50 protein-coding genes (2 of these 50 cut by a window edge) are annotated in these 57,075 nt (G+C 69.1%); 24 read left to right on the top strand and 26 right to left on the bottom strand.

Annotation, left to right across the window (positions count from 1 at the left end):
- Window positions 1-853, bottom strand: partial view of a methyl-accepting chemotaxis protein gene (locus NBY65_RS18715; RefSeq protein WP_150045551.1) — the 5' portion only. The gene continues 833 nt to the left of window position 1, outside the view; only the first 853 of its 1,686 coding nucleotides appear in the window; it begins with the start codon at window positions 851-853; the stop codon falls past the left edge of the window.
- A gap of 324 nt (window positions 854-1,177) precedes the next feature.
- Here NBY65_RS18715 and NBY65_RS18710 point away from each other — a divergent pair, with 324 nt between their 5' ends.
- On the top strand, window positions 1,178-3,169 hold the full coding sequence (locus NBY65_RS18710) for a methyl-accepting chemotaxis protein (protein WP_150045552.1): 1,992 nt from the start codon (window positions 1,178-1,180) through the stop codon (window positions 3,167-3,169).
- A 33-nt stretch (window positions 3,170-3,202) separates the two neighbouring features.
- On the opposite strand, the gene yiaY is transcribed toward NBY65_RS18710, so the two are convergent.
- Together yiaY and NBY65_RS18700 are read right to left on the bottom strand one after the other, a co-directional pair.
- Window positions 3,203-4,354 (bottom strand): L-threonine dehydrogenase, encoded by a 1,152-nt coding sequence (yiaY, locus tag NBY65_RS18705; protein WP_150045553.1) that lies wholly within the window; start codon window positions 4,352-4,354, stop codon window positions 3,203-3,205.
- 104 nt (window positions 4,355-4,458) lie between these two features.
- Window positions 4,459-4,905 carry a septal ring lytic transglycosylase RlpA family protein gene (locus NBY65_RS18700; protein ID WP_150045554.1) on the bottom strand — a complete coding sequence of 149 codons (447 nt, stop codon included), beginning with the start codon at window positions 4,903-4,905 and terminating at the stop codon, window positions 4,459-4,461.
- Between the two features lie 140 nt (window positions 4,906-5,045).
- Here NBY65_RS18700 and NBY65_RS18695 point away from each other — a divergent pair, with 140 nt between their 5' ends.
- Entirely contained in the window at window positions 5,046-5,258 is a 213-nt protein-coding gene (locus tag NBY65_RS18695; protein WP_150045555.1) for a hypothetical protein, read from the top strand.
- Between the two features lie 16 nt (window positions 5,259-5,274).
- On the opposite strand, the gene NBY65_RS18690 is transcribed toward NBY65_RS18695, so the two are convergent.
- The 9 genes from NBY65_RS18690 to NBY65_RS18650 form a co-directional block, all read right to left on the bottom strand.
- Entirely contained in the window at window positions 5,275-6,702 is a 1,428-nt protein-coding gene (locus NBY65_RS18690) for an alginate export family protein (protein WP_162530899.1), read from the bottom strand.
- An 11-nt stretch (window positions 6,703-6,713) separates the two neighbouring features.
- Complete coding sequence (gene pedF, locus NBY65_RS18685) at window positions 6,714-7,136, bottom strand: cytochrome c-550 PedF (RefSeq protein WP_150045557.1); 423 nt, start codon at window positions 7,134-7,136, stop codon at window positions 6,714-6,716.
- Between the two features lie 28 nt (window positions 7,137-7,164).
- Window positions 7,165-7,935: a cache domain-containing protein gene (locus tag NBY65_RS18680; RefSeq protein WP_150045558.1), complete on the bottom strand. Its 771-nt coding sequence runs from the start codon at window positions 7,933-7,935 to the stop codon at window positions 7,165-7,167.
- A 31-nt stretch (window positions 7,936-7,966) separates the two neighbouring features.
- Entirely contained in the window at window positions 7,967-8,446 is a 480-nt protein-coding gene (locus NBY65_RS18675; RefSeq protein ID WP_150045559.1) for a c-type cytochrome, read from the bottom strand.
- A complete protein-coding gene (locus NBY65_RS18670) occupies window positions 8,443-9,033 on the bottom strand; it encodes a pentapeptide repeat-containing protein (protein WP_150045560.1) in 591 nt (196 codons plus the stop codon). The genes NBY65_RS18675 and NBY65_RS18670 overlap by 4 nt, the downstream gene beginning before the upstream one ends.
- A gap of 81 nt (window positions 9,034-9,114) precedes the next feature.
- Entirely contained in the window at window positions 9,115-11,112 is a 1,998-nt protein-coding gene (locus NBY65_RS18665) for a methanol/ethanol family PQQ-dependent dehydrogenase (RefSeq protein WP_348539796.1), read from the bottom strand.
- A 322-nt stretch (window positions 11,113-11,434) separates the two neighbouring features.
- A complete protein-coding gene (locus tag NBY65_RS18660; RefSeq protein ID WP_150045763.1) occupies window positions 11,435-11,950 on the bottom strand; it encodes a hypothetical protein in 516 nt (171 codons plus the stop codon).
- Entirely contained in the window at window positions 11,947-12,660 is a 714-nt protein-coding gene (locus tag NBY65_RS18655; RefSeq protein ID WP_150045764.1) for a hypothetical protein, read from the bottom strand. Before NBY65_RS18655 ends, NBY65_RS18660 begins: the two co-directional genes overlap by 4 nt.
- Window positions 12,657-13,715, bottom strand: coding sequence for a DUF1376 domain-containing protein (locus NBY65_RS18650; protein ID WP_162530927.1), 1,059 nt, complete (start codon window positions 13,713-13,715; stop codon window positions 12,657-12,659). Before NBY65_RS18650 ends, NBY65_RS18655 begins: the two co-directional genes overlap by 4 nt.
- 121 nt (window positions 13,716-13,836) lie before the next feature.
- Between NBY65_RS18650 and NBY65_RS18645 the strand changes: the two genes are divergently transcribed.
- The 3 genes from NBY65_RS18645 to NBY65_RS18635 all read left to right on the top strand — a co-directional run bounded on the left by NBY65_RS18645 (window position 13,837) and on the right by NBY65_RS18635 (window position 18,887).
- Entirely contained in the window at window positions 13,837-14,016 is a 180-nt protein-coding gene (locus tag NBY65_RS18645; protein ID WP_150045766.1) for a hypothetical protein, read from the top strand.
- A 222-nt stretch (window positions 14,017-14,238) separates the two neighbouring features.
- A complete protein-coding gene (locus NBY65_RS18640) occupies window positions 14,239-14,577 on the top strand; it encodes a helix-turn-helix transcriptional regulator (protein WP_162530928.1) in 339 nt (112 codons plus the stop codon).
- A 932-nt stretch (window positions 14,578-15,509) separates the two neighbouring features.
- A complete protein-coding gene (locus NBY65_RS18635) occupies window positions 15,510-18,887 on the top strand; it encodes a PAS domain S-box protein (protein ID WP_150045768.1) in 3,378 nt (1,125 codons plus the stop codon).
- A 232-nt stretch (window positions 18,888-19,119) separates the two neighbouring features.
- Here the strand turns inward: NBY65_RS18635 and NBY65_RS33865 are convergent, their stop codons facing one another.
- Window positions 19,120-21,189 (bottom strand): methyl-accepting chemotaxis protein, encoded by a 2,070-nt coding sequence (locus tag NBY65_RS33865; RefSeq protein WP_150045818.1) that lies wholly within the window; start codon window positions 21,187-21,189, stop codon window positions 19,120-19,122.
- Window positions 21,190-21,799: 610 nt separating this feature from the next.
- On the opposite strand from NBY65_RS33865, the gene NBY65_RS18620 reads away from it, so the two are divergent.
- From NBY65_RS18620 to NBY65_RS18600, 5 genes are all read left to right on the top strand, one after another.
- Window positions 21,800-22,069 carry a hypothetical protein gene (locus tag NBY65_RS18620; protein WP_150045819.1) on the top strand — a complete coding sequence of 90 codons (270 nt, stop codon included), beginning with the start codon at window positions 21,800-21,802 and terminating at the stop codon, window positions 22,067-22,069.
- Window positions 22,070-22,072: 3 nt separating this feature from the next.
- Window positions 22,073-22,249 carry a hypothetical protein gene (locus tag NBY65_RS18615; protein WP_162530937.1) on the top strand — a complete coding sequence of 59 codons (177 nt, stop codon included), beginning with the start codon at window positions 22,073-22,075 and terminating at the stop codon, window positions 22,247-22,249.
- Window positions 22,250-22,460: 211 nt separating this feature from the next.
- Window positions 22,461-23,285, top strand: a complete 825-nt coding sequence (locus NBY65_RS18610; RefSeq protein WP_150045871.1) for an IS5 family transposase — start codon at window positions 22,461-22,463, stop codon at window positions 23,283-23,285.
- Between the two features lie 183 nt (window positions 23,286-23,468).
- On the top strand, window positions 23,469-23,687 hold the full coding sequence (locus NBY65_RS18605) for a hypothetical protein (protein WP_150045506.1): 219 nt from the start codon (window positions 23,469-23,471) through the stop codon (window positions 23,685-23,687).
- Between the two features lie 8 nt (window positions 23,688-23,695).
- Window positions 23,696-24,061: a hypothetical protein gene (locus NBY65_RS18600; protein ID WP_150045507.1), complete on the top strand. Its 366-nt coding sequence runs from the start codon at window positions 23,696-23,698 to the stop codon at window positions 24,059-24,061.
- A gap of 733 nt (window positions 24,062-24,794) precedes the next feature.
- Here the strand turns inward: NBY65_RS18600 and NBY65_RS18590 are convergent.
- A complete protein-coding gene (locus tag NBY65_RS18590; protein WP_250265696.1) occupies window positions 24,795-26,417 on the bottom strand; it encodes a GMC oxidoreductase in 1,623 nt (540 codons plus the stop codon).
- 512 nt (window positions 26,418-26,929) lie between these two features.
- Here NBY65_RS18590 and NBY65_RS33860 point away from each other — a divergent pair.
- Window positions 26,930-29,593, top strand: a complete 2,664-nt coding sequence (locus tag NBY65_RS33860; protein WP_150045509.1) for a hybrid sensor histidine kinase/response regulator — start codon at window positions 26,930-26,932, stop codon at window positions 29,591-29,593.
- A gap of 108 nt (window positions 29,594-29,701) precedes the next feature.
- Window positions 29,702-30,241, top strand: coding sequence for a GNAT family N-acetyltransferase (locus tag NBY65_RS18575; protein ID WP_239003238.1), 540 nt, complete (start codon window positions 29,702-29,704; stop codon window positions 30,239-30,241).
- 266 nt (window positions 30,242-30,507) lie between these two features.
- Here the strand turns inward: NBY65_RS18575 and NBY65_RS18570 are convergent, their stop codons facing one another.
- On the bottom strand, window positions 30,508-31,599 hold the full coding sequence (locus tag NBY65_RS18570; RefSeq protein ID WP_150045510.1) for an SMP-30/gluconolactonase/LRE family protein: 1,092 nt from the start codon (window positions 31,597-31,599) through the stop codon (window positions 30,508-30,510).
- A gap of 577 nt (window positions 31,600-32,176) precedes the next feature.
- Here NBY65_RS18570 and NBY65_RS18565 point away from each other — a divergent pair.
- Window positions 32,177-32,803 (top strand): BLUF domain-containing protein, encoded by a 627-nt coding sequence (locus NBY65_RS18565; protein ID WP_162530890.1) that lies wholly within the window; start codon window positions 32,177-32,179, stop codon window positions 32,801-32,803.
- A 13-nt stretch (window positions 32,804-32,816) separates the two neighbouring features.
- Here NBY65_RS18565 and NBY65_RS18560 read toward each other — a convergent pair whose 3' ends face one another.
- Window positions 32,817-33,137: a winged helix-turn-helix transcriptional regulator gene (locus NBY65_RS18560; RefSeq protein WP_239003240.1), complete on the bottom strand. Its 321-nt coding sequence runs from the start codon at window positions 33,135-33,137 to the stop codon at window positions 32,817-32,819.
- A 384-nt stretch (window positions 33,138-33,521) separates the two neighbouring features.
- Window positions 33,522-34,526 (bottom strand): oxidoreductase, encoded by a 1,005-nt coding sequence (locus NBY65_RS18555; RefSeq protein WP_150045512.1) that lies wholly within the window; start codon window positions 34,524-34,526, stop codon window positions 33,522-33,524.
- 99 nt (window positions 34,527-34,625) lie between these two features.
- On the opposite strand from NBY65_RS18555, the gene NBY65_RS18550 reads away from it, so the two are divergent.
- A complete protein-coding gene (locus NBY65_RS18550) occupies window positions 34,626-35,555 on the top strand; it encodes an AraC family transcriptional regulator (RefSeq protein WP_150045513.1) in 930 nt (309 codons plus the stop codon).
- On the opposite strand, the gene NBY65_RS18545 is transcribed toward NBY65_RS18550, so the two are convergent.
- Window positions 35,488-36,351 carry an AraC family transcriptional regulator gene (locus NBY65_RS18545; RefSeq protein WP_150045514.1) on the bottom strand — a complete coding sequence of 288 codons (864 nt, stop codon included), beginning with the start codon at window positions 36,349-36,351 and terminating at the stop codon, window positions 35,488-35,490. The genes NBY65_RS18550 and NBY65_RS18545 overlap by 68 nt on opposite strands.
- Window positions 36,352-36,500: 149 nt before the next feature.
- On the opposite strand from NBY65_RS18545, the gene NBY65_RS18540 reads away from it, so the two are divergent.
- On the top strand, window positions 36,501-37,736 hold the full coding sequence (locus NBY65_RS18540) for an MFS transporter (RefSeq protein WP_150045515.1): 1,236 nt from the start codon (window positions 36,501-36,503) through the stop codon (window positions 37,734-37,736).
- A 53-nt stretch (window positions 37,737-37,789) separates the two neighbouring features.
- On the opposite strand, the gene NBY65_RS18535 is transcribed toward NBY65_RS18540, so the two are convergent.
- Window positions 37,790-38,266, bottom strand: a complete 477-nt coding sequence (locus NBY65_RS18535; protein WP_239003241.1) for a winged helix-turn-helix transcriptional regulator — start codon at window positions 38,264-38,266, stop codon at window positions 37,790-37,792.
- Window positions 38,267-38,355: 89 nt separating this feature from the next.
- Between NBY65_RS18535 and NBY65_RS18530 the strand changes: the two genes are divergently transcribed.
- The 3 genes from NBY65_RS18530 (at window position 38,356) to NBY65_RS18520 (ending at window position 42,132) form a co-directional block, all read left to right on the top strand.
- A complete protein-coding gene (locus tag NBY65_RS18530; RefSeq protein WP_150045517.1) occupies window positions 38,356-39,318 on the top strand; it encodes an aromatic alcohol reductase in 963 nt (320 codons plus the stop codon).
- 345 nt (window positions 39,319-39,663) lie between these two features.
- Window positions 39,664-40,089 carry a helix-turn-helix transcriptional regulator gene (locus tag NBY65_RS18525; protein WP_250265695.1) on the top strand — a complete coding sequence of 142 codons (426 nt, stop codon included), beginning with the start codon at window positions 39,664-39,666 and terminating at the stop codon, window positions 40,087-40,089.
- Window positions 40,090-40,449: 360 nt separating this feature from the next.
- Window positions 40,450-42,132, top strand: coding sequence for a methyl-accepting chemotaxis protein (locus NBY65_RS18520; RefSeq protein WP_150045588.1), 1,683 nt, complete (start codon window positions 40,450-40,452; stop codon window positions 42,130-42,132).
- Window positions 42,133-42,356: 224 nt separating this feature from the next.
- Here NBY65_RS18520 and NBY65_RS18515 read toward each other — a convergent pair whose 3' ends face one another.
- Window positions 42,357-43,304, bottom strand: a complete 948-nt coding sequence (locus tag NBY65_RS18515; protein WP_150045589.1) for a LysR substrate-binding domain-containing protein — start codon at window positions 43,302-43,304, stop codon at window positions 42,357-42,359.
- 182 nt (window positions 43,305-43,486) lie between these two features.
- Between NBY65_RS18515 and NBY65_RS18510 the strand changes: the two genes are divergently transcribed.
- Window positions 43,487-44,686: an MFS transporter gene (locus tag NBY65_RS18510; RefSeq protein WP_150045590.1), complete on the top strand. Its 1,200-nt coding sequence runs from the start codon at window positions 43,487-43,489 to the stop codon at window positions 44,684-44,686.
- 269 nt (window positions 44,687-44,955) lie between these two features.
- Window positions 44,956-45,243, top strand: coding sequence for a beta/gamma crystallin-related protein (locus NBY65_RS18505; RefSeq protein WP_162530903.1), 288 nt, complete (start codon window positions 44,956-44,958; stop codon window positions 45,241-45,243).
- Window positions 45,244-45,289: 46 nt separating this feature from the next.
- Here the strand turns inward: NBY65_RS18505 and NBY65_RS18500 are convergent, their stop codons facing one another.
- Together NBY65_RS18500 and NBY65_RS18495 are read right to left on the bottom strand one after the other, a co-directional pair.
- Window positions 45,290-45,736, bottom strand: coding sequence for a hypothetical protein (locus tag NBY65_RS18500; protein WP_150045592.1), 447 nt, complete (start codon window positions 45,734-45,736; stop codon window positions 45,290-45,292).
- Window positions 45,737-45,767: 31 nt separating this feature from the next.
- Complete coding sequence (locus NBY65_RS18495; protein ID WP_239003257.1) at window positions 45,768-46,868, bottom strand: TAXI family TRAP transporter solute-binding subunit; 1,101 nt, start codon at window positions 46,866-46,868, stop codon at window positions 45,768-45,770.
- Window positions 46,869-47,227: 359 nt separating this feature from the next.
- On the opposite strand from NBY65_RS18495, the gene NBY65_RS18490 reads away from it, so the two are divergent.
- The 4 genes from NBY65_RS18490 to NBY65_RS18470 all read left to right on the top strand — a co-directional run bounded on the left by NBY65_RS18490 (window position 47,228) and on the right by NBY65_RS18470 (window position 55,203).
- Entirely contained in the window at window positions 47,228-48,493 is a 1,266-nt protein-coding gene (locus NBY65_RS18490) for an HlyD family secretion protein (RefSeq protein WP_162530904.1), read from the top strand.
- A 224-nt stretch (window positions 48,494-48,717) separates the two neighbouring features.
- Window positions 48,718-51,681 carry a hybrid sensor histidine kinase/response regulator gene (locus tag NBY65_RS18485; protein WP_250265694.1) on the top strand — a complete coding sequence of 988 codons (2,964 nt, stop codon included), beginning with the start codon at window positions 48,718-48,720 and terminating at the stop codon, window positions 51,679-51,681.
- A 468-nt stretch (window positions 51,682-52,149) separates the two neighbouring features.
- Window positions 52,150-54,798 (top strand): PAS domain S-box protein, encoded by a 2,649-nt coding sequence (locus NBY65_RS33855; RefSeq protein WP_284347516.1) that lies wholly within the window; start codon window positions 52,150-52,152, stop codon window positions 54,796-54,798.
- Window positions 54,799-54,894: 96 nt separating this feature from the next.
- On the top strand, window positions 54,895-55,203 hold the full coding sequence (locus tag NBY65_RS18470; protein WP_150045609.1) for a hypothetical protein: 309 nt from the start codon (window positions 54,895-54,897) through the stop codon (window positions 55,201-55,203).
- A gap of 27 nt (window positions 55,204-55,230) precedes the next feature.
- Here the strand turns inward: NBY65_RS18470 and NBY65_RS18465 are convergent, their stop codons facing one another.
- The 4 genes in view from NBY65_RS18465 to NBY65_RS18450 are tightly spaced (at most 48 nt apart) and all read right to left on the bottom strand, a layout consistent with a single transcriptional unit that may run on beyond the window.
- Window positions 55,231-56,019 (bottom strand): anti-sigma factor family protein, encoded by a 789-nt coding sequence (locus NBY65_RS18465; protein WP_150045608.1) that lies wholly within the window; start codon window positions 56,017-56,019, stop codon window positions 55,231-55,233.
- Complete coding sequence (locus NBY65_RS18460) at window positions 56,019-56,615, bottom strand: sigma-70 family RNA polymerase sigma factor (protein WP_203330751.1); 597 nt, start codon at window positions 56,613-56,615, stop codon at window positions 56,019-56,021. The genes NBY65_RS18465 and NBY65_RS18460 overlap by 1 nt, the downstream gene beginning before the upstream one ends.
- A gap of 48 nt (window positions 56,616-56,663) precedes the next feature.
- Window positions 56,664-57,023 (bottom strand): cupredoxin domain-containing protein, encoded by a 360-nt coding sequence (locus tag NBY65_RS18455; RefSeq protein WP_150045607.1) that lies wholly within the window; start codon window positions 57,021-57,023, stop codon window positions 56,664-56,666.
- A 23-nt stretch (window positions 57,024-57,046) separates the two neighbouring features.
- A protein-coding gene (locus tag NBY65_RS18450) for a metallophosphoesterase family protein (protein ID WP_150045606.1) crosses the window boundary here: on the bottom strand, window positions 57,047-57,075 show its end. Its footprint extends 901 nt past the window's final position; 29 of the gene's 930 nt are visible here — the last part of the coding sequence; its start codon lies off the right edge, out of view; its stop codon occupies window positions 57,047-57,049.

The raw sequence follows: 57,075 nt of genomic DNA, 5'->3' as shown, positions 1-57,075 counted from the left end.
CGACCTGGGCGGTGCGTTGCTCGCGGGCGGCCCGGGCGGCCTCGCGCTCGGCGGAGAGGCGATCGGCCGTGACCATGCCCTCCTTGAACACCTGCACGGCGCGCGCCATTTCGCCGACCTCGTCGTGCTGTTCCAGAGAGGGGATCGCCACCGACAGATCCCGGTCGGCCAGCGCGCGCATCGTCCGCGTCAGGGCGGCGACCGGCACGACGATGCTGCGCGCGGTGCCGACCGCCAGCACCACCCCGCTCAGCACGGACACCAGCCCGAGCCCCATCGCCAGCCGGATGACAAGCTGGAGGTTCTCGGTCGATTGCGAGGTCAACTGCGTCGCGGTTTCGAAATATGCGTGTGACAGCGGTTCGCTGAGGGTCCTGATCCTGTCGCCGAGCGCGATCATCGCGGCGTTGAGCGCCCTGTGCTCGCTGCTGGCGAGATCGGCGGTCTGCCCGAGCAATTGTCGCAGTTCGATGACCTTGCCGGCATAGGCGCCCACCTGCGTGTCCAGTTCCCGGACCATGGCCAGCCGGGACGGCTCGGTCGTGCTTGCCGCCAGCTCCGCGAGCTGGCCACGGGCCTTGGTGAAGGCATCGTCGGCCTTCGTGAAGGCCGACTGGTCACGGTTGACCATGGCCGCCCAGATTGCCAGGCGCCCTTGCAGCAGCGCCGCCTGGGCGCGTTCGTTGACGACCTCGTTGTTCTTGAGCCGGATGACATCCCGCAGGGCCTGCAGGCTGGCATCGGCGGAATACGTCCATCCACCGCTGATGCCGAGGAGAAACACAACAAGGAGACCGAACCCGATCATCAGCCGGGAGGCGATCTTCAGATTGGCAAGCCGCGAGGTCATCATCAGGACACCATCCCAGGGATTCAACACCGGCCTCACATGATTAATGAATTGCAACTGATCCCGGGGCGATCGCAAAATAATCGCCCCGCATGCTTGCGATGTCACACCCGCAACATTGCAACTTCGTTAAGCATGCGGGAAGCGAAGGGCTATGCCACCCTGTCGGCCACAGGTTTCATGACAGAGCATCTGGCTGAGCCGGATTTGATTGCGATTGATAATTTTCAGTAAAAAGCGAAATATTGTGGAATTCAACTTGCCAATCGTATAAATCACTCCGAGCCTTCCGCAATTCAATCGCCAGGATCGGCGCCGGAACACGAGATGTCGTCAATTTTCGCTAACATGAAGATTGCCTCACGGCTGATGATCGGCTTCGGAATCCTGATCGCCATCGTCGCGGGCCTGAGCGCCCTGGCCACCCATTCCTCCTCGCGCAGCCGCCTCCTGGTCGATGAAGTGGAACGCTTCAACGGGCAGGTGATCCAGAACCAGGCAGCGGAGATCCTGATGCTGCAAGGCCGGCTGGCGGTCTGGAAGGCCCTGGCCACCAATGATCCGGCCGCCTGGACCGAGGTCGGGACGAGCATCAGGAAGGCGCAGGACAGCTACACCAGGCTGCAGGGATCCACCCACGATCCGGCGCGCCGCGCCGCAGTGCAGGCGCTCAATGCGGAAGTCACCAGCTACCTCGGCACGCTGACCCCGCTGCGCCAGCTCGGCGGGCGGAACGAGATGCTGGAAACGCCAGCCGGCCAGGCGAGCATCCAGGCGACCAACAGGATCGGACAGACAATCACCGACATGTCCGAGCCGCTCTCGGAAAAATACCACGCCGCGGCGGCGGCGGTCTCGAACGAGGCCGACGCCACGCTCCAATCCGCCATCACCCAGGCCCTGGCGATCGGCTGCGCCGCCGTCGTCATCGGCATCGTGCTGGCGATATTCGTAGCGCACGGCATCACCCGGCCGATCACGGGCCTGACCGAGGCCATGAAGGCGCTCGCGGGGAAGGATCTCACCACCCGCATTCCCGCCGCCGACCAGCGCGACGAGGTGGGCGAGATGGCGCGCGCCGTGCAGGTCTTCAAGGAAAGCATGATCCGCACCGCCGAACTGGTCGCCGCCCAGGAAGCGGAACGCGGCACCAAGGAACGCCGGCAGTCGGCGATGGACCGCCACACCCAGGATTTCGGCACCTCGGTGTCCGGCGTGATGGCGGCGCTGTCACGCTCGGGCGATAGCATGCGCGTGGCCGCCGAGAAGATGACCGAGTCCAGCCGCAACGTGAACACCGAGGCCAGCGGCACCGCCGAAGGGGCCAGCCGCACCGCGCAGCAACTGACCTCCGTGGCCGCCGCGATCGAGGAACTGACCAGCAGCGTCGCCGAGATCTCGCGCCAGGTCACCAGCGCCTCGCAGGTGGCGCAGGAGGCGGTGAAGCGGGCGGATGCCAGCCAGGCGACGATGCGCGGGCTGTCCGAGGCCACCGGCCGGATCGGCGACGTGGTCCAGTTGATCAACAACATCGCCGGGCAGACCAACCTGCTGGCGCTGAACGCGACGATCGAGGCGGCGCGCGCCGGGGACGCGGGTCGCGGCTTCGCCGTGGTGGCGAACGAGGTGAAGAAGCTCGCGGAACAGACCTCGCGCGCCACGGCCGAGATCGGTGGCCAGATCGAGGCCGTCAGCGGCGCCGCCGGCAACTCGGTGACGGCGATGGCGGACATCGCCCAGATCATCGGCCGACTCAACGAGATCTCCGGGCATATCGCCGCCGCGGTGGAACAGCAGAGCGCCACCACGCGAGAGATCGCCGGCAACCTGCAGCTTGTCTCGGCCGAGGGCAGCCATGCCTCCACGGCGATGCAGAAGGTCGTTGATATGTCGGGAGAGGCCGGCACCATGAGCCTGCAGGTGCTCGACGCCGCGCGAGGGATCGGCACGGAAGCCGACCGGCTGCGCACCGAGGTCGACCAGTTCCTGAGCGCGGTGCGCGACGAGACGGGGAACCGCCGCCGCTACGAGCGCATTCCCGGCGGCGGCGCCACGGCCACGCTGTCGGCGGAGGGACGCACCGCCTCGGCGCCGGTCTTCGACCTCTCGCGTGGCGGCGTCGCCCTGCACTGCGACTGGCAGTTCCCGGCCGGCACCAACGTCACCGTCAGCTTCCCCGGCGCGGGCGGGCCGATCGGCGCGCGCGTGGTGCGCGGCGACGGCCGGACGCTCGCCCTGGTGTTCCGCCAGGATCCGGAGGCACTGGCGCGGATCGACCGCATGCTCGCGCAGATCGGCGGCGCCCGCCAGGCCGCCTGATCTGCCCGGGCGCCCGATACCGGCCGGCCGGCCCTACAGCGCGGCGTGGAAGATGGCCTCGATCTCCGGCTGGCTGGCCGAGCGGGGATTGGTCAGGCCGCAGGCATCCTTGAGCGCATTGGCGGCGAGCGTCGGGATGTCGGCCTCCTTCACGCCAAGCTGGCGCAGCCCGGCGGGGATGCCGACATCGGCGGCAAGCTCGCGGATGGCGCGGATGCAGGCGGCGGCGCCGTCCCGCGCATCCAGCCCGGTCACGTCCACGCCCATCGCCTGCGCCACGTCGCGCAGCCGCTCGGCGGCGACATGGGCATTGAACGCCTGCACATGCGGCAGCAGCACCGCGTTGCAGACGCCGTGCGGCAGGTCGTAGAAGCCGCCGAGCTGGTGCGCCATCGCGTGCACGTAGCCAAGCGAGGCATTGTTGAAGGCCATACCGGCGAGGAACTGCGCATAGGCCATCTGCTCGCGGGCGCACAGGTCGTGGCCCTCGGCCACCGCCTGGCGCAGGTTGCGCGCGACCAGCGTCACCGCCTTCAGCGCGCAGGCATCGGTGATCGGCGTCGCCGCCACCGACACATAGGCTTCCACCGCATGCGTCAGCGCGTCCATGCCGGTGGCGGCGGTCAGCGCGGGCGGCTTGTCGAGCATCAGCGTCGGGTCGTTGACGGACAGCAGCGGCGTCACGTGCCGGTCGACGATCGCCATCTTCACGTGGCGCTTTTCGTCGGTGATGATGCAGAAGCGGGTCATCTCGCTGGCGGTGCCGGCGGTGGTGTTGATGGCGATCAGCGGCAATTGCGGCTTCACCGACCGGTCCACGCCCTCGTAATCGGCGATGTGCCCGCCATTGGCGGCGCAGAGCGCGATCGCCTTGGCGCAGTCATGCGGCGAGCCGCCGCCGAGCGAGATCACGAAGTCGCAATCATTGGCGCGCAGCATGGCCAGCCCGGCTTCGACATTGGCTTCCGTCGGGTTGGGCTGCACCCCGTCATAGACGATGCCGACGATGTTCTTCTCGTGCAGCGCGCCGACAATGCGCTTGCCCAGCCCCATGCGCGAGAGCACGCCATCGGTGACCACCAGCGCTTTCCTCAGGCCGTAGGTCACCATCGTCTCGATCGCGGTCTCGATGCAGCCCGCGCCCATCAGGTTGACGGCGGGGATGTAGAAGCTGCGCTGCGACATCCTGGAATTCCTCCGGTTCTGTTGCCTTGGGTGGCAATGACTGCCGGGGGCGATCATCAGTATTATGACATGGCGTGAAAATGAGACCTTGGTCGCAGGCGTGGTCACTGCGGCGGCTGGATGGGCTCGACCGAGACATTGGTGGTGCCGCGCGGATCCATGCCCAGTTCGCTGGCCGCCGCCGGGCTCAGGTCGATGATGCGCCCGCGCACATAGGGCCCGCGATCCACCACCTCGACCGTCGCACTGCGGCCGGTGTGCAGATTCGTCACCCGGGCCTTGCTTCCCAATGGCAGAGTTTTGCTGGCTGCGACATTCTCACCCGGATGGAACCGTCGTCCCGAAGCCGTCCGCCGGCCGTTGAGGCGCGGCGACACCACCGAGGCCGCGCCCCTTTGCGCGCCATGGCCGATTGCCGCGCCGCGATGTTCGTGCGTCTGATGATCCGCGTGATGATGATCCGCGTGATGCCGGGCCCGGCCCGCGTTCGCCCCGGCGAAGCCGGCCACCAGGAAAATGAGAACGGCCGCGAGCAGGCTGGTCCTGAGCATCGGAACCTCCACGAAGCCGCCACCGGTCAGGGACGACTTTGCAACCGGGTCATGTGCTTGCAGGCGAGTCCTCAGACAAACTCCCGGCGGCGCGGCCGGTTCCGCCCTCCTCTTTTCGCAAACCTCCTGGAACAGGACCGATGTCCGGCAATGAGCTTTCCGCCACGGCGGCCCCGTCGCTCTGGCACCACCTGCACTGTTGGATCGGCTGGTCGCGCTCGGCGCGGCTGCTCTCGCTCAAGGACCGGCCGGACCTCGACCGCTATTGCATCGTGACGCGATGCGAGGTCTGCGGCCGCATGCGCGGGCTGCCCTGGGGCAGCGAGCGCTGGGAGAGCTGGCGCGAACGCTGACCCCGCCGGCCACGCCTCAGATTTTATACGTGGCGAACAGCGCGAAGAAGTCGACGTTCTTCCCGCCGGCAGCGGTGATGGCGGGGCCGGCGCGGAACTCGGCCGCGATGGCGCCCAGCGTCAGATGCTGCGTCGGACGCCAGCGGATGTCGAACGAGACCTCGGTGCCCACGCGCGAGGCCGTCACGCGGTTGGTGCCGGGATACATCGTCATGCCGCTGCCGTACAGCCCGTCGGTCGTGGACATGCGCCACAGCATGTCCCACCCCAGCACCACCGTGACATCGCGCAACGGCGTGAAGCTGACCACCGGCCGGATGTCGTACACGTTGGCCGGCACCAGCAGGGAGGTCTCGGCGAAGTACGGCAGGCGGGGATACATCGGGTTGAACGTGCCGATCGTGGCACTGCTGCGGTCATCGCCGCTGGCCGCCGTGCCTTCCAGGCCGAGCCGTGGTTGCCATGGCAGGGAGCGGAAGGTGTAGCCGGCGATCCCCGACACCATCCAGGCGCTGATCGACTGGTTGGCGAAGGTGCCGCTCTGCAGCACGGCCTCGGCGTTCCAGTCCCATCCGGCGGCCTTGCCGAACAGGCGCGTGCCGAAGCTGTTGCGCCGTTCGTGGCCGGTGCGCCCGCGATAGGTGGCGCTCAGGTTCTCGTAGCCGAACCAGTAGAGATCGGCCGACAACGGCCCCCAGACCGGCACGGTCACGTAGCTGCCCCACAGCGCCTGCTTCATGTTGGTGCGGTCGTCGAACACGCCGGCATAATCGGCGACCGGCCGCACCGCGAACAGGTTGATGGTGGCGCCGCCGATGCTCTGGATCGCCCGGACTCCGTCGAAGGCGCGGCGCACGTTCGGGCCCTCGCGCACGGCGACCAGGCGCTGGAAGCCATACGCCATCTCCGCCCGCCCGGCGCGGAGGGTCGGACCGTCACCCCACGGCGTCGGCGGCGTGAAATCCACGAAGCCCTGCGTGAGGTCCAGCCGGTCGATGTCGGTGGTCGAGGGCAGGCCGCGCTCGCCGATGCGCTGGAACTGGCCGAACTGCAGGAAGAAGCGCAAATGCTCGTCGGCGTGCAGGTCGGCATGCAGCAGCAGGCGATGCAGCAGATAGGCGTTGTGGCCGGGGGCACGGATGCCGAAGTTCGGATTCTGGTAGGATTCGAACCGCTCGCGCAGTTCGCCGCCGAAGCTCAGGTAGCCGCTGTCGAAGGGGGCGCCGAGCGGAATGTACTTGATCGGATCCCAGAAATCCGACCGCTTCGCCGGATCCTTGAGCGCGGTGAAATCATCGTTGTACCGCATCAGGCGATAGACCGAATCCCCGCCTTCGGGGCTCGCCGCCCGCGCCGGCGCCAGGGCGGTGACGCAGGCGAGCAGCGCGATGACAAAGGCGGCGACCGGCCACCGGCAAGACAGGACGTGACGCATCTGGGACATGGTTGCCGCGATCATTCCTGATGCACGGTTTCCAGCCATGCCCTGATGCTCCACATGGCTTCCTGGCTCAGGATGCCCTCGAAGCGGGGCATGTACACCCGGCCCTCGCGCACCGAGCCGCCGCGGATGCGGGTCATGAACCATGCGTCGCCTTCCGATCCCGACGGCAGGAAGCGGAGATCCGGCGCAATGCCGCCCGACACCGCGCCCAGGCCGTGGCAGCGCGCGCAGTTCTGGGCGAAGGCCGAGGCGCCGATCTCGATGGCCTTGCCGTTGCCGCGATAGGGGTTTTCCTCCAGCCAGGCCTCGCCGAGTTTCGGCAGGTCGCCGGTGTCCACGGCCTGGGGGGCCATGTCCCCATGCGCCAGCACGGGAGCGGTCGAGCCAATCAGCAACAGGGCGGCACAGCCGAGGATCGCGTTGAACGCTCTCATTTTATCATTTCCCCAAGGACGCTGACGATCAGTCCAGGTAATAGCCGACGCCGACGATGTAATCGCCGACGCGGCGGACGAAGGAGCGCTTCTGCTCGACCCGGTTGGAGACCCGGTTCAGCCAGACGTAATCGACTTCGCCGCCACCGGCCGCGCGCGACAGGTTGATCATGTCCCGGACCAGTTCCTTGCCCTCCGCGTCGCGCAGCGACAGCGCGTCGGTGCCGGTCAGGGCCGGGTTGGCGCCCGAGGCCAGGTAGCGCCCGTTCATGTCGAAGACGAAGACATAGAGCTCGCGGGCGACGAAACCGCCCTTCGGGTCGTTGAAGGCGGCGAAGGCGCGCACCGGCCCCTCGCGTTCCAGGAACGCGGCGGCCCGGTCCAGCAGGATTTGCGCCTGGGCCGGCCCCATGATGTCGGACTGTGCCTTGAGATAGGCCAGCAAATAGTCCTGCTCCGCCCTGTCGGTGATGGCCACGTGGCGCATGCGGGTGCCCGGAACGAAGGTCGTGTTGCCCGCGATCCAGTGCCGCAAATTGTCCTCGGTCCAGACCAGCCCGGACTGCTTCAGCGCGTCGGAATAGACGAAGGTCGGCAGCGATGCGGCGGGGCGTCCGACGATGCCATGCAGGTTCGGCCCGAACCCCAGCTTTCCCGGCTCGACCGAATGGCAGGCCAGGCACCGGTGGAACACCTGCTTCCCCGCCGCTTCCTCGACCGTTTCGGCCGCCGCCCGCCCGGCCACCGCAAGCCCCAGGGCGATGGCCAGGATGGCGCAGGATCTTGATGTCAACTTCATCTTCTGCCTCCCTCGTGCACGGACGGCGGTTCTATCTGGTGGCGAGCGGCTTCAGGGGCGTGAGCGGCCGTGTCTCGACATAGGACCGGATGGCCCAGATCAGTTCCTGGCCCAGGACGGGCTCCCACGCGGGCATGTGGACGACGCCGACGATGATTTTTCCCTTGCGGGCGCTTTTGGAGAAAAAGACATCGTTGTCGGCGATGCACTTCGCCTTGATGGCCGGATCAACGATGCGCCTGCATGCGAGATCCACGCGGCGCAGATCGGGGGCGGGATAGCCGGTGGCGTTCGCCTCCGGGCCGTGGCAGCGCGCGCAGGTCTGGGCATAGGTGATCCGTCCGATCTCGATCGCCTCCGCCTGCCCCCGATACGGGTTGACGCCACGCCACTCCGCCCCGAGCGGTGCCAGCGCACTGGCATCGACCTGGGGGCGCACGGCAACCTCCTGCGCCACCGCCGGTACGCACAGCGCCCAGAGCGCCAGGGGAAGCCAGGGACCTTTCCTCATTTCCATTCCTCCACCGGGCAGCCCGTGCAGCCTTCGAAGAAGGAATCCGGGAAGATGGTGAAGCGGCGAAAGGTGCCGCTCAAATCGGCGTTCTGGAAATTGACCGTGTAGAACTTGGCTTCCTGCAGATTGGCACCGGTCAGCTTCGCGCCGGCGAACCAGGCGAAATTGGCCCGCACGTCTTCCAGGTTGGCGGCGGTCAGGTCCGCCCCGGACAGGTCGGCACGGAACAGCCGGGCGAATTCCAGGTCGGCCCCGACCAGTTTCGCGTTGCGGAAGGTCGCGGTCGAGGCCGTGACCTTGTTCAGCCGCGCGGCGGTCATGTCGGCATCGTCGAAGGTGGCGCCGGCGACATTGGCACCGCGCAGATCGACCCGCGCCATCAGCGCGCCGGTGAAGTCGGCGCCAGCGAGGTTCTTCCCCGCGAGGTTGGCGTGGCGCAGATCGGCCCCCTGGCATTGGGCGTGCGGCCACAGGCCACAGCCGTTGATGACGAGGGCAGGCTCGTCCGGATCCTCGGCATGGGCCGGTGCCGTGCACAGCACACCCAGCAACAACGGCAGGCAGCGAAACAGGCGCAGGGACATGCTGTCCTCACGGGATGCAGGCGTCTCGCGGGGGCATCGGGCGCGGGGGAAACGTTCCCCCGCGCCCGGCCGTCCGGCGTGCTATGGCTTGTCGGTGTTGGCCAGCTTGGTGCGGGGCAGCTTGAACACCCACATCGAGCCGCCCTGCGTCACCTGCCGCGTCAGTTCGGCCATGTCGCCGCCCCAGAGCGGCACGGCGCCGCCATAGCCGGACTGGATGCCCAGGTACTGCTCGCCGTCCATTTCCCAGGTGATGGGAATCGACACCACGCCCGAGCCGGTCTGGAACTTCCACAGTTCCTTGCCCGTTTTGGCGTCGAACGCCTTGACGAAGCCGTCCGAGGTGCCGCTGAACAGCAGGCCGCCACCGGTGGTCAGCGTTCCCGCCCAGAACGGGAACTGTTCCTTGTGTTCCCAGGCGATCTTGCCGGTCACCGGGTCGATGGCGCGCAGGATGCCCACGTGATCGTCATACAGGCGCTTGATGCGGAAGCCCTGGCCGAGATAGGCAGCGCCGGCCTTGTAGGTCAGGTGCTCCGTCCAGTAGTCCATGGCCCAGTGATTGCCGGGGATGTAGAACAGCCCGGTCTGCGGGCTGTAGGACATCGGGTTCCAGTTCGTGCCGCCCAGGAATGGCGGCGAGACGAAGATGCTGTCGCCCTTCTGCGCGCCTTCCCGCGGCAGCGGCGGGCGGTTGTCCTTTTCGATCGGCCGGCCGGTCTTGAGGTCGAAGCCGGAAGCCCAGGTGATGCCATCGACGAAGGGCCATGCCCCGATCAGCGCCGTGGGCTTGTTCGGATAGCCCGCCCCGCTCGCCAGCTTTTCCCGATCGGTGACGAAGAAGAAGCCGTTGCGGTCGGCATGGGCCGACGCCTTCACCGTCTTGCCGGTCGCATCCTTGTAATCGAACAGGATGATCGAGTTGTTGCCGGAAAAATCCCAGCCATCGTTTGGCGTATGCTGGAAGAACCCCTTCAGCTCGCCGGTGGAGGCATCGACATAGGCCTGCCCCGAGGTGAACAGGCTGTCCCAGTTCTTCGGGTCGTCGCCTTCCTTCGTGCGCTTCCAGGTGTTCCAGGGCGCGGGGTTGCCGGCGCCGATCACCACGGTGTTGGTGTCGATGTCGAAGCTGGCCGTCTGCCAGGGGGCGCCGCCGCCATGATGCCAGGCCTCGACCAGGTTGCCGTCCTTGTCGCGCGGCCAGGACGGCGCCGCCGGATCGCCGGTCGGGGTGGATTCCTTGCCGTGCAGGCGTCCGACATGGCCTTCGACCATGGGGCGGGCCCAGACTTCCTCGCCGGTGTCGGGGTCGCGGGCGAACAGCCAGCCCACCACGCCGAACTCGTCGCCCGAGGAGCCGTGGATCAGCAGGACGCGGCCGGTCTTCTGGTCCTTCACGATGAAGGGGGCGCCGGTCATGGTGTAGCCGATCGCGTGATCGGCGAATTTCTTCCTCCAGACGACCTTGCCGGTATCCTTGTTCAGGGCGACGATGGCGGCGTCGAGCGTGCCGAAGAAGACCTTGTCGCCATAGATCGCCGGACCGCGATTGACGACGTCGCAACAGGGCCGGATGTCGTCGGGCAGGCGGTAGTCGTATTCCCACAGCCGCTTGCCGGTGCGCGCATCGACGGCGAAGATGCGCGAATAGGACGCGGTGACGTAGATCACCCCGTCATGCACCAGGGCCTGGCCTTCCTGGCCGCGCTGCTTTTCGCCGCCGAAGGAAAAGCTCCAGGCCGGGACAAGGCCCTCGACATTCCCGACATTGATCTTGTCGAGCGGGCTGAAGCGCTGCGCCTTCAGGCCGAGGCCGTAGCTCAGGACGTTGCCGGTGCTCTTGTCGTCGTTGACGATGTCTTCCCAGGTGACGGGGCCGGCGGCGGCCGGTTCGCCCCAGGCGAAGGCCCCCAGCAGGCTGAGAATCACGGCGGTTGATTTTGGCCTGGCCAATCCAACCTTGCCCTTGCGTTCAGGCCGCTTCCGGACTGCGTCCCTGGCCTGCCCCTCATCCTGGCTGCCCGGCAGGCACATGCCGCCTGCCACGCCGCCCCTCGGGGCAACGATGCTGGATTTCATTTCCTGGAGTCTCCCGCAGATACGCTTCTTGGTGACGGACAGGCGGCCGGCGTTCAGGCCGCCGGCGTACATATCACCAGGATAGTTGCGAGAAAGGTTCCTTGCCATAGCCAATAGGTCGTAGAAGAAACCTTCGCCTTGCCCGGCATCGTGGCGGGGCGTTGCCCCGCACCCGACCAGGAGGCTTCGCCTCCTGGACCTCCACCAAGGGCTTCGCCCTTGGAACCCGATACTCTGTGCCGCGCAGCGAGAATGGGATCCAAGGGCCTTGTGGCCCTTGGCAGGTCCAGGGCGGAGCCCTGGCCTTTCCTTCCTCCCTGTCTCACCCCGCCAGCCGCTGCGCCAGCGCCAGCCCGCCCACGATCATATCGACGCCGGTGGCATGCCAGCGCCTGATCGCGCGGCTGTCGGCCCCGAGCACGGTGCCGAGCCGGCTCCAGCTATAGAGATGCCGGTCGGTCAGCGGCGAAACCAGCGCGCGCGCGCCGACGATCCGCCGCAGCACGTAGCGGTCCTGCGGGATGCAGGCGAGCCAGCAGAACGCCTCGTCCATCAGCGTCACGTCATGCGGATGCGGCAGCGGCGGGCGCATGCGGCGATCGGCCCCCCAGGCTTCCACCATCGGGCGGATGATCTCGAAGGCGCGCAGCCGGTAGCCCAGCCGCGGCCCGGTATCGGGCAAGGCGAGCAGGGTGCGCCCGGCATGTTCCAGCCGGTGCACGACATACTCCGCATCGAGCGGTCCCTCATGCGCACCATGGCGCCGCAGCGCCGCGGCCATCTGCGCCTCTGCCGTGCCGTCCCGTCCCGCCTGCCTGTGCTGGCCCTGGATCATCATGCCGTCTCCTGCCGTGTTTGCTGTCTCTGTCGTGTCGTCTTCGCCGGGTCCGCCGCGCGCGCCGCCACCTCGGCACACCAGGCGGCGACGCAGGCCCGCACCGCCGCGCGCTCGGCGGCGCCGGGCGGGGGGCGGTCCTGGCCGTCCTCCGCCGCCGGCCGCTCCGCCTCCGCCGCGACCGGCGCGGCGAGCACCGCCTGCAGCGCCTGCTCGCGCGCCAGCCAGCCGGCGCCAACCGCCTCCAGCACCTTCAGCACCCGCGCCGGCACCGGCCACCAGTCCCATTCCCGCAGGCCGTGGCGCAGCGCCGCCTCGCCCAGCACCGTCTCCGGCAAGTGGCCGCAGACCAGCACCATGCCGAGGGCATTGTCGGCGATCGCCGCCTCGGTGGTCGGCGCGCCGCCCAGCCCCGCCGCCAGCAACGTCGCCAGCCAGCGCTGCATCTGCGCGTGGCCGATGCGCGGCACCGCCTGCATCCGCGCCAGCGCCGCCGCCGCCTCGGCGCGCGCGGCGGCCGGGACCGGATGGGGCGGCAGCATCACCGGCGCCTCGTCCGGGTCGCGGCCGGGATAGCTGCGCGGCCGGGCCAGCTCCATCGCCGCGGCCAGCGCCGCGGAGAGAGGGGGCAAGGCCAGCGAGGCCGTCGCCGTTACCGCGACGGCGCGCCCCGCGGCGGATGGCGCCCGGGCGGATGGGGGCACCGGGCTCACGCGAGCGGTCCCGGCGCGGCCAGGCCGGGCACCGGCCCGGCCGGGTCGGCCGGATCCGTCGCCTCGGCGAGCCGCGCCTTCAGCCGCTGCAGCAGGGCGAAGCCATCCGCCCGCGCCGCCGGCACCGCTGTCATCCCCCCGCGGCCCTGGCGTCGCGCCGCGGCGAACAGCCAGGTCGCCGGATCGGCCGGCCGCAGCGCCTCGACCTCGTGCAACAGCGCCTGCAACCGCGCGCAATCGTCGAGGGTGAGCCGCAGCAGGGCCCCGAGCAGCCGGCGGCACTGGCTTTCGCTGCGCCCGGTCAGGGCCCGCAGCAGCGGCAGCCCCTCGCGGAACAGGGCGGAGCGCATCTTCCGCTGCCGCGCCGTCTCTGCCGGGCCGTCCTGCGTCGCGGCATCCCCTCCCGAAAGGGGAGCCACCCGCGCGTCCGGCTCGCCCGGCGCGCCAGGGCGAAGCCCTGAGGCGGTTTTCTCCGTTCCTGTCCCTGTCTCTGTCTCTGTCCCTGTCCTATCCTGCGGCGACGTCATGGCGGACCTCGCCGTGACGTCACGGGCAAGGTCGCCCCCATCCGGCGCTGTGTCCGGCGCTATGTCCGCCATCCGTCCGGCCCGACGTGCGCGCGCCTGCTTCTGGCGGTTGCGGTCCCCTTCGCGCTTGTGCTCGACCCGCGCCCGCCACGCGTAGGAATTCACCGCCAGCGGGGCGAGCGCCTTGTGGTACAGCCGGCCATCGGCACAAAGTTCGAAGCCGTGCAGCGCCATCTCGCGCACCTTGCGCCAGCTCGCCATGTCGCGGCCGAGCCCGGCCAGCTTGCACAGCACCACCTCGTCATTGGGCAGGCTCGCGGCCGGGACCTGCGTCCAGGCCCGCCACCACAGGTTCACCGCGGCGCGGAATTCGGCGTCGGTCGCCTTCGCCTCGAAATCGCTGCTGAACAGGCGCTCGCCGTAGAGCGGCATGAACTCGTAGCCGCGCAGGTTGCACTGGCAGGGCGTCAACGGCGGTGGCGGCAGCCGTGCCGGCCCCCCATCATCGCTGATGGCGTCTTCGCTCATGGCATCCTCCGGTTCCGGCGGCTGCGCCGGGTCTGTGGCTCTGTCCGGGCCGGTGTTTTCCGACATCGGTGCGTCTTTTTCCCTGCCCGCGCGTTGTCATTGCACGCAGAGGAGGTGGACAATGCCTTCCAGGACGACGACACCGACCGGCAGCATGGCCGGCACCGACCGCCATCCCGCGCTGCTGCAGCGCCTGCGCGCCCTGCCGGAAAGCGTCCGCAGCCAGCGGGCCGCCCGGCAGCACCAGTTGCGCCATGCGGGGACGACACCTCGCCGGGCCGCACCGCTCGCGCCGCGCTGAGCCTGCCCTGGCGTCAGCCCCCGGCCGGAAACTCCCGGCCGGGGCGTGCCGGGGCCGTCTGCAGCCACTGGACGCGGAAGGGGTCGAGGGAAATGGCATGCCGCACGATATGCCTAAATGGCATATTTTTGCAAGTCCCAAACGGCATTAGCGATATGACAACTATTGGGGCACATTTCTCCCATCATGGGTCGCAAACCGACATCCGACAGTACCGCAGAGATGATGCGCCGCACCGGCGAGCGGGTGGCGCTGGTGCGGGAACTGTTGGGGCTGACTCAGGCCCAGGCCGGAAGCCTGGTGGGGATCGGCCAGTCAGCGTGGTCGAAGATCGAAAGTGGCACCCGCCCCCTGCCTACGCCGATGGCGACAAGGATTGCGCAAAAGTTTCGGTTAACCTTGGATTTTCTGTATCTGGGGGAATCTCAGTCGGCGGTTGATTCGGCAATTGCGCAGAACGTGCTGGCTTTGCGCCCCGACCTGATCCGCGCACCCGCCCTTGTGCCATTCGCGCTTCCCGGCGAATCCCAGCCCCCCAAGGCACCGGCGCCGGCAGTCTGAACTGCCGCCGAACAGCCCCCGCACTCACCCGATCACCCTGCCCGCCACCCCGGTGGCTTGCGGCCGACATGATCGCCTTTTTCCCTGACCGGGCACATCCCCGCTCCGGACGGCGGGCGGCGATGCGATCAGATGCGGCACTCTGACATTCATGACGACTCCTGTCCGGGGCAAATATTTCTATGCCGCATCGATACTAACCGAGTGCAGTCATGCTCACAACGAAAATTAACGTTAATGCTTTGAAAAGACTCGTTTTAAATTTAGACAGGCGAGACGGTGCCAAATGACGGCCATCGTGAATATTGCGTTCCATGGCCGTTATCCAGGGCGCAGAATCCTGTCAATTCTGCCTGTTGGCCCGCGGCGCGGCGCCACGCTCCCCGAATGTAGAATACCAATGTCTTTTTTTGCGAGAAACATTGCCTGTCATGATGACAGTCGCGCATTTGTGCCAGACTGGCCGGGCGACAGCGTGGCGCCAGGTGGGCCGCCACCACGCCATCCGCCCTCGCCGCGCGCCACGCGGCGGTCGGGCCGTCCTGGCGGATGGCACCGCGCCAACCCGACCTGAAGTTGAACTCGGCCGCAGATAAATATCTTAATAATATTAAGATCTGGCTTTTGGTTAACTCAAGCAATCAACCCCATTATTGATCACTCATTAAAAATATACTTTTTGCACATCGTTCGTGATCTACCATCAAACATACCGCTAATCGTAAATATATCCCCATTTACCAGCGCATGCGTTGATTTTTCATTTGCTATTGGCGGCGCAGAAACTCAATTCTACGCCTGATCAACTTGCATTCCCGCAAGCATTTTCCAGCACGCAGGACATCGTGAGCAACCGCCCGCCCCTCGTGGATCACCCGCCCGCATCGGCCCGGAGCAGCATCCCCCCCCTGCTCCGGACCGGTGCCGACGCCGTGCCATCCCGGCCCGCCAGGCGCCCCGGCGCCATCGCCGTGGCCGCCGCGCTGGCGGTGCTGGTCGTGGCCGGCACCACGATGCTCGGGTTGATGTGGCTGGCCGCGCCCCAGGATCGCCCGGTGCTCGCCTGGGTCGAGCACACCCACGAAACCATTGACGCGCTGCACCTGACCCTGGACAGCGTGGAAACCGCCGAGGCCGCCCAGCGCGGCTTCCTGCTGACCCGGGACCCCGCCTATCTGCGGTCCTACGCCACGGCGGTGGCCTCGGGCTGGCGCAGGCTGGCCCAGGCGCAGGCGCTGATGGCCGATAATCCGGGCCAGGCGGAACGGCTGCACGCCCTGCCGGAACTGCTGCAGGCGCAGTTCGGTCTGATCGCCCGCAGCCTCACCCTCGCCCGCGACGGCAATCCCGACGCCGCCCTCGCCCTGATGCGCGAGGACAGCGGCCAGCGCCTGACCGACCACCTGCGGCAGGCCATCGCCGAGATGGTCGCCACCGAGCAGCAATTGCTGCAATCCCGCCGCACCGAACTGCGCCAGGCGGAAGCGCGGCGGCGCCAGCAACTGGCCGGCGCCGCCCTGCTGGCCCTGGCCGGGCTCGGGCTCGGCGGCGCCACCCTGCTACGGCTGCTGCGCGTCTCCTCCCGCGCCCGCCGTGACGCCGCCACCGCCGCCGAGCGCCAGCGCCTGCTGGAGCTGATGGACCTCGCCGGCATCATGGTGCGCGAGTTCGACGGCACCATCCGCGTCTGGTCGGAAGGCTGCCACCGCCTCTATGGCTGGACCACGGCGGAGGCGGTGGGGCGCCGCTCGCACGACCTGCTGCAGACGGTCTTCCCGGTGCCGCTGGCCGAGGTCGAGGCCATCCTGCAGCGCGAGGGCGAATGGAGCGGCGACCTGCATCACCGCACCCGCGACGGCCGCGAGGTGATCGTCGCCGCCCGCAAGGTGCTGCAGCGCGACGCCACCGGCGGCCCGCCCCTGGTGCTGGAAAGCCTCACCGACATCACCTCCCTGCACCGCACCGAGGTGGCGCTGCGCGAAAGCCAGGCGGAGCTGCGCTCGGTGCTCGACACCGCCGCCGAAGGCATCGTCGTCGCCAATGCCAAGGGCCGCATCCTCTCGGTCAACCGCGCCACGCTGCGCATGTTCGGCTACGACCACGCCGAGGACCTGGTCGGCCGCGATCTCGGCGTGCTGATGCCCTCCGCCGAGGCGGCGCGGCACCGTGACTACATCGCCGCCCACATCGCCGGTTCCCAGCCACGCGTCATCGAGCCCCCCGATCGTGAGCTGTACGGGCGACGCCGCGACGGCTCGGACTTCCCGATCGATCTCGCGGTCAGCTCCTTCGGCACCAACGGCAAGCGCTGCCTGACCGGCATCATCCGCGACGCCACCGCCCGCAAGCAGGCCGAGGCCGCGCTGCGCGACAGCGAGGCCCGGCTGCGCCTGGTGCAGCAGGTCGGCGGCATCGCCTTCACCGATCGCGCCATCACCGACGACAAGGCGCTGATCTCGCCCGAATACACGCAACTGTATGGGCTGCCGCCCGGCCAAACCCACATCACCCTGCAGGAATTCCTCGACCTGACCCACCCCGAGGACCGCGACAAGCTCCAGGCAGACATTTCCACCGTCTACATCCAGGGCCGCACCCGGCGCACCGAGTTCCGTATCCGCCGCCCCGACGGGGAACTGCGCTGGGTGGCCAGCCGCGTCGAGGTGTTCCCCGGCCCGGACGGGAAGCCGGACCGGGTCATCAGCGCCCAGCAGGACATCACCGAGATCGTCACCGCCCGCGAGGCGCTTGCCGCCCGCGGGGAGGAACTGGAACGCCGCGTCGCCGAACGCACCGCCGCCCTGGCCGCGGCCGAGGCCCGCTTCCGCGCCATCTTCGATTCGCAGTTCCAGTTCATCGCCCTGCTCGCCCCGGAAGGCACGCTGCTGGAAGTCAACCGCACCGCGCTGGAAGCCGGCGGGCTCGGCCGCGCCGAGACCATCGGCCGCCCGTTCTGGGAAACCGGCTGGTGGCCCGACACCGAACGCGCCCAGTTGCAGCGCGAGGTCGCCGAGGCGGCACAGGGCGCGGTGGTTCAGCGCGTGATGGAAAGCCGCGGCGCCGACGGGCGCACCCTGTGGGTGGACTACTCGCTCAAGCCGGTGCGCGACGCCGCCTCCGGTGCGATCATCTGGGTGATCGCCGAGGGCCGCGACATCACCGAGCAGCGCGACCTCTCCGGCCAGCTCGCGCAGGCGCAGAAGGTGCAGGCGCTCGGCCAGCTCGCCAGCGGCATCGCCCACGACTTCAACAACGTGCTGCAGACCGTCTCCGGCGCCGCCATGCTGATCGAGCGCCGCCCCGACGACCCGGAAAAGGCCCGCCAGCTCGCCCGCACCGCCATCAACGCCGCCTCCCGCGGCGCCTCGATCACGCAGCGCCTGCTCTCCTTCGCCCGCCGCGGCGAACTGCGCACCGAAACCATCCCGACCGCCGACCTGCTCGACGGCGTGCGCGAGGTGCTGGCCCATACCCTGGGCACGCTGATCACCGTGCGCACCGAGGCCGCGCCCGGCACGCCGCCGGTGCTCTCCGACCGCGGCCAGTTGGAAACCGCCCTGGTCAATCTCGGCACCAACGCCCGCGACGCCATGCCCCGCGGCGGCACCCTGACCTTCCGCGCCACCCGCGCCGACAGCGACGCCCCCGCCACCCTGCCCCCCGGCGACTACGTGCGCATCGACGTGATCGACACCGGCGCCGGCATGGACGCCGAGACCCTCGCCCGCGTCACCGAACCCTTCTTCACCACCAAACCCCCCGGCCAGGGCACCGGGCTCGGCCTGCCCATGGTCAAGGATTTCGCCCAGCGCTCCGGCGGCGCACTGGCGATCAGCAGCACCCCGGGCATCGGCACCACCGTCAGCCTGTGGCTGCGCCAGGCCCGCGAGGAAACCGCCCCCCACCACGGCGAGGACAACCGCCCCGCCCAGCCCGGCGCCACCCCCGCCCGCATCCTGCTGGTCGACGACGACGAACTGGTGCGCGAAACCCTCGCCGCCCAACTGGAAGACGCCGGCTTCGCCACCCTCACCGTCTCCGGCGGCGCCGAGGCCGTGGCGGCCCTGGAAGCCGGGGAAGCCGTGGACGCCCTGGTCAGCGACCTGTCCATGCCCGGCATGAGCGGCGTCGAAACCATCCAGAAAGCCCGCCACCTGCGGCCGAACCTGCCCTGCTTCCTGCTGACCGGCTATGTCGGCGAACGTGCCGCCCTGGCCGCCGAAGACGCCTTCACCCTGGTGCGCAAACCCGTCGCCGGCCGGCAACTGGCCAACCGCATCGAAGCCAGCCTCGAGACCACCCACCGCTAGCCCGGGGCGCTGCCCCGGCCCCGCCAGGGGCGCTGCCCCTGGACCTCGCCAAGGGCCACAGGCCCTTGGATCCCATGTCTGGTTCCTGGGAGGGGGGCGAACCGACACGGACCCGTCCAGGTCGAGGCTGCCCCCCTCCCAGGAACCAGACACCCGGGGTGCAGGGGCCCATGGCCCCTGCCGGAGGTGCAGGAGGCGGAGCCTCCTGCCGGGGCCGGGGCAGCGCCCCGGATCAGGCGGCGCGCAGGTCGCCGAGGAAGGTTTCCATGCGCGCGCGCAGGGTTTCGGTGCGCCGGGCCAGTTCGGCCGAGGCGGCCTGGACCTCGCTCGCCGCCTGGCCGGTGCGTCCGGCCTGTTCGCGCACGCCGCTGGCGTGCTGGGACGCGGTGGCGGTGCCCTGGGCGGCCTGGGCCACCGCCTGGCCGATTTCCCGCGTGGCCTGGGCCTGCTGGCCGGCCGCTTCCGCCACCTGCAGCGTCGCCTGACTGAGGCTGTCCACCACCCGGGCGATATCGGCGATGGCGGCGACGGTACGTTGGGTTTCGGCCTGCATGGTGGCGATCTGCTGGCGGATGTCGCCGGTGGCGCGGGTGGTCTGCCCGGCCAGCGCCTTCACCTCGGAGGCCACCACGGCGAAGCCGCGGCCGGCTTCCCCGGCGCGGGCGGCCTCGATGGTGGCGTTCAGCGCCAGCAGGTTGGTCTGGCCGGCGATGCCGTTGATCAGCCCGACCACCTCGCCGATGCGCTCCGCCGCGGCGGCGAGGCCGCGCACGGTTTCGGCGGCGTTGCGCCCGGCCTGGGCGGCGCTGGCGGCCTGGCGGGCGCTGTCCTGCACCTGCTGGGCGACGCCGGCGATGCTGGCACCGAGCTGCTCGGTCGCGGCGGCGACGGTGCGCACGCTGTCGCTGGCCTGGCCCGACGCGGTGGCGACGGTATCGGCGCGCTCGGTGGAAGCGGCGGCGATGCCGAGCATGCCAGAGGCGGTGGCGTCCATCTGCGTGGCGGCGGAGGCCACCACCTCCAGCACCCCGGTGGCGTCCTTCTCGAAGCCGGCAAGCAGGACATCGACGCGGCGGGCGCGGGCGAGCCGGGCTTCCTGGGCCTGCTGCTGCTCCGCCGCCATCGCCAGGCGCTGGCGCGCGCCCTGGCGCAGGGTCTCCACCGCGGCGGCGAGGGCACCGAGTTCGTCGCTGCGCTCGCGTCCGGGCACGTCCTGGTCGAGCCGGTCGGCGGCGATCCCGGCGACGCTGCGGGTCAGGTGCTGCAGCGGCAGCACCAGCCGGCGCAGCAGCACCACCATGCCGGCCACCGCACCGCCGAGGCTGAGCACGAGCAGGCCGGCGGCGATGACGAAGGCGCGCAGGGACGCGGTTCCGGCGGCGGCGGCGCGGGCCAGGCCCTCGTCGAGGGCGGCGTCGCGCATTTCCAGGATGCGGGCCTGCATGGGCACGGTCCAGCCGCGCCAGGCGGCCAGGGTGTCGGGCCAGGCGGGCTGGGTGCCGGTGGCCAGGGCCTCGGCGGCGCGGGCCACGGCGGCGCGCAGCCGTGGCTCGGCGGCGGTGGCGTAGTTCTCCTGCTGGGCCTGCAGGGCGCGCTGCATGGTGGCGTTGTCGGGCAGCGTGCGCACCTGGCGTTCCAGGATGTCCCAGCCCATGGCGGCGTTGGCGGTCAGTTCCTGGGCCCGCTCCAGCGCCGGGCGGAGCACCGGGTCGCCGCCCATCCAGTTGCTGAAGAGGATGTTGCGCAGCCCGACGGCGTCGCGCAGGCCGCCGGCGGTATTGGCGATCTCGACCAGCGGCGCCAGGGCCGGACCGCGGGCGGTGACGATGCGCGCGGCCTCGGCGGCGAGCCGCCCGAGGGCGGCGCCTTCCTCGTCGCGCGTGGCCTGGATGTCCTTGCGCAGCGCCGGATCGCGTTCGGCGCGGGGCCGGGCGAGCGCCGCTTTGGCGCGCTCGCGCAGCCGCGCGAGGCGGGTGGCGGTGGCGCGGACCGGGGCGGTGTCGAAGCCGCTGGCGGCGGCGGCCGGGCCGAGCTGGTCGAGCCGCGCATCGGTCGGGCCGGCGCCCTTGTCGATGCCGGCGGGATTGCCGCCGTCGCCCAGTAGCAGGGCGTTCATCGCGCCGAGCTCGACCGAGAGTGCCACGCGGGCGCGCTGGCTGGCGCTGACGGCGTGCATCGCCCGGGTGGCGGCGTCGGCGTCGCGCATGGCGCCCCAGCCATCCATGGCGGTCCACAACGCGGCGAGCGCGCCCGGCACGGCCACCAGACAGAAACAGGCAAGGAAAAGCGTGCGAACTCGCATTCGATTGGCGTCCGGGACTGAAGTAACTTTTGATAGATATTCTTGGCATTATCTTAAATTCATTTGCACTGTTTGGGATACATGAATCTTTCCGCGCGTATTCTTTCCAGAAATCGTTTCGATCATTTTCGTTTTTTGTTGCGCAGAGGCAGGCTTTGGCGGCGAAGCGGTTGGCCATGGGCGGGAGGCATGACGCAGCATGTTCCCAGGCGTCATCTTGAACATGCCATTTAGGAATTTTTCATATTGCCCCCAGGTTCATGATATGCCTAAATGTCATGTGTTCGGACGGTCCGACGCCGCCCCCGCCGGGTTCCGCCTTTTCCCTTTGAGGAAAGCACCCAGACATGTTGACCAGCCAGATCCCGATCCGTGCCGGCGCCTGCACGTGTGCCCGGCCCGGCGCGCCGCTCGCTCTCTGCAGGAGGGCGCGCCGGGGGAGAACCGGGCCATGACCCATGGCGCCTATCCCCGGCGTGCCCTGTCCGGTCCGCGCCTCTTTGGCCGCGTCGTCCTCTCGCGCCGGCTGTGGCGGCAGCGCCGGGGCCGCTGAGCCCACCCATCCCGCTCTTCCGGCCGGTTCCGGCCTTCCCCCCCGGAGATTACCCGCATGGCCTTTCTGATCCGCAACCTCTCTGTCCTGGCCTATGCGCAGGGCCATACCCAATGGCATTACCGGGAGCGGGCCACGCTCGCCGAGGCGCAGGCGCAGGGCCATTTCAACGCGGCCGTCGACATGATGACGGCGGGCGACGTGATCTTCGTCTCCGCGCCGGATGGCGGGGTGATGCTGTACGTCACCGGCACCGCCGGGGGCGTGGTCTCGGTGCAGCCGATGGCGGCGACGCCGGTGTTGCCGCTGCCGGCGCGGGCGGCCTGAGGCATGAACGCCCTGGCCACGGAGCTGCGTGCCTGCGCGGCGGCGCTGGCCCGGGGCGAGCCGGCCCTGGCGGTCGCCGCCCGGCTCAATGCCGCCGCGGTGGCGGTGGCGCGGCTGGAACGGCGGGGTGGCGACGCAGCGGCGGCCCCGGCGCCGGGCGCGCGATCGCAGAGCAAGTAACCATTACGGAATATTCATGGTTGCCGTCGCCCTTTGTGCTGAAACTGCAATATTAATTGATGTGGCGTAAGAGGCTGACCCGGAATGGAATTGCAACAATAAAGCGAGTTATTCCAATCGCTTGTGGTGGAGGATTGGTTGGTACACTGGGGTTGCGTGATGTCAGCAACCGCGATTCTCTCGAGTTTGCAAAGACACGAGGGACTTCGTCATGGTCTGGACCGACATCACGCGACCGAAGTATCGGCGCGACGGGCTGCGCTATGCAAGCGACACCACCGATGCCGAATGGGCGGTGATCGCGCCGCTGCTGCCGCCGCCAGCGGGGTGCGGACGGCCTCGCGAAACCAGCCTGCGAGGGGTGATCAACGCCCTCTTCTACATCGCCCAGTCCGGCTGCCAGTGGCGCCTGTTGCCCAAGGATTTCCCGCCGTTCACCACGGTGCAGCGCTACTTCTACGCTTGGCGTGACAGCGGGCTGTGGCAGGCGATCAACCACGTGCTGCTGATGCAGGTTCGCGAGGCGGCCGGCCGCGAAGCCAGCCCGACTGCGGGCGTGATCGACAGCCAGTCGGTCAAGACCACCGAGGCTGGCGGCCCCCGCGGCTATGCGGCGGAAAAGATGGTCAAAGGCCGCAAGCGGCATATCCTCACCGACACCATCGGCCTGCCGGTGGCAATGATTGTGCATTCGGCAAACATCCAGGACCGCGACGGCGCGCCACTGTTGCTGGAGAGCATCCGCAGTTCATTCCCCTGGCTGCGCCATGTGTTCGCCGATGCTGCCTACGCGGGTGAGAAGCTGCGCACGGCCCTGGACAGCATCGGCACATGGACCCTCGAGATCATCAAGCGGTCCGACGCAGCCAAGGGCTTCGTCTTGTTGCCACGGCGGTGGGTTGTCGAGCGGACGATCGCGTGGCTGAACCGCAACCGGCGCCTGGCCAAGGATTTCGAGGCCACCACGGAAAGCGCCGTGACCTGGCTCTACATCGCCAGCGTCAAGTTGATGTCCCGTCGCCTCGCCGCGACTTGAGCCGAGCACCTGATCCACTTCCCACATAGAATCAGGGAAATAGAGATACGAAGCCGATTCGAGTCAGACACTAAGATTTCGCTGTTGTATTAGATTCGGTTGCTCACCGATTGGCGAGCGGCCTGCCGGGGCGCTGCGGACGCCCCGGCGCGGGCCTGACCACGAACCGTCGGAGAGCCGGGCATGGCTGACCAGGAGGATGGCACCTCGCCATGCGTGCCGGACCAGACCCTGCAGGAGATGGAGACGGAACTCCTGCGCGTCTACCGCGAGGGCGATCCGGCCCTGGTCGCAGCCACGATCCGCATGTTGCAGCGCGCATTGTCGGGAATGCCGGTGGCCCGGGCGCGGGCCGCCCGCGAGCGCGAGGCGTGTGCGCTGCGGGGCGGGCACGGGGCATGACACCGGGCATGAGCGGTCCGGGCACCGAATACGCCGGCGGGCTGGAAACCGAGCTCATCCGCGTCCACGTGGTCCGGCGCGACCGGAAGCTGACCTATGACGAGGTGAGCATGCCCCCCGAGGACGTGCTGCCGCCGCTGCGCGACATCGATCCCCGGACGCTGGAAGGCCGGCTGCGAACCCTGGGATGGCGCCTGGTGGCGGTGCCGGAATTCGCATCCCATTTCGAGGGCGTGGCGCCGTCGATGCAATGGGGCAACCCGCACGCCTGGCTGGTGATATCGCCCGACGAGACCAGGCCGGTCGCCCGGTTCCGGCGGCGCCCGGCCGCGCTGCGCTGGGCCCAGGAACAGGCCGGGCTGGGCCCGGCCTGATCCGGCGCGGGGGCGCCCCCCTTCCCGGCGGCCATGCCCGTGATTGCGTGAAGGTGTGCAGGCCCAACCAGAACTGGAAACAAAAATACATTCCACATGAAGCACAACAACTATCCCGCACGATCCGGAATCGCATGATTTTCGGGACCTACGCGGAAGATCAGCGACCGCGACCTCGAACCAATGCTGGCGGATCGTGGCGTGGAGGGCAGCCACACCACCATCTTCCGCTGGATCCAGGCCTACGCGGCCGAGTTGGAGAAGCGGCTGCGGCCGCATCTGCGTTCGTGCAACGGCTCGTGGCGGGTCGATGATGGTGAGAAAGGGACAGGTTCGCGGAATCGGTAGCCGAGACATGAAGGCCCAGGCTGCCCTCATCACCGGGCTGTTCCAGATCACCGCCTGGACCTGACTTCTTGCGCGGGGATGCGCAACCCGTCTCAGGGGTTTGCCACAGAACCCACGGAACAGGCCACGAAGGTGGCGGCCCAAGGCTGTTCAGCTTTTGAAACGGCAAGGAGCCTGAGGAGGTTATCGAATCCCGCAAGGGCGGCGCGGTAGCGATCCTGGGGCAATGTGCCGATGCGGTTGGCCCGGATCGCCGTGTGCGACGGCGCCCGCCGCCATCTCAACCCGAACGCGGGGGTGAGCCGGTGGCGGTGAACCTCGATGCAGAGAACTGAACAGCCATGGGTGACGGCCTGACCGCCCCATCAAAGCGGATGCTCTCACCTTACGCGACACCCGCCGCCGAATTCCTACCATTCCGCGAATAAGATGGGTCAGCAAGCGCGCGGACAATCACGTCAGCCACCCGCAGTGCATTCGCCGCGATCGTGAGGCCTGGATTGACACCTCCGCTCGTCGGCATGAACGAGGCATCCACGACGTAGAGGTTGGCAACATCATGTGCCCGGCAGTCCGCATCGAGGACACTGGCCTTCGGATCAGTGCCAAACCGGCACGTGCCACACGCATGACCCTCGTTCAGCTCGATGTTCGCGTTCAGCCAGAAGTGGCGGTTGTGCCGAAGCCTCTTGCTGACCTCCTTACGAAAGTATGTGTTTCGTTGCACAAGCTCCTGCGGAATGTCGTACGTCAGCCGTGGACGACCAGCCAGATCCAGTTCGATCCGATTCTCTGGATAGGGAAGGTCCTCCACGAGCAGGGCCAGGATGGACGCGTTTCCTGCCAGCCGTTCGATGCCCTTTGCAAGGATCCTTAGGAGCGCTTTCCTCCCGGGAAATTCGCGGAGTCGGGAACGATCGAGGCGTGCCTGAAAGACAGCCAGAATGTCGCCTGAATAGACCTTGCGGGCTACCGACTGCAGGACACCACCCCGCAATGTGCCGGAACGATAAAAGTCACGCGCCGAGATCGCTTTCCCTGTTGCTGCCTCCCTGACCCACCGGCTCGGCCACAGCGCCAGCCAGTTGACCACGTGAAACATCAAATTGCGCCCGACCATTCCGGACGAGTTCGCCAGCCCTTGCGGATGGTACGTGTTTGCCGACCTCAGAAGGATCAGGGGCGTCTCCAACGCCCCCGCCGCGAGAACGAAGATACGGGCCCGCACGCGCCGATGGACGCCGCCTTGGACGTATATGAGCGCCTGCGCCTGCGCGGAATCGGCCTCGATAAAGCGAACCTCGCATTCGGTTCGCAGAGCGGCTCCGAAATGCCGCACCGCCGGTTCGACGCAAAGCCGCTTTGCATCACTCTTGCATTGCCGGGGACACGCGTGGCCCAGGCATTCGTCGCATCCCTCTGTGTACGCGATGCCCACGTGACACCGGTACGGATGCAGACCAGCGGTTTCGAGATCGTTGATCAACTGGGCATCGAGCCGCGTCGACTGCCTCGGCTCCTTCAGGCGGAGGGGGACTTCACCCGCGAGCGGATCGCGTGTTCCGGACACGCGGAACAACTGCTCCGCGAGTTCATAATAGGGCTCCATTTCCGCCATGCTCACCGGCCATCCGCCGGTCGGGTGCGGCATGGACAGAGTCAAGCCGAAATCGTGGCTTTCCAGTCGCTCCAGCAGGGCCGCATAAAGAAGAGTGGACCCTCCCACGCCACATCCTCGCATGCCTTGAAGGGGCACGACGCGGCCGTTCACAACCATGTCCAGATTGTCCGGCCAGCGTCCCTGGCGCAGCCGCGTCTCCGGGTCCGGGCTGCTCTCTGCCGCGGGTCTGCCCGCGAGCACTTCCAATCGACCTTTCTCGAGGAAAAGGATTTTTACCCGCTGGCTCGCGAGCCGCCACCCAAGCGTCGCGCCACCCATCCCCGTGCCAATGACGACCACGTCCCACAGATCGGGATCGTCAATCACGGCGGGAGCAGAACGCGACATTGCCGCTCCACAATTTCTGTCGGCCAGCATGTCGGCTTCAGGGCGCATTGCGTATTCGCAAGAATTGCAATCGCTGCGGGCATTGTCAAGTTGTCGGCCTATGGACGCACCTGGTCGCGCCGCGCGACATTCGTCGTGTTCACGCTGCGATCTGGACACACGTCTCCTGGGTTCTGTTGCAAACTCCGGAGACGGGTTACGCAAATTTCGTGTTCCGTTCCTGCGACGCCATCGTCACCCCGTGCAGCGACGCCTGGAACCGGCTCATCGACCGGCCCTGGCGTATCATGTCCATCGGACTGCGCCACTGCGCGCAAGCAGGAAAGAAAGAGACAGCCGGAGCGCCACGATAAGGCCAGGGTCGAGCGGCACCGAAAATATTGACACCTGGCAGCAGAATCCGTCGATTTCGCTCAGGCAGTTTCCATTCACTATTTCAGTGTCATTGAAACAGCGCCGGGGTATCTTGTCCCATTCCCTTGCGCGCTCGCGCACCGACGCTGCATGACCCGATGGATTCCAGCACGACAGCCGACAGGATCGGCCAGCAGGCGGATGGCAGGGCCGACAGGGAATTCCCGTCCGGCCGGGCGGAGGCCCCGCCTTTGCCGTCGGGCCGCCGCTGGCCGTTGCTGCTCGCCATCCTGCTCGGCAGCCTCGCCATCGGCACCGCCGCGGCGCTGGCCTACCGGATCAGCCTGGACGAACTGGCCCAGAAGGCGGCGCGGCAGGTCGAGGCGATCGCGCGGCTGAAGGCCCGCGGCGTGATGACCTGGATGGAAGAACGGCGGCAGGATGCGGAGCTGCTCGGCCGCTCGCCGCTGCTGGTTCGCTTCCTTGCCGGACACGCGGGCACGGCGCCGCCGCCGGGCGTGGAGGCGCTTGCGCAGGCGCTGGAGGCAGTGCGCGAGGTGCGGCATTTCCGCGGCCTGCGGGTGGTCTCGCCCACCGGGGCGACGCTGCTCGCGGTGGGGGGGCGCTTCGAGGACAGCGCGGACACCCGGGCCGCCTTCCACGATGCCTTCGCCACGCGGCGGACCGCGCTGATCAACCTGCACCGGCAGGCGGACGGATCGATCCATTTCGGCTACGCGGCCCCGGTGGCGGTGCCGGGGGGCACGGGGGTGGCGGGCCTGCTGCAGCTCGATTTCGATCCGGAGACCTTCCTCTTTCCCTATCTGCGGGAATGGCCGTTGCCGACCCGGACCGGCGAGGCGCTGCTCTGGCACTACACCGCCATGGACCGGGTGTTGCTGAACCGCCCGACCAGCGCCACCACCGACGCGTTCGGCCAGCGCCTGCCGTTGAACGAGCGCGGCCAGGCCAGCACCACCCACGCCATGGTGCTGCCGGACTACCGCGGCGTGCGCGCCCTTGGTGCGCGGGCGGAGATTTCCGGCACGCCCTGGTCCGTCGCCGCCAAGCTGGACACGGCGGAGGCGTTCGCGGGCATCGGCACGCTGGTCGGCGTGACCGTGCTGATGGCCGCCACCGTCTGGGCGGCCCTGCTCGGCGGCGTCGCTGTGCTGTGGCAGCGCCAGCGCCTGGCCGTGGCGATGGCGGAGATCCGGCGTGGCGAGGCGCTCGTCGCCGCGGAGGCACGGTTCCGCGCCACCTTCGAACAGGCGGCCGTCGGCATGGCGAATCTGGGCCCGGACGGGGCCTGGCTGCGGGTGAACGGGAAACTGTGCGCGATCCTCGGCCGCGGCCAGGCGGAGCTGGCCGGCGGGCGCATCCAGGACGTGACCCATCCTGACGACCTGCGGGCCTGCGAGGGGTGCATGCGCGCGATCGCCGCCGGGGCGCGGGACGGGTGCAGCCTGCCGCTCCGTTACCTGCGCCCGGACGGCGGGATCGTGGTCGCGGACGTCACCATCTCGCCGCTGCGCGGCAGCGGCGGCGCGCCGGCGTCCTTCGTCTTCGTCATCGTCGACGTCACCGCCCGCCGGCAGATGGAGGCGGCGCTGAGCGAAAGCCGCGCCAGCCTCGCCGAGCTGAACCGCCGGCTGGAGGAGCGGGTGCTGCAGGAAGTCGCGGCGCGCGAGGCGGCGCAGGAACGGGCGCGGCACGCCCAGCACATGCAGGCGCTCGGCCAGGTGGCCGGCGGCGTCGCGCACGAGTTCAACAACATCCTGCAGGCGGTCAGCGGCGCGCTGGCGCTGATCCTGCGCCATCCCGCCGACACGGCGCGGGTGCGCCACTGGGCCGACCTCACCGAGACCGCGACGCGGCGCGGCTCGATCGTGACCAGCCGGCTGCTGGCCTTCGCGCGGCGCGCGCCGTTCCGGGTGGAACGGATCGAAGTGGCGCCGATGCTGCGGGGGCTGGGCGAAATCCTCGCCCATACGCTGGGCGGGCGGGTCAAGGTGCGCATCGAGGCGGCGCCCGACCTGCCGGCGCTCGCCACCGACCGGGCCGAGCTGGAAACCGCGCTGGTCAATCTCGCGACCAATGGCCGCGACGCGATGGCGGAGGGCGGCACGCTGACGATCGCGGCGATCGGTGTGGAAGCGGGCGCGGAACCCCCCGAGGCCGCGGCGACGCCCCCGCGCAGCGGGCGGTTCATCCGCATTTCGGTCAGCGACGAGGGAAGCGGCATGGATGCGGCGACGCTGGCGCAGGCCACCGAGCCGTTCTTCACCACCAAGCCGCCCGGCCAGGGCTCCGGGCTGGGCCTGTCGATGGCCAAGGGCTTCGCCGAGCAGAACGGCGGGGCGCTGACGCTGCGCAGCGCGCCCGGAGAAGGCAGCACGGTCGCGCTGTGGCTGCCGGCAGCGGAGGCGGTGGCAGAGGCGCGGCTGGCCGGCGCCGGGGCCGCGCCGGGGCCGGCTGTCCCGGTGCGACCGGGGCGTATCCTGCTGGTCGATGACGAGGCGATGCTGCGCGACACCCTGGCGGCGGGGCTGGCCGACAGCGGCTTTTCCGTGCTGACCGCGTGCGGCGGCCCGGAGGCGCTGGCGCTGCTGGACCAGGGGGAGGCCGTGGACGCGCTGATCACCGATTTCTCCATGCCGGCGATGGATGGCGCGACGCTGGCGCGGCAGGCGCGGGCGCTGCGCCCCGGCCTGCGCACGGTGATCCTGACCGGGCATATCGACATCGACGCGGCCGCGGTCGAGACCGTGCTGCGCAAGCCGGCCCGGGTCGAGGAGATCGTGGCGGCGCTGGGGCCGTAGCGGGCCGCCTGGCCGGTGCGGCCTGCAAGACGGACGCAACCACCGGACAGCAGCCTCGGCAGATCCCGCCTCGTTGCCGACAGGCCATGTACCCGGCATGATGCACGCATGAGCATGGACGCCAGCAGACTGCCCTTTCCGATCCGCCGCCTCGCCGGATCGGATGCCGACCAGTACCGCGCGCTGCGCCTGGAGGGGCTTCGCAGTCATCCGGAGGCGTTCGGCGCTTCGCTGGAAGACGAGGAGGCCAGGCCCCTGCCCTGGTTCGTGGATCGGATCGAGCGCAACGTCGTGTTCGGTGCCGGATCGCCTGCCGCACCGGCGCTCATGGGTGTGGTCGGCTTTCTTGTGCCGGAAACCGCCAAGATGCGGCACAAGGGCGTTCTGTGGGGCATGTTCGTCAGGCCGGACGCGCGAGGAACGGGGCTGGCGACAGCCCTGGTGGTACGCGTTCTCGAGCACGCCGCGCAGGTCGTGGAAGAGGTCCGGCTCACGGTCGTCACGTCCAACACCGCCGCGGTCCGGCTGTACACCCGCGCCGGTTTCGAGCAGTACGGCCTGGAGCGGCGCGCGCTGAAGGTCGGCGGCCGTTACTATGACGAGCTGCTGATGGCAGTGACGGTCGGCCGTTCCGCCCAGGTCCGCTGACCCTCCACGTCCACCATCGCAATGCCCCGCAAGGTGGCCGGCTTGCGTTGACGGAGTACGTCCGCTCTCCATCACTGGCCCGCGCGCCATGGCTCGTTGTATCGGAGGGCAACGTCATCGGCTGGCTGTCGCCAGTGCAGCCGATGTTGCGCGAGCCCCGGCGTGGCGGCCTTCTCGCCGGGGCCTTCTTGCCCCATGCGAGGAAGCCGCGCCGTGCGGCTTCCTCCATGATGAGCCGGTGATGACGAAGGCGCGCCGTTGTTCCCTTAAACGGCGCCGTGCGCTTCCACGTACAGGGCGTACACGGAATGGCAACTCGCCATGTACAGCCTGTTGTTCTTCGGGCCGCCGAAGGTCAGGTTCTCGCAGCGCTCGGGCAGGCGGATGAAGCCGATCGGCTTGCCCTGCGGGTTGAACACCATGACGCCGTCGAGGTCCTCGGGCCTGCCCTTGAGCTGATAGACCTTGCGGCCACCGACATCCGTGGGCTCCGACGCCAGCAGCCCGTTGCTGCCCCAGCCGCACCAAAGATTGCCGTCGCGATCCACGCGGAAACCGTCGAGCGAGCCCTGGTCGGCCGCGTCGATCAGCTTGGTCTTGTTGCCGACCGTGCCGTCCGGCCGCACGTCGTAGCTCCATATGCTGCGATTGGGCGTGCCCTTCCATTCGACGACGTAGAGCTTCGACTCGTCGGGCGAGAAGGCCAGGCCGTTCGGATTGACAAGATCCGTGATGACAGCGGTGAGCTTGCCGTTGCGTTCGATGCGGAAGACATTCGTGGTGGCCTGCTCCGGCTTCGCCCGGCTGCCTTCCCATTCGCCATTGATGCCGAACAGCGGGTCGGTGAACCAGATGGTGTCGTCCGACTTCACCACGATGTCGTTCGGCGCGTTGAGGCGCTTGCCCTCGAAGTTGTCGGCCAGGACGGTGATCGTGCCGTCCTTCTCGGTGCGCGTGACGCGGCGCGTGACCGAGTGCTCGCAGGTGACCAGCCGCCCCTGGCGGTCGCGGGTGTTCCCGTTCGCGTAGTTCGCGGGACTGCGGAAGACGGTGAAGCTGCCGTCCTTCTCGCTGTATTTCATGATCCGGTTGTTGGGGATGTCGCTGACCAGCAGGTAGCCGCCATCCGGGAAGTAGACCGGCCCCTCGGCCCAGCGCAGGCCGGTCGCGACCTGCTCCACCGAGCTGCTGTAGAGGCGGTACCTGGCGAAGCTCGGATCGAGGATCTGGACCGCGGGGTCGGGATAGCGCGGGTTGGGCGTGAAGGGGATGGATTGCGCGCTGGCGCGCCCCGCCAGCACGGCCGCGCCGGCGGCTGCGCCTGCTGCCTGCAGCAGGCCGCGGCGTGTCGTCTCCATGTGACTTTCTCCTCTATGCGGCGCAGACAGCCCGCGCGCTTTGTTATGATTCAGTGTTGGGCCGGGATGGGTCGACCTGAGGCACCAGCCCGGCCATGGCGAGCAAGGCGCATCTTCCGTCCACGGTATCTGTCAGGAACGCGTTTCCCTCCGGGACATCCCGCAACCTTGGCCCTGTCACCTGGTGCCTTGACCGGGAGATCGTGTGTTTATGGGGGCAAGGCTAGGAAGCAGATCCATGCCCGTCTATTTCAAAATCTGTATTGATCGATGCAATTAATGAACAGTTCCGCCCACCCGGCGTCCCCGCGGAACGAAAGCTGCGCCTCGTTTTCCATGCGGAGGCGGTCCATCAGGGGGCAGGCTCGCAGTTTGAAGCGGTCGCCCCCAATCCGAGAACGCGGCACCAGATTTAACCTGCCGCGATAGGCGCCAAGGTTGATATGGGTGCGTTTTGTACCCATAACAGCGCAAATCAACCTCAATCAAATTTATGAAACCGATACAGTTTCATTGGTTAGATGTTGTGGTTGCATGAACAGCGTAACCGCTTATGCAGACTGAATGGATGCCTATAATGCTACAAGCTATCTACTGTAGTACCGCAACCCGCAGATTTTCGGAGGATGAACTCCTGGAACTGCTTGAGAAAGCCCGCATCAAGAACGCCCGCCTGGAGATCACCGGCATGCTCATCTACGACCAGGGCATGTTCATGCAGGTCATCGAGGGTCCGAAGGAGAACATCGAGGGTCTTCTGCTGCATCTGCTTGATGATCCCCGCCATCACCGTGTCCGGATCCTGTCGACCAAGGCCATCGAGGTCAGGGAGTTTGGATACTGGGAGATGGCGTTCTTCCGTGAAAACAACCTGAAGGAGCAGGCTGACGGCTATCTCGACCTGCATTCCATGAAAGAGGAATTCACCATCGAAACCTCCATGGCGACGCAGATGCTGACGCTGTTTCAGGAAGGGCTGTTCAAGGATACGGCCGAAGGGCACGAGGACCCGGTCGGAAGTTGTACGATCACGATCCGATCCACCTCCCCGGCCCACCGGCATCAGCGGCATTACCTCGTGGAACTGGGGCGTGCCATGGCGGTTGCCCTACCCGATGTGCCGATCGTTGTTGCCGCGAAAGACGGCGAATTCACGTTCAACCAGATGCGGGAGCTGTACTGTGGCGAAGTAGAGATTTTCTGAAACCGCCCTTCCGTCAGGAACGGGGGACGGGTGCAGTCGTGGAACGTGTCCGGCCCGCCGCGGATGATGCCTGGCCCGGACCGTCATCTGCGCCGGCGTTATCGGTGTCGAAGCGGTCGCGGGCCGCCCTGAACCAGTCGGCGTTGTCGATCACCCAGCCCCAGAGGGGACTCATGCCCTGCAGCAGCCCGCGCCCGAGCTCCGTCAGGGCGTAATCACCCCGCGGGGGCACCTCGCGATGGTCGCGTCGGGAGATCAGGCCGTCCCGCTCGAGCTGTCGGAGCGTCCGGGTCAGCATCCGTTGCGTCACCCCTTCCACGCCGAGGGCGTGCACGACGCCAGGCAGCCAGCATGAAGGCCGCCGTCGCAGCCAATCCCGACGACACGATGTGGAAATATCGCCTCGCCTTCGCCCGGCCGGGGGCGTCTGGCCCCAGGAAAGGACGTTCAACTTCCAGAATGGCATTGCCGTTGTCGATGTCGCGGCGTGGTTGCGGAATTGGCGCGACACCGGCGGCGGACCGCAAGAGCATGCCGGGTGAGCGCGGCGTCATCCGCCGTCGCGATGCCGCGAGAGGCCCCTTTCTCTTCGCGGCCGCATCGCCCGCTGGATGTCGGCGGGCACGCGGTGGATTGGCAGGGCCGGCGGGCGTCCAGAATCGGGACAAAGACAGTGGCGGGCCGCCTTCGCGCACAGGAGGCCCGCCGCGCGCGGCACCTAGGCCGGCAACCGCACGCCGGTCAGCGTCTCGCTCAGCGTCCACAGCCGCTCCGCCGCCGTGGGATCGACCGCATGGGGATAGACCCCGCCCACCGCCATGGTGTCGCCGATCACGATGTCGCCCGCGTGCGGGGGCAGCGGCACCGAGATGTCGCAATCCTCGCAATAGACCCCGCCCTTGCCCGCGAGCGCGGGGCTGGTGGCGCACCACACCTGCGTCGCCGCCCCCATCGCCGGCGTCTTGAGGCCGCGTTCGGGGTCGATGACCGGCTGGCCCTGCGCGTCGATGGCGCCGATGTCGCGCAGCCTCGCCGGGTCGAGGTGTTTGCCGAGATTGGTCTCGACGATGCCGCCGGGATGGACCGCGAAGGCGCGAACGCCGTCCGCGGCGCCACGCCGGTCCAGCGCCACCGCGAACAGGGCGTTCGCGGTCTTCGACTGGCCATAGGCGGCGAAGGGAACATAGGGGCGATGGCGGAAGTCGATGTCCTCGAACACCACCGGGGAGAAGCGGTGGCCCAGCGAGGACACCGCGACCACCCGCGCGCCGCCCGCCGCCCGCAGCGCCGGCCACAGCCGCAGGGTCAACTGGAAATGCCCGAGGTGGTTGGTGGCGAATTGCAGTTCATGCCCGCGCGCATCCAGGGTCAGGTCCGGCAGCGCCATGATGCCCGCGCTGTTGACCAGGATGTGCAGCTTCGTGCCCTCGGCGAGGAAGCGCGCGGCGAAGGCATCGATCGCGGCCGGGTCGAGCAGGTCCATCGGCCACACCTCGGCCGCCGCAAGGTCGGCCAGCGCGGCGCGGGCGCGCCCCACGTCGCGCGCCGGCACGATCACGCGGGCGCCCGCGGCCAGCAGCACGCGCACGGTCTCGCGGCCGAGCCCGGAATAACCGCCGGTGACGATCGCGGTGCTGCCGGCAAGGTCGATGCCGGCCATCACCGCATCGGCCGTGCTGGCCTTGCCGAAGCCGGAGCCGATGGGGGTCTGCGGGGTGGTCATGAAACGCGAACTCCAATTCGTTGGCGTCCCGCAGATGGGATGATATCCCTGGACCATGAATGATCCATCGTCCCGGATTCTTGCGCGGCGGTTCAAACCATGAGCGACGATCCCTTTTCCGCCGTCCTGGCACTGGTCAATGCCCAGGCGGTCTGCGCGGGCGGCTTCACCGTCGGCGGTGCGTGGGCGATCGCCTTTCCGCCGCCGGACCGGCTCAAGTTCTTCGTCATCGCCCGGGGGCAGTGCTGGCTGGCGGTGGAAGGGCTGGGGGCACCGTTGCGGATGCGCCAGGGCGACGTGCTGATGCTGGCCGCCCCGCGCGCCTTCATCGCATCCAGCGACCCCGCGATTCCTCCACGCCCGGCGCGGGAGATCTTTGCCGGGGTCACTTCGGGCATTCATGCCCTGGGCGGTGGGGACGAGATGCTGTTCCTCGGCGGGCATGTCGACATGGCGGCGGGATGCGGCCCGCTGTTGCAGGAGAGCCTGCCCGCATGCATCCACATCGACGCCACCGCGGCGGAGGCGCCGCGCCTGGCATCGCTGATCGCGCACCTCGCCGAGGAATGCGCGGCCAGCCGCGAGGGGGCGGGCTTTGCCTGCACGGCGCTGGCGCAGTTGATCTTCCTGCAGATCCTGCGGGTGCATCTGGCGCGCGAGGAGGCGCTGGCACCGGGCCTGCTGCGCGTGCTGGCCGACCGGCGGCTCGCCCCGGCGCTGCGGCTGATGCACGCGCAGCCGGCGCGAAGCTGGCACCTGCCGGACCTGGCGCGGGCCGCCGCCATGTCGCGGACCGCCTTTGCCACCCGCTTCAAGGCGTTGGCCGGGATGGGGCCGCTCGCCTACCTGGCCCAGTGGCGCATGCGTCTCGCGCAGCGCTGGCTGGCCGCGGGGACCATGCCCATCGGCGCGATCGCGCGGGCCACCGGATTTGGCTCGGATGCGGCCTTTTCCAATGCGTTCAAGCGGATGACCGGGCAGTCCCCGTCGCAGTTCCGGCGGACCCCGCCGCGCGCCGCCGCCGGATAGGGGGCGCCGGCGGGGAAGCCGGTCCGCCGCGCATGTAGGCCTGGGGGCTGCACCCCATTTCGCCACGGAACGCATAGATGAAGGCCGCCGTCGAGCCGTAGCCGAGTTCCATCGCCGCCTGCGTCACGCTCTGCCCGCCGCCCAGCAGCTCGATCGCCTTGAACAGCCGCAGGCGCCGCCGCCAGGAGCGCAGGCTCATGCCCAGCTCCGCCTCGACCCGGCGGGCCAGGGTCCGCGCCGACATGCCGAGTTCCCGGCCCCACGCCTCCGGCCCGCGCGGATCGGCCGGATCGGCGTAGAGCGCCTCGCACAGAGCCCCCAGCGATCCCTCGCGCGGCCAGGGCAGCGCCCCCGGCAGCGGCCGCGCACGCCGGAGCTGGTCGAGGATCAACCCGGTCACGCGGCCCGCATAGCCGTCGGGGTCGTCCTGGCCCTCGATCGCCGCCGCCTCGACGATCAGCGCCCGCAGCAGCGGCGAGACGCCAACCACGGTGGCTCGCGCCGGCAGGCCGGCCCCGGCCTCGTCGGCGATCCAGAGGCTGCGGAACTCGGCGCCGGGCAGCGTGCCCACCCGGTGCCGCAGGCCGGTCGGCAGCCACACCGCCTGTTCCGGCGAGATCACGAAGGAACGCCCCGCCACGGCCACCGTCAGCACCCCCGAGATCGCGTACACCAGTTGGTGCCAGGAATGCGCGTGCTCCGGGAAGGCATGGCGCGGGGGGATGGATTGCGCCCGTACCGTCATCGGCCTGGGTGGCGCCAGCCCCGGTGGCGCCGTGACGGTCTCCCAGATCATGCGCAGCCCCCTGCTTTGGCAGATATTCCATATAAATTGTCGGATCATCGAAAGACAGACAGCGGGGGAAGGCCCTAGCTCTGGCGAAAACCGGCGCAGCGGCGAGGCCCCTCCCCGTGCCCGCGCGCCGGCACAGCCTGAGGACCCGCATGTCGCACGCCGTTCCCGCCCCCGCCGCCGGGCCGTCGCCCGCCCTCCCCGATCCGCGCGGACCGGGCAATGTCCTGCGGCTCGCCATCGCCCAGGCGCTGGCCGGGGCGAACTCCGTGGTCGTCTACGCAACGGGGGCCATCGTCGGCAACGCGCTCGCGCCCGACAAGGCGCTGGCCACCCTGCCCATCTCCATCTTCGTGGTGGGGATGGCGGCCTGCACCCTGCCCGCCGGCGCCATCGCCCAGCGCCATGGCCGCCGCGCCGCCTTCCTGGCCGGCACGGGATGCGGCGTGCTCACCGGGCTGCTGGGGACGCTGGCGGTCGTGCTCGGCGCCTTCTGGCTGTACTGCGCGGCAACGTTCCTCGGTGGGGCCTACGCCGCCGTGGTGCTGTCCTTCCGCTTCGCCGCGGCCGACTGCGTGGCACCGGACCGACGCGCGCGGGCGCTGTCCGCCGTCATGGCGGGCGGCGTGTTCGCCGGGATCATCGGCCCGCAACTCGTCACCTTCACGATGACCCTGTGGCCGCCTTACATCTTCGCCGCCACCTTCATCGCGCAGGCCGCCGTGGCCGCACTCTCCGCGCTCATCCTGCTCGGCGTGCGGATCCCCACGCCGACCGCGGCGGAAACGGCGCGGGGCCGCCCGCTCGGCGTCATCGCGCGCCAGCCGCGCTTCATCACCGCCGTGATCTGCGGCGTGGTGTCCTACCTGCTGATGAACTTCCTCATGACCGCCGCGCCGCTCGCCATGCAGATGTGCGGCCTGTCCCAGGAAGCGGCCAATCTCGGCGTGCAGTGGCACGTGATCGCGATGTACGGCCCGAGCTTCTTCACCGGGCGGCTGATCACCCGCTTCGGCGCGCCGCGCGTGGTGACGGCCGGGCTGGCGCTGATCGGCGCCTCCGCCGTGGTCGGGCTGGCGGGCGTGGACGTGCCGCATTTCTGGCTGAGCCTGATCCTGCTCGGCCTGGGCTGGAACTTCGGCTTCGTGGGGGCGTCCTCCCTGGTGCTCGACTGCCACCGCCCGGAGGAGAAGGCACGGGTGCAGTCGCTCAACGACTTCATCGTGTTCGGCACGATCACCTTCGGGTCCTTCCTGTCCGGCAGCCTGTTGACATCCCATGGATGGAGCACGGTGCTCTGGCTGTCCTTCGTCCCGCTTGCGGTGGCCATCGCCGCTCTCGCGGCGGCGGCGGCATCGCGCCATGCCCGCGGGACCGGGCCGGCCTGAACGCCGCACGAGGGCGCCTCGTTTCCTTGCGGACACGCCTTCGCCGGGCGCCGTCAGGAACGGGGGACGGGTGAAGCCACGGAGCGTGTCCGGGCCGGAACGTCATCGCCGTGACCGCCATCGGTGTCGAAACGGTCGCGGGCCGCCCTGAACGCGTCGGCGTTGTCGATCACCCAGGTCCAGAGCGGAATCATGCCTTGCAGCAGCCCGCGCCCGAGCTCCGTCAGGGTGTAATCAACCCGTGGCGGAACCTCGCGATGGTCGCGTCGGGAGATCAGGCCGTCACGTTCGAGCTGCCGCAGCGTCCGGGTCAGCATCCGTTGCGTCACCCCTTCCAGGCGGCGCGCCAGTTCCGCGTGCCGCAGGGTGCCCGCCACGCCAAGGGCGTGCACGACGCCAAGCGACCAGCGATTGCCGGCATGGGCAAGGATCTCACGCTTCAGGCCATCTTCCGCCTCGCTCAGGGCATCGCAGGCCTCCTGCGATCGCCGGATGACCTCGTGGAAGGTGTCCAGGTCCTGCGGTATCACCGGTGTGCCTTCTTTCATTGGCAGCGGGGCCAATCATCTAAGGAGCTCACACCAGGGAACCAACAGTGTCAGAACGCCCATCATCGAAAATGAAGAAGATTCTCGTCCTCGGCGCCGGCGAGCTGGGCCTGTCGGTGCTGCACGCACTGGCACGGCTGCGCGACCAGGGGCGCGCCCCGGCCATCTCGGTGCTCCTGCGCGCCGCCGACAACCGGACCGGAAGTCCCCATCCCAAAGCGGCCGCGATGCGCGCATGGGGGGTGGACATCGTGGAAGCCGATCTTGTCGCATCCTCCGTCGCCGACCTGGCAGGCATCTTCGCGGATTTCGACAGCGTCGTGTGCTGCACCGGGTTCGTCGGTGGCCCTGGCACCCAGCGCAAGATCACCGCGGCCGTCATCCGGGCGGGCGTCGGGCACTTCATCCCGTGGCAGTTCGGCGTGGACTACGACGTCGTCGGTCGCGGCAGCGGCCAGGAGGTATGGGACGAGCAGCTCGACGTCCGGGACATGCTGCGGGCGCAATCGGCGGTGCGGTGGACGATCCTCTCCACGGGCATGTTCACCAGCTTCATTTTCATTCCGGCTTTTGGGTTGGTCGATCTTGAGCGTCGCAGGGTGCATGCGCTGGGAAGCTGGGACTACCAGCTGACCGTGACCACGCCCGAGGACATTGGCCGCCTGACCGCGCTGATTGCCACCTCGCACGGCAGCTTCGATGATCAGGTGGTGTTCGTGGCGGGCGATACGTTCACCTACCGTGAGCTCGCCGACACGGTTGAGAGCGTCCTCGGGCGCAAGGTCGAGCGCATCCTGCTGACGGTGCCGGAGCTGAAGGCCGCCGTCGCGGCCAATCCCGACGACACGATGCGGAAGTATCGCCTCGCCTTCGCCCGGCCGGACGGTGTCGCCTGGCCCCAGGAAAGGACGTTCAATTTCCGCAACGGCATCGCCGTTACCGATGTCGCGACGTGGTTGCGGAGTTGGCGAGACAACGGCGGCGAACCGCACTCCGGGTGGGCGCCTGACGGACAGCAAGGGCATGCCGGTTGACGATGGTACAACTGGAAGAAACGGAGGGCCGACGCCGTGCCCCAGGCATTGCCCCACCACCACGACCGGCTCATCGCTGCGCTCTCACCTTCGGCCGCCACGCCGAAGGTGAGAGGACCACGGGGTATGTGCATAGGCGAAGCGGAAACCATCGGGCACTCCAAAACACGATCGATCTCAAATCGATAAATATCAAAGAAAAACGCCTTATTGGTTGGTAAGTGCATCCATGATCGAATGCAGGGGATGCAGGAACAGTATCCCGGATTCTTTCCAATTTCATTTCCCGGCAGGAATGCAGCTGGGGTCGCGTCCGGCCAGGCTGGGCACTCCAGGAGCCTGATCGTGAGCGCATCGATTTCCATCCGCCTGCAGATCCTGCGGGTGCATCTGGCGCGCGAGGACGCGCTGGCGCCGGGCCGGCTGCGCGTCCTGGCCGACCGGCGGCTCGCCCCGGCGCTGCGGCTGGTGCACGCGCAGCCGGCGCGAAGCTGGCACCTGCCGGACCTGGCGCGGGCCGCCGCCATGTCGCGGACCACCTTTGCCACCCGCTTCAAGGCGTCGGCCGGGATGGGGCCGCTCGCCTACCTGGCCCAGTGGCGCATGCGCCTGGCCCAGCGCTGGCTGGCCGCGGGGACCATGCCGATCGGCCAGATCGCGCGCACCACCGGGTTTGGCTCGGATGCGGCCTTTTCCAATGCGTTCAAGCGGATGACCGGGCAGTCCCCGTCGCAGTTCCGGCGGACCCCGCCGCGCGTCGTCGCCGGATAAGGGGCGCAGGACAAACGCCGCCCCCCCTGCGCCGTGTCGAGTGACCGACATGGGCACGTTGCGGCCCATGCTGGCAGGAAGCGGACGGGCGGCTGTTTGGCGAACAGCGCCATGAAGTCGACATTGAGCGGGATGCGGTTTGCAGCCGCCCGCGACCCAAAGCAGCGGTTCACGTTCAGCCCGACCGGAAATGGCTTGTTTGAAGCTCCCCAGGTCCCGGCCATCCTTGGCGCGACCTGCCGCCCGCACCCCACTCAAAAGAGCCTATGATTTCCATAGGGCGGATGGTAAATAAGCTGCAGGTTTATAAAAATATACTACAAGTCAATAATTTCCGACAACCACACATACGGGCGTCTCATGGCTCTTTTTTCAAATGCTGGCGTCGGTAGCAAGCTGCGATTGGTGTTCGGAGCCTTGCTGCTTGCCTTCGTTCTGATGGGCGGCGTAAGTTTGTATCAAGCGGTCCAGACGAACAAAGTGGCCACCGATCTGGGCCGCAACGCCGTACCCAGCGGCGTGGTCATGGGCCATCTGGCGCAATTGCTGGAGCGCTTCCGGCTATTGCAGGCGGCGGCAATCATTGCCGACGCGGACAGTATTACCGCGGTGACCCAGCGTCGTGCTGCGGCGCTCGCCGAGATCCAGGCTTCCTGGAAAGCATACCAACCCTTTGTCGACCCGGGGGAAGAAAAGGAAACCCTCATCCCGGCCATCGATGCCGCCTGGAAGAACTACCTGACGCAAGATGCCAGGCTGCAAGCCATCAGCGCGGACAAGACAGCCGCAGGGCGCATGTTCAACATAGAGATGCTCGCTCTCTTCGAGAAGGTGCGAGCCACGGTCGAAGCCGACATGCAGTACAGCAATCGCGCGGCGACTGAGAGTGCGGATGCCGCCGATGCGGCTTTCTCCCAAACGGTCTGGACCGTCAGTGTGATGACAGCGCTGGCGGGGATGCTGGCCGTGGCCTCCGCCGCCTGGCTGAGCCGAAACGTAACGTCCCGTGTGGTGCACCTGGCCGGGGTGATGCGACAACTTGCCTGCCGCGACTATGTCTTCGATCTGCCCTGCACCTCCCGGTCCGACGAAATCGGCGATCTTGCCCGCGCCATCGACGAGTGCCGCACCGGCCTGAAGCAGGCGGACGCACTTGCCGCCGAGCAGAAGAGGCAGCATGCGGCGGATGTTGAACGCGCGGCGCGGCTGCATTCCCTGACGCGCGAATTCGAAGCGAAGATCGAGGCGATGGTCAACATCCTCTCGACTTCCGCCACCGAGTTGCACGCGACGGCGGAATCCATGTCGGGCACCTCCGGAAACACGGCCCGGCAGTCGGAGACGGTTGCCGCGGCCGCCGAACGGGCCAGCGGGAACGTTCAGACGGTGGCAGCGGCCGCCAATGAACTCGTGTCCTCGGTCGCCGAGATCAACCGCCAGATCACGCAATCCGCCGCCGCGGCGCACACCGCGGCGGCGGAGGCCCGCGAGACGGGGAACATCGTCCAGTCGCTCTCCGACAGCGCGGAACGCATCGGGCAGGTGGTCAACCTGATCAGCGGCATCGCAGGGCAGACCAACCTTCTCGCCCTGAACGCTACCATCGAGGCAGCCCGCGCGGGCGAGGCCGGGCGAGGGTTCGCGGTCGTAGCCTCCGAGGTGAAGGCACTCGCCAGCCAGACCGCCAAGGCCACCGAGGAGATCGCCGGGCAAATCGGCCAGATCCAGGCGTCCACCCGGGCCGCGGTCGGCGCCATCCAGGCCATCTCGTCGACCATCGGCCAGGTCAGTGAGAGGACTTCGGCCATCGCGGCGGCGGTCGAGGAACAGGGTTCCGCCACGAAGGAGATCGCGCGCAACGTCCAGGAGGCCGCCGCCGGCACGCGGGACGTGACGCAGAACATCGGCGAGGTGGACGCGGGGGCCAAGCGGACCGGCGAGGGAGCGAACCACGTGCTCACGGCTGCCGATGAACTGTCGCGGCAGACCGCAAGCCTCAGCCGTGAGGTCAGTTCGTTCCTTGCGGGTGTGAAGGCAGCCTGACCAGGGCAGCGCATCGGTGCACCTCGGCGGAACCAGACAGGTGCCAACCACGATGGTCCTCTGCTCCTGGCCGTAGATCGGCGTGGCGAAAACAAGTGTATCCGCCACGGATTTGGCGCGCCTCCGAGTCAAGGTTGTTGAATGCGCCGCCGGAGGCGAAGCGGCGGCCCGGGAACCATCGGCCGAGAGCGCTTCGCTGATCCGCCCTGCGGCAATGACGGAACTTATTTCTCTGCGGACACGCCCCCGCCGGGCGCCTTCGTGCCGTCCATCCGTCCCGTTTCCTCCAGCCACCGGCAGAAGGACATCGCGGCGAGGTCCCCCGCCCGTGCCTCGGGCAGGTAGGCGTGGTAGCCGCGGGTCGGGATCGTCACGTCGGGAAACGGCGCCACCAGACGGCCCGCCGCGAGATCCTCCGCCACCAGGGCGGTCGGCCCCATGGCGACCCCCAGCCCATCCAGCGCCGCCTGCAGCGTCAGGTAGAAATGATCCAGCGTCAGCGACGCCGCCGGCGCCAGCTCCGGCACGCCGGCCGCGGCGAGCCAGTCGGGCCAGACCCGCGGCAGCGTGGAGGCATGGATCAAGGTGTGGAACCGCAGATCCGCGACATCCCGCAGCGGCACGCGCTCCGGCAAGGCCGGGCTGCAGACCGGCAGCCGCCATTCGGTCAGGAAGGGGTGGCAGGTGAAGCCGTAGAACGTGTCCGGCCCGCCGCGGATGATCACGTCGCAGGGCTCCGTCACCGCGTCCACCGGCTCGTTGGAGGTGGAAAGCCGCACCTCGATCTCCGGGTGGCGGTCGCGGAACTGCCCCAGCCGGGGCAGCAGCCAGCGCAGGCTGAAGGTGGCGAGCGCGTTGACGCGCAGCACCGCCGGCGGCGGCCGGCCCCCTCCGGCCCGGTGCCGCGCCGCGGCGGCGGCAAGCCGGTCGAGCGCGGGCCCGGTCTCGGCCAGCAAGGCGGCCCCCGTGGGCGTCAGCACGACGCGCCGGTTGAGCCGGCGGAACAGCGCCGGCGGCCCCAGCCAGTCTTCCAGCAGCCGGACATGCCGGCTGATCGCGCCATGCGTCACCGCCAGTTCCCGCGCCGCGTCCTTGAAGCTGCCGAGCCGCGCGGCCGCCTCGAAGGCACGCAGCGCATTCAGCGGCGGCAGCGAGGGACGGGCGGCCTGCATCGTGTCAGGCTAGTTTAGCTGACCTGAAGCCGCAACATTCGTCGTTTGTCGGCGTCGGCAAGCTGTCACATCTTCCTGGCTGCCCCTCAGCTTATCCAATGAGCGACCATGTCCGATCCCACCAGGCCCCGCCCCTCCTCCGGCACTGCGTCAGCTTTCATCGTCCCGACCGGGGCATGGGCATGACCGAGGCCGCCGCCTCCGCCCTCCCCCCGGAAGACCGCGCGCAGGCCCGGCGCACGCTCGCTGTTGCCGGAACCGCGCATGCCCTGCACGACGGCTATACCGACCTGATCTACGTGCTGCTGCCGCTCTGGCAGGGCGAATTCGGCCTGGGCTACGGGATGCTGGCCGCGCTGCGCGGACTGTACTCCGGCATGATGGCGGTGTTTCAGCTTCCCGCCGGCCGGCTCGCCGAGCGGGTTGACGGGCGCATCGTCCTCGCCGGCGGCACCGCCCTGGCCGCCGCGGGCTATGCGCTCGCCGGCCTCACCGGGGGCCTGATCGGCCTGTGCGCGGCCCTGGCGATCTCGGGCGCCGGATCGGGCACGCAACATCCGCTCGCCTCCGCCGCGGTCTCGCGCGCCTATGGCGCCTCGGCGCGCGGCCCGCTGGGCACCTACAACTTCACCGGCGACCTTGGGAAAGCCGCGATTCCCGCGCTGGCCTCGCTGCTGCTGACGCTGATGCCGTGGCGCGAGGCGGTCTGGCTGCTGGCGACACTCGGCGTGGCGGTGGCGGCCACGGTGCTGCTGCTGATGCCGCCAATGGCCCGGAGCGGGCCGGCCCGGTCGCCGCACCGGCAAGGCGGCCGCGGGCACGGCGGCTTCTGGCTGCTGTTCGTCATCGGCGTGCTGGACAACGGCGTGCGAACCGGGGTGCTGACCTTCCTGCCGTTCCTGCTGACGGCGAAAGGCGCGTCGCTCCCGACGGTGGGCATGGCCCTGGCGCTGGTCTTCCTCGGCGGCGCGGCCGGCAAGTTCGCCTGTGGCTGGCTCGGCGCCCGGGTCGGCGTGCTGCGCACCGTGCTGGCCACGGAAGGCGGCACGGCGGCCTGCATCCTCGGCGTGCTGGCGCTGCCGCTGCCGGCGCTCTTCGCGCTGCTGCCGGTCCTGGGCGTCATGTTGAACGGCACCTCGTCCGTGCTCTACGGCACGGTTCCGGAACTCACCCCGCCCGACCGGGTCGAGCGCGCCTTTGCCCTGTTCTACACAGGCACGATCGGATCGGGGGCGATCTCCCCGGTGGCGTACGGCATGCTCGGCGACCAGGTCGGCGCGCCATGGGCGACGGCGGCCACCGCGATCGTCGCGCTGGCGATCCTGCCGCTGGCCTTCGCCCTCGCGCCGCATCTCACGGAGGGCCGGGAACGGCACGTGTAGGGCGGATAAGCGCAGCGCCATCCGCCGTCACAAATCCCCGATGGATTGCGTCAACCAAAATCAACAAAAGCATCGCCCAAAATCATACAACGTTTTTGGCCGGCACCTGCGGAAAAATGAAAATCATGAAGCAATTGGTGGATTATATTGATCCGTGCGATAAGGGGTTTTGATTGATATGGTTCTTAAATGGACCATTCATGGTTGCAGGACCCCATCCACCAAGCCGTTTTACTTCCGCTTCGCCATGCCGTGAAATGGAGGGGACCATGACAGCGACAACCGTCATCCTGTTCGAAGACATCAACTTCGGCGGGCACCGCATCACCTTCACCCGCTCCGACCCCGATCTCGGCAACGACAAGCTGGCCGATCGCCCCTGGCCGTTCCGGGACGAATACTGGGACAACAAGGCCTCTTCCATGATCGTCGTCGGCGGCAACGTGACCTATTACGCCGAGCCCAACTACCAGGGCGCGCTGCATACCTTCGGGCCGGGCTTCTATTCCAATCTCGGCCCCTGGAACGACCTTGTTTCCTCGATCCGGCTGAGCTGACCGGGCGGCGCCGGGGCGGGAGGCCACTCTCCCGCCCGCGGCCTCGTCACGGCGGCGCGTGTTGCGCGAAGGTGAAGGCGTAGACGGAACCATCCGCCGCGGTGGCCCGGACACTGCCGCCCGCGCAGGTTGCCTGCAGGTCCTGCGTCCGCCCGCCGATCTGCAGCAGGATCTCGTGGACCGGGGAGATGAAGGAGGGATAGACATCGATGCTGCCCACGGTCCGGAAGGACCCCGGCGACCGCGTTCCCGGCGGAGGCGGCACCCGGGTCTCGATGGTCCCGTGCAGATGCTCGGGCGTCGCCAGCAAGTGCCCCGGGAGCACGAAAGGCCCCACATCATGCAGCGTGGCCACCCCCACCTGCCGGTTTCCGGGGCCGATGATGGTGCAGCTCGCCGCCCTGCCATGATGGATGGCATCGAAGGTCACGTCGATCGGGCAGGGCCGGGCATCCGACGACGGGCCGAGGATGATCTGTTGCGCGGACGGCATTCGATGTTTCCTCCCTGGGGACGGCAAGGGGTCATGGCCGCGGCGCGCGCTGCTTCTGCCAGAGCAGGAACTGCCTGAACAGCGCTTCCTTCCCGGCCTCGCTCATCGCCGCGGCATTGGCCGGCGCGCCGCTCTGCGTCAGGAAGGCATTGAACGACGCCTGCGTGGCCTGCCCCGCGGTGCCGGCAGTGGTCTGGCGCACCAGCCAGTCATGCGCAGGCTGGAAGCGCGTCCAGCCGGGAACCTCCGCGGTCAGGTTCACCTCACGCCACTTGGGATGGCGCGGCGGGCGCTGGAATTCGTCGAAGCGGCCGAAGAACGCCTCCACGAAGCGCGCGACCTTGTTGTACCGCTCGGTGTTCGGCGCCCAGGCGAACACCGCCATCACGTCGCCAACCGCCAGCGTCGGCACCGCCTCGCCCTCCGCCACCAGCAACGGGTAGTTGTCATGGGTGAAGCGGTCGGGCAGGTAGGTCTCCGCCAGCGCCTGCGTCAGCGGCACCGGCAGGAGATGCAGCCCCTGCGCGGCCGACAGACCGGCAAACAGCGGGATCGGCGCGCCGCCGACATGGATGATCGCGGCGATCTCCCCGTCCTTCAGCCGCTGCACGCCGCTTGCCTGGCGCTCGTGCTCGACCACCGCCTTGATCCCCAGCATGTCGAGCAGGATCTCCGCCGTCATTGCCGAACCGCTGCCGGCGACATCGACATTGACGCGCTGGCCCTCCAGGTCCTCGATCCGCGCGATGTCCTGGCGGGCGATGACGTGAACCTCCTCGTCGTAGAGCTTGGCGATGTAGCGCAGGCTCTGCGTGAGATTGGGGAACAGCCCGTGCTGCTTCGCATAGGCCAGCGCGTCGGCCTGCACGAAGCCGATGTCGATGCCGCGCAGGTAGAGGATGTCCGACAGGTTCTGCAGCGATCCCTTGCCGAGCGCGGGCAGGACGCGCAGCGTGTCGTCATCGAGCAGGGTCAGGTCGGCGGCGGTGCGCGCGTAGGTGCCGCCTTCCATGCCGGTGATCACGCCGACGGTTCCCTGGTTGACGCGCGCGACCTGGGCCGAGCCCGGCTTCTGGGCCCAGGCAAGGCTCGCGGAACAGAGGAACAGGCACAAGGCGATAATGTATTTCACAATATCTCCCTTGAATTGACCAATATATTTGCCCGCATCATTTTCGGGATGACCGCCAGCCGCAAGTTCCCGCCCCGGCAAATGCCCGGCATCGCATCGATGTGAAGCGCAGGCTGATCCCGCCCCGGCATTTTTGTTGTTATTTCGTTATAATTACCCTCCGGCTGCGGCCCCGGCTGCAAGGACAGCCACCGGTTGTCCCCGGGGTGCCCTGGCGACAACGCGCGCGGCGCGATTCTGACGAAGGTTTGTCCTCGCGGCGTCGTTCCCACACGGCCGGCCGTCGGGAAGTATGGTGCATCGAGCCGTTGCGCCCGATGCGATCCGGCCCTCGTCCCTTTCTCAACCGGAGACCCGCGTTGGCAGTCCCGCGCAGCCTGTTTCGCCACGACGTCATCGAATTCCAGCAGCAGCATCACCCGGATGGCGAGATCGCGCCGCTGCATTCCCTGTCGATGCGCGTCGCGGTCTGGATCGTCACCGCCGCCGTCGTGGCCATCGTCGTGCTGCTCAGCCAGACCCCCTACAGCCGCAAGGAGACGGTGGCGGGATACCTCATGCCCACCGCCGGCACCGCACGCATCTACGCGCAGCAAACCGGCGTGATCGGCGCCGTGCTCGTCGAGGAAGGCCAGGACGTCGTCGCCGGGCAGCCGCTGCTCAGCATCACCACGCCGCAGGTCTCCACCGACGGCGCCGATGTCAACAGCGAGATCCTCGACGCGTTGCGCCAGCAGCGCGATCGCCTCAAGGACCGTATCGACGCCGAGCCGATCCGCACCGCCGCGGAAACCCGCCGGCTGCAGTCCCTGGTCCAGGGCCTGACCGAAAGCGTGGCCGACCTGCAGGCCCAGATCCGGCTGCAGCAGGAAAAGATCGGGCTGGCGCAGGCGCTGGTCGATCCCGCCGTCAAGCTCTACGAGAAAGGCTTCATCTCCGCCGTCGACCTGAACCAGCGGCGGGAGACGGTGCTGCAGAACCGCATCAACCTCGACGCGCTGGCGCAGCAGCTCGCCGACCGCCGCAACCAGCTCGTCGAGCAGCAGGCGGCGCTGGCGCGGCTGCCGGCGGCAACGGCGGAACGTGTCCACACCATGAATGTCGAGCTGTCCTCGTTGCAGCAGCGCATCGTCGAGGTGAACGGCAAGCGCGCCTATGTCATTCGCGCCCCGATTTCCGGGCGCGTCTCCGCCGTGCAGGCAACCGTCGGCGAACAGGCCGACCCGCGGCGCCAGCAAATGAGCATCGTCCCCGACGGCGGCACGATGCAGGCGGAATTGCTGGTGCCGACCCGGGCCATGGGCTTCGTGCGGCTCGGCCAGCGGGTGCGCATCCTCTACGACGCCTTCCCCTACCAGAATTTCGGCAGCTATGGCGGGCACATCGTGCGGGTGTCGCAGACCGTGCTCACCGCCGCGGACATGACCGGCCCGCTGACGCCCACCGAGCCGGTCTACCGCGTGACCGCGGCACTCGACCGCGCCGATGTCGAATCCCAGGGCCAGCGGCGGTCGTTGCAGCCGGACATGTTGTTGCGCGCCGACATCATCCTCGACCGCCATTCGCTGATGGAATGGCTGGTCCGGTCGCTGCTCGGCCACAGCATGCACGGGATGCAGCCCTGAGCGGCGTGGGGACATAACGGCCCCCAAAGGCAAAGCCCGTCCCGCGAAAGCGCGGTCCGGAAGGCAAAGCCTCCTGGCCGGGAGCCGGGTTGCCCCCGCCGCGCCGCCGGCATTTCCGCGACAACGACTGGCAGGAGATGATAGCACTCCCATTATAGACCGAAACGTTCCCCATACTGCCGGGAGAGGGCGCCTTCCAGATGAGATGCACCAGGTCACCACTGATGCTGATCGCCCTTCTCGTGCTGTGTGGCATCGGGTTCCGGGCCGGCCCTCTCACCGGGCTGGCGTGGCTGCTCGCCGGGGCCGGATGGCCGCTGGCCCTGACGGCGTGGGCCCGCGAACAGGCCCTGGCCGAAAGCGAGGCGCGTTTCCGGATCCTCGCCGAAGCCGTCCCGAGCATGCTGTACGAAGCCGATGCCACGGGCGGCAACACCTGGGCCAACCAGACCTGGCTCGATTACGTCGAGCGCAGGGCCGCGGAGGTGGCGGGGATTGGCTGGGCCAGTTCGATGCACCCCGACGACCTGCGGGAAGTGCTGCCGCGCTGGCAGGAATCGGTGCGCACCGGCAAGGAATATGTCGGCCACCAGCGCATCCGCCGCGCCGCCGACGGCGCCTGGCGCTGGCACCTGGTGCGCGCCCTGCCCGTGCGCGGCGCGGACGGCAGGATCCGGCGCTGGCTTGGCGCGGTGAACGATATCCACGACCTGGTCGAGGCCCAGGCCGCGCTGCGGGAACAAGGGGAGCAGTTGCGGCTGTTCGTCGACCGCGCCCCGGCCGCCATCGCCATGTTCGACACGGCGATGCGCTACCTCGCGGTCAGCCGCCGCTACCTGCGCGACATCGCCCAGGACCAGCCATGCGACCCGCAATCGCTGATCGGGCGCTGCCATTATGATGCCTTCCCGGAACACCCCGCCCGCTGGCGCGACATCCATCGCCGCGTGCTGGCCGGGGAAACGCTCTCGGCCGAGGAGGATTCGTTCCAGCGCCGCGACGGCCGGACCGAATGGGTGCGCTGGGAAATGACGCCCTGGCACCGCGCCGATGGCACGATCGGCGGCGCGGTGGTGTTCGCCGAGGTGGTCACGGCGCGCAAGCAGGCCGAGGCGGCGCTGCGCGCGAGCGAGGCGCGGCTGCGACTGGCGACCGAAGGCGCGAATGTCGGGACCTGGGACGTGAACCTCCTGACCGGCGAACACCACGTCTCCCCCGAGGTGCCCGCCCTGCACGGCCGCGCGCCGCACGAGATGACACCGCAGAACTGGCTGGAGGCCGTGCATCCGGACGACCGCGCCGCCGCCGAGGCGGGATGGCGGCGGGCCATGGCGGAAGCCACGACCTACGAGCATGTCTACCGCTCCGCCGCCCCGCATCCGGATGGCGGCGAGCGCTGGCTGCTCGGGCGCGGCCGGGTGGAGCGCGACGCCGCGGGGGTGGCGGTGCGCGATGCCGGCGTGCTGCTCGACGTGACCGCGCGGGTGCGGGCCGAAGCGGCGCTGCGCGAGAGCGAGGCCCGGTTCCGCGCCATCACCGATGCCATGCCGCAACTGGTCTGGTCCGCCCGGCCGGACGGGACCCGCGATTATCACAACCGGCGCTGGCAGGACGCCACCGGACTCGCGCCGGGGCCGCTCACCATCGAGACGTGGTGTGCCATGCTGCATCCCGACGACCGCGAGCGCGTGCGGATGCACTGGCGGCATTGCCTGGTGACCGGCGAGGCGTTCGAGCAGGAATACCGGCTGCACCGGGCGGATGGCCGCCATTGCTGGATCCTGGGCCGGGCGCTGCCGGTGCGCGACCCGCAGAGCGGCGCCATCACACGCTGGTTCGGCACCTGCACCGACATCTCCGACGCCGTCGCAGCGCGCGAGGCGCTGGCGCGCAGCCATGCCGAGCTGGAACGCCTGGTGGCCGAGCGCACCGCCGCCCTGACGCGCGCGGCGGAAGAGCGGGAGCAGGCGGAGAAGGCGATGCGCCAGCGCGAGAAACTGGCGGCGCTGGGCCAGCTCGCCGGCGGCATCGCGCACGACTTCAACAATATCCTGCAGATCATCAGCAACTGCGCGACGCTGATCGCGCGCGACGCGCGGGGCCGCGCCACGGGCCAGGACGACATCGTCGGCGAATGCATCGGCATGATTTCCGATGCAACCGGGCGCGGTCATGGCATCGTCCGCCGGCTGCTCGCCTTCGCCCGCCGCGGCGAGCTGCGCGCCGGCCCCATCGACCCCGCCGCCCTGCTGGATGACATGCGCCAGGTGCTGACCCACACCCTGGCCAGCACGGTGGTGCTGCGCTTCGCGGTGGAACCCGGCCTGCCGGTCCTGCTGGCCGATCGCGGCCAGTTGGAAGCGGCGCTGATCAACCTCGCCGTCAATGCCCGCGACGCCATGCCCGAGGGCGGCACACTCACGATCCTCGCCGCGGTGGAGACGGTCGGGCCCGACGCGGCGCCGCCGTTGCCACTGGAGCCGGGCGCCTATGTCCGCTTCACGCTCAGCGACACCGGCACCGGCATGGACGAGGCGACGCTGGCGCGCGCCTGCGAACCCTTCTTCACCACCAAGCCGCGCGGCGGCGGCACCGGGCTCGGCCTGCCCATGGCCCGCGGCTTCGCCGAGCAATCCGGCGGCGCGCTGGTCATCGACAGCGCGCCCGGACAAGGCTGCACCGTCTCGCTCTGGCTGCCGGCGCCCGGCCAGGAGGTGGAGGCAGCGGCCCCGCCCCCCGCCGCCCCGGCCCGCGCCGGGATCGCCTGGCGGGTGCTGCTGGTCGATGACGAGCCTGCCTTGCTGCGGAGCCTGGCCATCGGCCTGCGCCAGGCCGGCTTCGTCGTCGCCACCGCCGGGGACGGCCCGGCGGCGCTGGCGCGGCTGGACGCGGGCGAGGCGGTCGACGTGCTGGTCACCGACCTGCTGATGCCCGGGATCAGCGGCATGGCCCTGATCCGCGAGGCGCAGGCGCGACGCCGTGGCCTGCCGGCGATCCTGCTGACCGGCCATGTCGACGACGGCGTCGAACTGGCGATGCAGGGCGCGATGTCGGCGACGTTCTCGCTGCTGGGCAAGCCGGTCGGCATCCCCGATCTTGCCGACAGGATCACGACATTGCTCGAAGCCAGGCCGGGGCCAGGGGACAGGACGGGCGCCGCGCCCCCGCCCGGCAGCCAGCGGGCATAGGCCGGGGGACACCGCCGCCGGCCGGGGACCTGCCGCAGGATTGGATGCGCTTTCGAATATTTCCAATCCTGATATTTTGCTCCCTGTAATGTCATTGCTGGTGAGTGCGGTTTAATACTATATCATCCTGGCAAGCAGTGAAGCACGTTGCTTGCAATGCCAAGCCCTGCACTTCACGCCGCAATAATCCGCGTCATGCTGCCGCATTCCAGGTCGGCGGGATGCCCGTTCGACCAGGCGCCGGGTGGTTTTTTCATCCCCTGCCCCAACCCGGCGGAGAACACCAAGCAAGCGCCAAAAACAGGCGGAATTTCAATTATGTGAAGATATTGCCCCGGTTATCGACAGGACCGGAACGGCGCCCTGTGCCCACGATGCCAACCAGGGCGGGGCCAACCAGGGCGGGGCCAACCAGGGCGGGATACCGGCGCACGCGATGCCGCCGTGTTCAACGAAGCGGAACCCCGAATGAGAAGCTCGTGGCCATGCCTGCTGGCGATCCTGCCGTTGCACTTCACCGGATGGACCATGAGACCCGCGGGGCTGCTGGGCGCATGGCTGAACCGCCGCCCGGTTGCCCGCATCCTGCAAGGGATCAACCGCTGGCGGGCCGGCAAGGCCGGCGCCGGCACCGTTCCGGCGGCGCAGGTGCGCGCGCAGCCCCTGCCCGAAAACGAGGCGCGCTTCCGGGTGCTGGCCGAGTTCGTCCCAAGCCTGCTGTTCGAGGCCGAAGCGTCGGGCGCCAACAGTTGGACCAGCCGCAACTGGCTCGACTATGTCGGCCGGAGTGCGGGGGAGATGGCGGGCGAAGGCTGGGCCAGCACCATCCATCCCGACGACCTGCCCGGGGTGCAGGCGCTCTGGCGGGACGCGATGGGGAGCGGATCCGACTTCGTCTCCCGCCAGCGCATCCGCCGGGGCAGCGACGGCGCCTGGCGCTGGCACCAGGTGCGGGCCGTGCCGTTGCGCGGGGCGAAGGGAGAGATCCTGCGCTGGCTCGGGACGGCGAACGACGTCCACGACCTGCTCGAGGCGAAGGCGGCCCTGCAGGAACAGGAAGAGCTGCTGCGGCTGTTCGTGGACCGCACCCCCGCCGCCATCGCCATGTTCGACCATGACATGCGCTACCTCGCGATCAGCCGCCGCTTCCTGCGCGACTTCGCGCTGGAGCAGGTGCCGGACCCGCACGCGCTGATCGGCCTCAGCCACTACGACATCTTCCCGGAAATACCCTCGCACTGGCGGGACAACAACCGGCGCGTGCTCGCCGGGGAAACCCTCTCGGCCGAGGAGGAGCCGTTCCGGCGCCCGGACGGCCGCGTGCAGTGGGTGCGCTGGGAGATGACGCCCTGGCACCGGGCGGACGGGACGGTCGGCGGGCTGATGCTGTTTTCCGAGGAGATCACCGCGCGCAAGCAGGCCGAGGCGGCGCTGCGCGCGAGCGAGGCACGGTTCCGCGCCATCACCGATGCCATGCCGCAGCTCGTCTGGTCCGCCCGGCCGGACGGGATGACGGACTACCATAACCAGCGCTGGCACGAGTTCACCGGGATCCCGCCGGAGCAGCGGACGGACGACGACTGGGCCTTCATCCTGCATCCCGACGACCGCGACCGCGTGCTGGCCCAATGGCGGCACAGCGTGACCACCGGCCAGGCGTTCGAGCAGGAATACCGGCTGCGCCGGGCGGATGGCGGCCATGGCTGGATCCTCGGCCGGGCGGTGCCGGTGCGCGACCCGCAGAGCGGCGCCATCACGCGCTGGTTCGCCACCGGCACCGACATCTCCGACGCCGTCGCCGCGCGCGAGGCGCTGGCGCGCAGCCATGCCGAGCTGGAACGCCTGGTGGCCGAGCGCACCGCCGCCCTGACGCGCGCGGCGGCGGAGCAGCAGCAGGCGGAGCAGGCGATGCGCCAGGGCGAGAAGCTGGCGGCACTGGGCCAGCTCGCCGGCGGCATCGCGCACGACTTCAACAACATCCTGCAGATCATCAGCAATTGCGCGGCGCTGATCGACGGCGACGCGGGCGGGGACAACGGCGTCGGCGAATGCGTCGGCATGATTTCCGACGCAACCGAGCGCGGCCATGGCATCATCCGCCGGCTGCTCGCCTTCGCCCGCCGCGGCGAGCTGCGCGCCGGCCCCATCGACCCCGCCGCCCTGCTGGATGACATGCGCGAGGTGCTGACCCACACTTTGGCCAGCACGGTGGTGCTGCGCTTCACGGTGGAACCCGGCCTGCCGGTCCTGCTGGCCGATCGCGGCCAGTTGGAAGCGGCGCTGATCAACCTCGCCGTCAATGCCCGCGACGCCATGCCCGAGGGCGGCACGCTCACGATCCTCGCCGCGGTGGAGACGGTCGGGACCGACGCGGCGCCGCCGTTGCCGCTGGAGCCGGGCGCCTATGTCCGCTTCACGCTCAGCGACACCGGCCCCGGCATGGACGAGGCGACGCTGGCGCGCGCCTGCGAGCCCTTCTTCACCACCAAGCCGCGCGGCCGCGGCACCGGGCTCGGCCTGCCCATGGCCCGCGGCTTCGCCGAGCAATCCGGCGGCGCGCTGGTCATCGACAGCGCGCCCGGACAAGGCTGCACCGTCTCGCTCTGGCTGCCGGCGCCCGGCCAGGAAGCGGAGGCGGCAGAGCCGGACCCCACCTCCCCGGCCCGCGCCGGGACCGCCTGGCGGGTGCTGCTGGTCGATGACGAGCCCCCCCTGCTGCGGAGCCTGGCCATCGGCCTGCGCCGGGCCGGCTTCGTCGTCGCCACCGCCGGGGACGGCCCGGCGGCGCTGGCGCGGCTGGACGCGGGCGAGGCGGTCGACGTGCTGGTCACCGACCTGCTGATGCCCGGGATCAGCGGCATCGCCCTGATCCGCGAGGCGCAGGCGCGGCGCCGCGGCCTGCCGGCGATCCTGCTGACCGGCCATGTCGACGACGGCGTCGAACTGGCGATGCAGGGCGCGATGTCGGCGACGTTCTCGCTGCTGGGCAAGCCGGTCGGCATCGCCGATCTTGCCGACAGGATCACGGCATTGCTCGAAGGCACCACGTCGCCGGAAGGCACCACGCGGCCCGAAGGCAACGCGGGGCTTGAAGGCAGGCGGGGGGCGACCGCCTGACCGGACGGCGGCCGGCCCTGTGACGCAGGTCACGGCGGCGGCCGTCCGGATGCGCTTCCCTCGCGGGCGGCAACCGGAACCATGGATCATCGCACAATGAGGACCACGCTGTTCGCCGCCGCCGCTTTCCTCGGCCTGCTGGGCGTCATTCCCGCCGCCATCGACATCGGCTCGGCCTGGCCCCTGTTCGCCGCCGGGGAAGACCGCATGGCCCTGGCGGTTTTCGTCGCGGTCACCACGACGGGCATCCTGGCGGCCATTCCCACGATCACCGAAATCGGCGGCGTCGTCGGGCAACTGGCCGAAACGGGCGATCGCTGGGTGGCGGCGCTGTGCATCGGCGCCGCCATGTTGGGCCTGCTGGTGGCCGTTCTTCTGTCCACGGGCCTCGGCGCGGTTTCCTGAGGCGTCATGCCGGATCTGGTGTCGCCATCAGGGCATGTCCGCCCCTTCCTGCCAGAGCCGCGCGAACCCGGCCAGTTCCTGTGCATTCAGGTCAGAGACCGCCCAGAACGCCATCCCGCCCCGGCGCCAGCGCAGGACGTTGTAGCCGAGATGGCTGCCCGCGACGGGGTCCTGGTCCGGGCGGGCGGCATCGGGCCAGACGAACAGGTCGATCACATGCGGCCCGCTGCGGTAGACCAGCGCCGCGACCGGCCGCCCGGTCAGGTCGTCCAGCCGGCCGCCGATCAGCGGAAACCCCGCCGCCGCGAGATCCTTCACCGGCGGCGCATAGTCCAGCCGGCCGGCGAACCACGGCCGGACCGTGTGCTGGTCGGAAGACACCACGTCGGTCAGGTGCCCCGGCTGCAGGGCACGCAGGTGGCCGGCGACCACGCTGTCCGACAGCAGGCCGGCGTCGCCGCGCGGCAGCACCAGCAGCAGCCCGGCCGCCAGCGCAAAGCCGGCGGCAAAGCCCAGCCCCGGAGCGGTCCAGGACAGCCGCAGCAACCGCCACCACGGCACGGCCGGCCGCGCCGTCGTCACCGGGGCGGCGGCGGCAACGCGCGCCCGCACGGCGAGGCGCAGCGTCTCCGGGGCGGTGTGATACGGCAGCTCATCGCGCAGGCGCCCGGACAGCACCAGAAGCCGCGCCTGCAGCGCCGCGCAGCCGGGACAGGCCGCGACATGCGCGCCGATGCGGGCCGCCTCCGCGGGCGCCAGTTCGCCGTCCACATCGGCCTGGATCAGCAGGCGCATCTCCGGACATGCCTCGGCCATCACCCCGTCCCCCCCTCGGCCTGGGCCTGCAGCAAGGCCCGCCGCGCCCGCCACAACCGCGACATCACCGTGCCGACCGGCACACCAGTGACCTGCGCCACCTGCCGGTACGACAGCTCCTCCAGCTCCCGCAGCACCAGGCATTCCCGCAATTCAACCGGCAACGCCGCCAGTGCCCGGTCCAGCCCGGCCAGCGCCTCGCGCCGCGCCAGCCGCGTTTCCGGATCGTCCGCCGGATCGGGCACCTGCAGCGCGGGAGCCTCGCCGTCCCCGTCCGGCCCGGCGCCGGCATCCAGGCTCGTCGTCGCGCCGCGCCGGCGCGCGGCCAGCGCCGTATAGGCAACGTTGCGGACGATCCGCAGCAGCCAGGCCCGCGCATCGCCGCCGCGGTAGGAGGCGAAATGCGCGAAGGCCCGCAGCATCGCCTCCTGCACCACGTCCTCCGCCAGCGCGGCGTCCTGCATCAGCCAGCGCCCCAGGTTGTACGCCGCGTCGAAATGCGGCAGCACCAGGGCTTCGAACCCGCCCGGCTCCGGCACGGCGGGCGCGGCAACGACGCCGGTCACCACCGTCGCCCCGCGCCCGCGCAGGCTCAACGCACGACCATGATTTGCGCGCTCATCGCACGACCATGATCTGCGCGCTCATCGCACGACGACCACGCCCTGCATGTGCGGATGCAGGGAGCAGAAATAGCGATAGGTACCGGGATGGTCGAAGGTCATGGCAAAGGTATCGCCGGTGTCGAGCGGCGGTGACTTCATCACGCGCGGCTCGTCGCTGCCAGTGACCGTGTGCGGGATGTCGTCACGGTTCGTCCAGGTCACGCGCGTGCCCGCGGCCACGGTGACGCTGGCCGGCGAGAACGTGAAGTTGTCGATCGTCACCTGCGCCTCCTCCCCGGCGGCGGCGGGCACGGGCACGGGCACGGTGACGGCCAGCGCCACGGCGAGGAAAAGCCCGGACAGGGCGGCGATGTTCGAAAAGGCGGGGACTTGCGGCATGGCACTTCTCCCTGGCACCCGCATCAGGCGCCGAGCGGGGTGTCGATGACGG

This window comes from Rhodovastum atsumiense, from assembly GCF_937425535.1.
GTDB classification, from domain to species: Bacteria; Pseudomonadota; Alphaproteobacteria; order Acetobacterales; family Acetobacteraceae; genus Rhodovastum; species Rhodovastum atsumiense.
Note: the sequence above shows the minus strand (reverse complement) of the source record. Positions and strands in the feature narration are given on the sequence as shown.

Bases quoted from the DNA above. Each gene is read 5' to 3' on its own strand.
- NBY65_RS18710 (WP_150045552.1), top strand. From the start codon at position 1,178: ATGTCGTCAATTTTCGCTAACATGAAGATTGCCTCACGGCTGATGATC.
- yiaY (WP_150045553.1), bottom strand. From the start codon at position 4,354: ATGTCGCAGCGCAGCTTCTACATCCCCGCCGTCAACCTGATGGGCGCG.
- NBY65_RS18700 (WP_150045554.1), bottom strand. From the start codon at position 4,905: ATGCTCAGGACCAGCCTGCTCGCGGCCGTTCTCATTTTCCTGGTGGCC.
- NBY65_RS18695 (WP_150045555.1), top strand. From the start codon at position 5,046: ATGTCCGGCAATGAGCTTTCCGCCACGGCGGCCCCGTCGCTCTGGCAC.
- NBY65_RS18690 (WP_162530899.1), bottom strand. From the start codon at position 6,702: ATGTCCCAGATGCGTCACGTCCTGTCTTGCCGGTGGCCGGTCGCCGCC.
- pedF (WP_150045557.1), bottom strand. From the start codon at position 7,136: ATGAGAGCGTTCAACGCGATCCTCGGCTGTGCCGCCCTGTTGCTGATT.
- NBY65_RS18680 (WP_150045558.1), bottom strand. From the start codon at position 7,935: ATGAAGTTGACATCAAGATCCTGCGCCATCCTGGCCATCGCCCTGGGG.
- NBY65_RS18675 (WP_150045559.1), bottom strand. From the start codon at position 8,446: ATGAGGAAAGGTCCCTGGCTTCCCCTGGCGCTCTGGGCGCTGTGCGTA.
- NBY65_RS18670 (WP_150045560.1), bottom strand. From the start codon at position 9,033: ATGTCCCTGCGCCTGTTTCGCTGCCTGCCGTTGTTGCTGGGTGTGCTG.
- NBY65_RS18665 (WP_348539796.1), bottom strand. From the start codon at position 11,112: ATGAAATCCAGCATCGTTGCCCCGAGGGGCGGCGTGGCAGGCGGCATG.
- NBY65_RS18660 (WP_150045763.1), bottom strand. From the start codon at position 11,950: ATGATGATCCAGGGCCAGCACAGGCAGGCGGGACGGGACGGCACGGCA.
- NBY65_RS18650 (WP_162530927.1), bottom strand. From the start codon at position 13,715: ATGAGCGAAGACGCCATCAGCGATGATGGGGGGCCGGCACGGCTGCCG.
- NBY65_RS18645 (WP_150045766.1), top strand. From the start codon at position 13,837: ATGCCTTCCAGGACGACGACACCGACCGGCAGCATGGCCGGCACCGAC.
- NBY65_RS18640 (WP_162530928.1), top strand. From the start codon at position 14,239: ATGATGCGCCGCACCGGCGAGCGGGTGGCGCTGGTGCGGGAACTGTTG.
- NBY65_RS33865 (WP_150045818.1), bottom strand. From the start codon at position 21,189: ATGCGAGTTCGCACGCTTTTCCTTGCCTGTTTCTGTCTGGTGGCCGTG.
- NBY65_RS18620 (WP_150045819.1), top strand. From the start codon at position 21,800: ATGGCCTTTCTGATCCGCAACCTCTCTGTCCTGGCCTATGCGCAGGGC.
- NBY65_RS18615 (WP_162530937.1), top strand. From the start codon at position 22,073: ATGAACGCCCTGGCCACGGAGCTGCGTGCCTGCGCGGCGGCGCTGGCC.
- NBY65_RS18610 (WP_150045871.1), top strand. From the start codon at position 22,461: ATGGTCTGGACCGACATCACGCGACCGAAGTATCGGCGCGACGGGCTG.
- NBY65_RS18605 (WP_150045506.1), top strand. From the start codon at position 23,469: ATGGCTGACCAGGAGGATGGCACCTCGCCATGCGTGCCGGACCAGACC.
- NBY65_RS18600 (WP_150045507.1), top strand. From the start codon at position 23,696: ATGAGCGGTCCGGGCACCGAATACGCCGGCGGGCTGGAAACCGAGCTC.
- NBY65_RS18590 (WP_250265696.1), bottom strand. From the start codon at position 26,417: ATGTCGCGTTCTGCTCCCGCCGTGATTGACGATCCCGATCTGTGGGAC.
- NBY65_RS33860 (WP_150045509.1), top strand. From the start codon at position 26,930: ATGGATTCCAGCACGACAGCCGACAGGATCGGCCAGCAGGCGGATGGC.
- NBY65_RS18575 (WP_239003238.1), top strand. From the start codon at position 29,702: ATGAGCATGGACGCCAGCAGACTGCCCTTTCCGATCCGCCGCCTCGCC.
- NBY65_RS18570 (WP_150045510.1), bottom strand. From the start codon at position 31,599: ATGGAGACGACACGCCGCGGCCTGCTGCAGGCAGCAGGCGCAGCCGCC.
- NBY65_RS18565 (WP_162530890.1), top strand. From the start codon at position 32,177: ATGCTACAAGCTATCTACTGTAGTACCGCAACCCGCAGATTTTCGGAG.
- NBY65_RS18555 (WP_150045512.1), bottom strand. From the start codon at position 34,526: ATGACCACCCCGCAGACCCCCATCGGCTCCGGCTTCGGCAAGGCCAGC.
- NBY65_RS18550 (WP_150045513.1), top strand. From the start codon at position 34,626: ATGAGCGACGATCCCTTTTCCGCCGTCCTGGCACTGGTCAATGCCCAG.
- NBY65_RS18545 (WP_150045514.1), bottom strand. From the start codon at position 36,351: ATGATCTGGGAGACCGTCACGGCGCCACCGGGGCTGGCGCCACCCAGG.
- NBY65_RS18540 (WP_150045515.1), top strand. From the start codon at position 36,501: ATGTCGCACGCCGTTCCCGCCCCCGCCGCCGGGCCGTCGCCCGCCCTC.
- NBY65_RS18530 (WP_150045517.1), top strand. From the start codon at position 38,356: ATGAAGAAGATTCTCGTCCTCGGCGCCGGCGAGCTGGGCCTGTCGGTG.
- NBY65_RS18520 (WP_150045588.1), top strand. From the start codon at position 40,450: ATGGCTCTTTTTTCAAATGCTGGCGTCGGTAGCAAGCTGCGATTGGTG.
- NBY65_RS18515 (WP_150045589.1), bottom strand. From the start codon at position 43,304: ATGCAGGCCGCCCGTCCCTCGCTGCCGCCGCTGAATGCGCTGCGTGCC.
- NBY65_RS18510 (WP_150045590.1), top strand. From the start codon at position 43,487: ATGACCGAGGCCGCCGCCTCCGCCCTCCCCCCGGAAGACCGCGCGCAG.
- NBY65_RS18505 (WP_162530903.1), top strand. From the start codon at position 44,956: ATGACAGCGACAACCGTCATCCTGTTCGAAGACATCAACTTCGGCGGG.
- NBY65_RS18500 (WP_150045592.1), bottom strand. From the start codon at position 45,736: ATGCCGTCCGCGCAACAGATCATCCTCGGCCCGTCGTCGGATGCCCGG.
- NBY65_RS18485 (WP_250265694.1), top strand. From the start codon at position 48,718: ATGCTGATCGCCCTTCTCGTGCTGTGTGGCATCGGGTTCCGGGCCGGC.
- NBY65_RS33855 (WP_284347516.1), top strand. From the start codon at position 52,150: ATGAGAAGCTCGTGGCCATGCCTGCTGGCGATCCTGCCGTTGCACTTC.
- NBY65_RS18470 (WP_150045609.1), top strand. From the start codon at position 54,895: ATGAGGACCACGCTGTTCGCCGCCGCCGCTTTCCTCGGCCTGCTGGGC.
- NBY65_RS18465 (WP_150045608.1), bottom strand. From the start codon at position 56,019: ATGGCCGAGGCATGTCCGGAGATGCGCCTGCTGATCCAGGCCGATGTG.
- NBY65_RS18455 (WP_150045607.1), bottom strand. From the start codon at position 57,023: ATGCCGCAAGTCCCCGCCTTTTCGAACATCGCCGCCCTGTCCGGGCTT.